A 53,608-nucleotide genomic window follows, 5' to 3' on the forward strand; every position below is an offset into this window, starting at 1 on the left:
AAGGGAAAGGGATCGTCGGATGTTAGTTGAATTATTGTGTTTGATTTCATTCAAACCTCCTTTGTCTCAAATAACTTTAATTGCTGGTCAGGGCGTTGTTTTTGGAACTCTTGAATCCCTACCAAAATAGAAGTTTTGATTTTTTTTAATAACGATTCTCCAGTTGCTACTGTATCAGGATAAAGACTATCTAAATCAAAGCTAACAATTAGCAGTAATTGATCAATTTCGTAACTAGCATAGCCGTGATCAAAAAGCAAAACATCAAGGCTTTTGTTAAGATGATCGATCCATATTTCATAACGATTAACGCCCGACCAATAGCTATGATTCTCATCATCAGAGCTAATGTCATTACAGCTTACAGAATACGTTTCGCCTCCTATCTTAATTAACTGTTCTGCTATTAATCGAACCTTTAAGCTAACGGGTATGTCAAAGTTAGTTGCCACCTTAAAAATCCTCTTCAAAAAAGTTAAATTCTTCTTCAAGCATTTGAATAAAAGTTTTTGACTTTCTTTCGTCTTGAAAGTAAGTCAAAAGCGACTGAAAAAAGATTAATTAGATTAATACTTCTGTATTCAGAACTGTAAATAATTTCGGCTGTAGAACAGCCTGGACAAGCTGGATCGTAAAAGTCAATTTGCTCTAAATAAACAGTCAGTCGAAATGGATTGAATCCATTAATCCTGTAATATTCTTCGTCAATCTGGAAATAAAAATGAATTGTTTCGATCATGTGTGTTACCATGTATTTAGGTTACTTTTTACAGCTTTTTCATTCCCATGAGAAAGCCTTTGTGGGACTCAGGCAACTATTATCGCCTGAGTCCATCGTTTATGAAGTTTGCTGGTAATTCCAATCCAATAAGGTCTCATCAAAATCCCATAAACTGAGTTTCCCACTCATTGGGTAAGGAGTACACTTAACTGGATTTTGGAGAATCCAGTGATATTGGTTAGGAATATCCCAGTCACCAACGACGTACGGTACGCAATTAACTAGAGTTACTTTACCGAGAATGAAGCCAAATTTAGGTTTTTTGATAACCTCGTTAGACAGTCTTTTGATGAATTGCTTCGACGCTTCTAGAGACTGCTTACTGTAACCTGCATGAATCAATAAATCACCCCTATGAGGTGTTTGCCATATTCGATTTTCTACATTTTTTCCGTGATCAAAGATTGCATCTGCCCAATGCTGATGTATTGTTAATGTTTTCATTTTTTTATTACTTGATGAACTTGAAATAAAAAGAGGGTGTATTAACCGCTATTTCAATAAATAGCGGTTAATTGAAATTAAAGATTTTCTACTGATTCAGCTTCAATAATCCCTATACTTCCTCTCTCTAGTTGGCGTTTAAGTTGTTTGTTACCAATGGCGTTGAGTTCCCCTATTAAAAAGTCAGCTTCTTCGTAAGACAATTCCCTTGGATGTTTTGCGAATCGATGACTACATAAATCAATTAACTGTTCTACGGAGTAATCAATTGACTTCCTTAATCTCTTAATTTCTATTCCCTGTTCTTTAGTGATTTTATTTTCTACTACTTCGACTTGACTGGCTTGCCCCATTTCGTCATCACAATAAACCCCTGAAAGGTTTCTAGGGAAAGCTTTCCTCAAAGCCAATGCCTCACTAACTTTCCCGATCATAAGGTCAGGCATTTTAGCCCAAAAGTTACTTAATTGTCCCTTATATTCAACCTTGTAGCTATTGAATCGCGCTACCGCCACGAAAGGCTTTTGTGCATCTGATCGATAAACAATGGTTTTAGCGGCCTTAGGTGGTTCATCTTTGAGCCATACATCATGCCATACTCCGTCCTCTCCGCACCAATAGGTTTCACTACCTCCATATTTGCCAGTGGACTCAGCAATACTGCGAAATCCATCAATAGTCGGCTCAAATCCCCATTTTCCACCGCGTTTAATTGCATTGATTTGACGGGAAAAAGGATCTAATCCTAATCGTTGGCACACCATGCCAAATAGTTGGAGTTCATCATCAGACGCGCCAGGCATAATCGTTTTCTTGATCAACTCCACCTGTTGGGGGTTGAAATGGCTTGCTAAAGCTTTTTCTTGCGTATTTACTAGATTGCTCATTTTTGAATTGTTTTTGGTTGACACTTATCTTTTTAGCACAGACATTTCTGTGTGTCAATAGATATAAAAATAGCTGATAGAGTTGTCAACCAGTCATCAAACAATTCAGACTAGACCCTATCAGCACCTTAATTATGTTATTGAAATAAAAATTTGTCAACACCCTTGACAACATACAGATATGTTTGTATAAATGAAATGTCAACCAAAAACAATTCAATTCACAATTATGCTTGTACAAGAAAATCGCACAAATGAATTAAACCAGACATTTTTCAAGTATTTAGTAGAAGTAGAGTCTAAAGAACTTGACCCCAGCGAACCTTATCCCGTCCCACTTTCAACAGACCAATTTATTTTTTATACCAAAAACCCTAATCCTGATAAGTACCAAGTAGAGGTGGCAGCATATCAAGCAGGGTATTGGCCACAAGAATGGGAAGTCTCTGAGTGGCTTTATCTACCAGAAAATGGTTGTGGTGATCAAGAGTTTTAAGATTTTTAATCAGATTTAGTATTAGTGTCTACAAGGTTATGATAGTAGTAATCATAACTTTTTTTTTATGGACTTATCGCGCTTCGATATATTTAATCTTTTCTCTAGAAAAAAAGAGAAATTAACGGGTTCACAAAGATCAGTTGCTTTAGGAGATTTCGGATCTTCCAGAAGACAATGGGATCTAGAAATTGAAGAGAACCCAATCAGGGAACCCCATTTAGCACAAGAACTAATCAAGATAGAAAACTTCTCTAGGGAAGTTTATGATTGTTTAGAAATAGCAGCACAAGACACTTTTGCTAGTACAGATGGGGATGACATTGGCTTTACTGTTGCCGAAACCATAGACGATAACGAAACAGCTGTACACACAGATATTTATGTAATTGCAATGGAGGTCATCCAGCGCAAACAAAATCATGAGAAGATGGTGATCGGAGGAACCTTGTTGCAAAAAGCCCTTAAATGGTCGCTGATCTATGGTGACGCATTTCTGGAATTAGCCATAGAAAGGGAGGGTATCACTAAAAATGATTATTGCGTTTCAAAATCTCTTTATTTGCCAACCTGGGAGATATTCCGATGCGAGGACGATCATGGGAATTTAGAGGGTTTTGAGCAGCGTAGATATTTACATAGCACCAGCCCTGATAATATTTTCACCCCTCCTCAGATAGTCCACTTTCGACATAACCAAAAATATCTCTACGGGAAGTCTTTATGGCTACCGTCTTTGGGGTACTGGGCAAAATTAAAAGAAGCTACAGAAAATTTGGCTGTAGCGGCCAGGGAAGCAGGAATTAATCCAACACTACACATTTTCCCAGAGGGTTACGCGCCTAACCAACGGACACAATACAAAAACAATTACGAACAAAGAAAGTTGTCTGGGGAGTTATTGACCGATATTTACCTGCTATCCGGAATGGAGCTAAAAAAACTATCTAGTAGCAACCCTAGTTTAACTGGGTTGATCGACACAGTTCTACAGTGGCGTTACCACATGATCCCTTCCGGCTTCCCAATCTGGCTGTTCCCTGGACTGCAACCATCTGGCGGAGCTAAAGAGATTAGCCGCGCACCCGACAGAAATTACGCCAGGAAACGGTATGGGTGGTGTCAGTTGCTCACCAAGGGTATTAGACAGGTAATAGATACAGAGATTATCCTAAAGATGGGTTGGGACTTCTATTACAAAGAAGTTTTGAAGGGTGGTGGCTATCGGATTATATGGCCTGAGTGGCAAATAGATGGGATGGCCGACACGGATGAATCCAACCAGCAAGGAATTAATGATTTAGATTTGGAGGGGAATGAGGATGGTGGACAAATTCAAACCCAAAGATACCGAACTCCCGTTTTTTAGGCAACTTTATAACTTAGCGGAAACGGGGCAAGAAGATATCGAACCAGCACAAAAAGACTGGAAGAAAAAGCAAAGACAGTATGACGGACTAATTGACCCTGAGATCAGGGAAGATGACTAGCACACAGATATATATGTATAATAGTAAAAACCCCTCGCGGTGTTAGCGCACCCAGGGGATGTAACTTAAGCGAGTAAGTCACATGACTATTATAAAAGCTAAACGCGCAACAGTAGAGTTTTGTCCTGGGGTAACGGTTGATGGGTATATGTTACCTAATGGAGAATTTAGAGTAGGAGTTACAGGAGCTAGTAGAGCGGTTGGTTACTCAAAACAATGGCTTTCACAGGTTCACACTAGAAACGGAAAAACGCTAAAGGACTTACACCTCAAGGGTTTTACGGGTTCTCGGTCAGAAGTTTCTGTGGATAGGGATGGTGTATCAGGATCATCAAAAACAAGCACTATTTCATTGTCCGATTTCAGGGAATTGATAAAATACGCTGCTATCGTTGGGCAAAAATCACAAGCACTAGGCATCCTAGACGCTTTATTAGACATCGGAATAGAAGACTACTTCCGTTTAAGCTTTGGGGTTAACCAAATGACCCTAGAGGAGAAAAGGGCTAAATTCTATCAAACCTACGCAGCGACCATTAACTGGTTAGAAGAAGACAGAGAAGACTTTAATTTAATCGAAGCACAACAAAGATTTTTGAAGGCTGTTTAAGATGCACTCTAACCGCCTAACAAACCTCAATCAATAATTAAGCCTATGAAACTAACAGCCCTAAACAAAATATGCGAAATGCTCTTAACAGAATATCCAAACGCTTGTGTGGAAGCAGGAGACAGCACAATGATTGTTTACCATAACACTAAGCATGACACGATTCTTATGACAATTTCTTTTTATGATCCAGAGAAGGAATATAGCGACCAAGAAAATAATTACACAATCAATCAAGGTAAAAATGAGTAAATCACACCTGGAAAATCGCTTTATTCAAACATGGAACCACGTTTCTGACATTGTTCTAGAACGAGAAGTTATCCTAATTCCTGATAGAAAATTTCGCTTTGACTTTGTAGATTATCCTTCCCAAATAGCAATAGAAATTCAAGGGGGAATATGGTCGAAAAGAAAAAAGGGACATAATGGGGGAACTGGATTAGAGCGAGACTACGAAAAACTCAATCTAGCTCAACTAAACGGATGGAAGGTTTTTCTGTTATCCGAGAGTATGATTAGCCCTGCATGGCTAACCATGATTGAGAACTGTATGCTAGAGATAGCTTCCCCTGAAGTAAGGAAGTTACAAGCGATCGCTAAAAAAGTTTGTCCAGAAGTGTTTGAGAAAGAAAATGACTAACGAAATACTCAAAGATTTTACCAAGATTGAGACCGATTCATATTACCCAGACGGAGACGAAATAGTAATATTCGTTGGTCAACACAACGGACACCATGTTTTAACAGACTTTGGTGGACTCTATTGCTTCCCGTGGATGCCTTATGAAGCACCAGAGAAAGAACCGGTATCAGTCCAAAGAATCATGGATAACGTTGGTATTCAGATTAAAAAAGGATGTTTTTTTAAGAAGCATGAACTAGCACCAACAGAAAAAGATATAAAAGATTTTTGTGAAGGACTTTTGGAGATAGCTAATTATTGGGATGAGGATGGACGTGGCTACAGGATTTCGCCTTTCTCTCAAGATAACTCCTGTCCTGAGACTTGTACTCAGTCGCCACCGTCCTAACTGCTTCTCGCTCGTATATGGCCACGCACCAGTATCTAGAATGGTGAAAGCCGCGCCGATTTCTGAATCAGGACAACAGGAAACTTTATTATAACAGACTTTCATCTTAGTATTCCTTCAAAAACCACACACATATATGTTAACTTAATTTCCTTCTTCAAACTGAACCCAACCTGCTATTTTTTGCCCCAAGAAGCTTTTGGTATCCCAGGTTTCACTGGCCGGTGTCTCAAACTTTTTCACAGGGTAAAACTTCCCCGACCGACCATTAACTACAATATCAACCCCATCGGACACAATAGGAAAGTCGTAAGTTTTAGGAGTAATTAACTCTCCCTCAAAATACTCCCTATCCTGGTTTAAACCCACTTGCACATCGTTCTCAGGTGGTTTCTTTTGACACAACCAACAAGTCAAAACAGTTGTTGTGGTGGTATTTGTAGGCTGCATATTTCCATGCTCGTCTTCAAAAATAGTAACGTCGGTAATGTCTTCAAGGGTTAGTGTGGCGTTTGCGGTTGGTTGCCCTAGATCAGCAAGGACTTCGTTGGCTGTTGATAGGTATTTGTCCAGCATGATAATTTTATTTTCATTCTAGCTAAAATGACTACCACAAAATGAGTTCCCGTCGCTATCCTTCCAATTATCTTCTAAAGAATAACCTTTTTTCACTAAATAATCGTAATGGTTGATTCCATTCCTTTTCCTTTTTACCATCCCAAGAAATTCGTCAATCTCAACTTGATTACGATGTTCGTCAACGATAACAACATTTCTATTGTTTAGAATCTCAACCCAATCTTCTAGTGACACTATAGGATTAGCAATGCCGTAATCAGCTAAATCATCAAGGTCTTTGTACCCTCGGAATAGAAACGCCCGTCCCATTGCACTTAAACCTAGATGCAAATCTTCAATTGTTTGAACTTTATTTGATATTACCTTCTCGTTTTCTGTAATCGTTGTTGCTACCTGGATGCTCTTGAATCTAACGTAATGGTTGCAAGTCATTTTACGCTCCTAGTTTAACTTGTTGAACCTCTAGATAATTTAGTCTAATTTTATTAACCATCATTTTACCGCTAAACGTTTTAATGGACTAGAAACAACCATAGACGAGATAGATAATATTCTCAATCAAGATCCTAAAGTTCAATGGCAGTTTAGAACACTTGTCCATGAATCTCGTCAAGGAAAACGAACAGATTTAGTGGATGAAGAGTTAACTTGTTATGGTGACTATAACAAGTTAGATTCAAGTGAAAGGCAGCAAAAAAATATCCGTATCTGTATGTCTTTATGGTATCAACCAAGCCACAAATTCTTTACACCTCCAAAACTCCTCAAGACTCAATCCGGTACCAGCAAACCCCTTGTCAGCATCAAAATAGAACTTTTTGCCCGTCTCATCCACCTCTTGTCTAGCCATGGGGTAAAGCAACTCTGTTAGATTGAAATAAATTCTCTTCTTACCGTGCTGTTCCCAGACTCGAACATACCAGGTTTTATTACCGAATCCGTTTAACCATTCCTTGGCTTCTTCAAACTTTTGGCGGTTGTTCTTACGAATCTTCTTGGTGACGAAACGGGGGGAACCTTTAACAAACTTAACGAAAAAGCAATTACCCCATTCGTGGACTTCTGCAATCGCGTCTTGAGCAATTTTCAAGAATCTGGCAACTAATCTTTTAAGTGATAAATGTAACATGATGACCTCTAATAATTTTTCACGAAAGCCAGCCAAAGGACTGGCCGGTTAAGTTATGGTTTACAGCCTTTGGGTTAAAAACTGTTTTGCGAGTTCGTCAGAAGGCTCATAACCTCGAAACTCTAACCACTTCTTAACTTCGTTGATTACTTGGTTCTTAGCTTTCTCAAGGTAAAAGTCTTCGGCACTACGAGCTAAGTCAGCAATGATCTGTGCGTCATGCTCATTCTCCGGTTTAAATATTCTTCGACTTTCAGCTAACATAATGGTAATATTCCTTTAATTAGGTTTACAAGAAAGGCGATCGCAAACTTTGGCGAGGGAGTGATCGTCTTTCTTTATGTTTTTAGTATAAAGTCTTGGTTGATACTTGTCAAGTCTTATTCGATAGTTTATACTAAGTGGTAACTGACAACCTATACTTGAGGTAAGTTAATGGCAACAGCAGCGATGAAAGTCCGCAAAACAATTGAGACCGAAGTACCTAACTTGGGGGAACGAATCAAAAAAGCTCGAAAAAACAACTCAACTCCATTAACGGCTTTGGCGGCCAAGGCAGGGATGACTACTGCTAACTGGTACGCAATCGAGGCCGAAGACATGAAAGCGTTACCGCTTGAGACACTTCGCCGTATCGAAGGGGTTTTGGGGATTGATCTCGGAGTAACCTTTGACAGTTAACTCTTGCGATCGCCAATCAAACCGAAATACCCACTTGTACACATAGACATAATTGAAGACAAACAGAAATGCCTAACTTACAACGCTACGACAACGACGGAATCGAACTTATCATCAACACCGAGACAGGAGAAAGTTTCGCTTCTGTTTCTGGATATGCTCGAATGAGTGGGAAAGATCAATCAACGATTTCAAAGCGTTTGGGACGTATGAACAGACTGCTACGCCAGGAGGCTCAAATCCTGACCAGCACTGGATCTAAAACCGTTGCATTGATTAACGAAGACACTATTTCCGATTGGATCGTTGACGACAATCCAGAACTGGCCAAGCAGTTAATCAAGATAGGTGTCAGAGCTTTCAATCACAAACTGGCCGGATACAAACTGACCACCATCCCCCAACCCGATTTAACCGCCATTAACGACCGCCTAAATGAATTGCACACCGAGAACCAAGTATTAAGAGAACAATTACGGCGTATAGAGGCTGTTGAACCCGAGCTTGACACCACAGCCCTAGAGACCTTGATTGAAATGCTTAGTGTCCACAATCCCGAGGGACTGATGGAGTTGACAGCACAATTAGCAACAACTTTATTTATGGTAGGAGTTGACATCAGCAAGCAAAAAGCCAAGAAAAGCCAAGTGATCAAAAATTTTGACAAGATGGTAACTCACTACCACGGCAAAAGTTATGTGGATCTAGACAATCCCAATAGTTTGCTGCCACTGATTAACGTCTTGAGAAAAGTGAGTAAAACCAACCCCTTAATTACAAAACGGGATGTTTACACTAATTTCCGTATCAGGATCATTGTCGATGGTCAAAAGGTTCCGATGAACGCAGCCGTAGCCCAAAAAGTCTTTATAAGGCTCCAAGAGTTGGGCTACGGACACATCGAAGGCAAATACTTCAGACTCAAAGAAGAGTTGTCTTTGGCCGAATAAACACACAGATATATATAGAGGTAATTAACAATGACTAAATTAATGAAGACCAAAAATCCAATGGAGAGATTTTCCGGACAAGTCTCCTGGATCAAGAGCTACGCGCTAATAAATGAAGACAAAAGTGATTGGAAAAAAGGAACACTACACTCGCTTTTCGATATATATTGCGCCAAAACAATAGATCATCAACTTATCTATTTCGCAGTAACTACAGCAAACAATATTAAAGATTTGCTGCAACTATTAAACGAAAATAGCTATAATGAGCAATTCTGGGTGATGGTAGAAGATAAGGTTGACAAAAAATTAACAGAGGATATATTTCGTACATCAGTAAAACAGCAAACGATTGTCTGTTACTTAGATACTGAATCAGAGATATACAAAGACAGTCCAGTTTACCAAATACTTGACGGACTAGACTGGCAAAAAAGCTTTACCAGTGGTAAAGCTACTTATTCATGGGAATAAACACACACAACTGTATTTTAACACCCACGTTTGTTGTGGGTGTTTTTATTTTCAATAAGTATTTTCTCGGTGGACGATTTATGTATTTGAGCCTAATCTTGAGGTAAAGAATAATAATGATTATGAAAGCACTTATCTTATCAGTATTACTATCATTAACCGCTACCCCCGTTTATGCTAACACTGTAACCGGTCAATTCATGTTAGTCTCCGAACGCTTTTGGAGGGATGGTGATCGCTGTGAAGGAATCCGTGGTTACAGCGATATCAATTCAGGAACCCCAATCATTGTTAGAGACGAAAATAATAATATTATCGCCAACGGAGAGCTAGGGATAGGGATTTTAGAGGATAGAGTTACGTGCGTTTACCCAATCATCGCTTTTGAACTCCCAAAGGCAAAATACTACCAGTTTGAAATAGGAAAAAGGGATATCACTTATTCAAGGGAACAGTTGTTAAAAAACGGTTTCAAACTAGAATTATTTTTGGGTGGTTAACCAATTCTCACAACTGATGATCAACTGATGAACCCCTTGTAATGACCTGGAACTAGGCTAAACAAGGGGTTTCGATTTTGCACACAAGATGGCAGAAACATACCGTGTTTTAGCCCTACTTCCTTAAGTACATCTTTTCACCAGTCAGGTGATTCTTTATTCCCCGTTTTCTCTTCCTCCTTTGTCTCGGTTTTGGTTTCTCTTTTTTCTTGGGTTTCGGCTCGGGTTTAACTTCAATCCCCAAATCTTCTTTGACAAAATACTTAAAATTAGCAGCCTGCGTCCTCCTCATCCTGTGTTCCTGCTTCTCATAATCATACCTGGGTAGGTGAGCTATATTCTGAAGCATTCTAAGCGCAACCATCACCTCTGGTTCTCTCAAATAATAAACCCAGGGGCGATTGAAACCCGGACTGACATCCTCGTGGTAAATAAGGTTCACGTCCTCGAGTTCTTTTAGATTAGGACGGCAAACGTGACCAAGAATGTTAGTTTCCTTTCCTATCTCCTTAGCTGTCTTACCAGGGTTATCAGCTATCCACAACAGCAACTCAAAGGCGTTTTGACGAGCCATTATACTCAACAAACGTCTCAACACTTGGTCAGTTCCTCTGTCGTCATACCTTAAATTGTAGATTTTTTCTCTATCTTCTTTGGTTTTTGTGGCGAAAATATTTGAATATGTAGCCATTTAAGTATATTCTCTTGTAATCAGCGCTCTAGCGTTGTTTTGCTTGATTTATCTAAGACGTAGTATGGTTAACTACTATCAGTTTAGCATACTTACCAATATGACGCTTGACAAACTTCTTCTGTTGTGATTTAAACACATTGTTCCCAAGAAGATGAACTTTGTACCAAAAAGATGAACCCCTTTTTCTCAGTTTGTAAAACGCACTGGGTAAGGCTTTTCAAAGTTTTGCATCAAGTCGAATAATTCTACCACCCGTTTACCTACCCCAAGAAACCCCCTTCAAGGATGCCAATCAGGGAACTTGCGTACCAATAATAGTATTTTTCCTAAATAAAGGTAAGACTAAAGTTCTAATATCAGCTTTTTTGTACTAATATTATTTTGTCTGAAACAATACTAGAGTTCTAATATTAGGCTATTTGTACTTAAATATAGATAAATGTCCATGCAATACATAGAGTTACTTATATACTACATAAAAACGCCGTAAATAAGTATTTATCTTTATTTCTTCTTGCGTTTATTTATTTATAATCGTTATGACTTTATTTAAACGCGATCTTGTGTAGTATGTCTATAGCTCTATATAATACATAGACGATTGTAGATATATAAATACACAAGTATTTATAATGGTACTTTAGTTTTATGTTTGCTTAAAGGTAATACCTTTGCTAGTACCTGAGTTTTAATATTAGTACATAAGACAAGCCTGTATATAGGCAGAGAAACGGAGGGTAGATTTATTTGAGTTGATGCAAAAACCTGGAAAGTCTTATCTGGTAAGCCTTGTGGGCTGAGAAAAGTAGGATCATCTTTTTTGTCAGATGATCATCTTTTCTATCGCGTCTTATCTATACTCATACTGACTACGGATAAGTGAGGGTATAGGGACACAGGCAAAAACGGGGTATATTTTTGGCGGCGTTGTAATTTTTAGCCAAACCCTTACGTGGTGCGGTTTGTGAAGATTTTGCGCGGTTTGCGCAAAGTGCCATCATTTGTAATTTTCTTGTTAACGCTGTTAATAGACATGCAGGTGTGTCTGCGATAATATGTTAAGACGGCAAACGTTGACTTTATGTCAGGTGTTCAGGTAACGCCTGAACCTAGCCCTTTAGAGTTTTGGAGATTACAAATGAAAAAAAGCTTTGCAGATTACGTCAAGCAAGCACGACGGGAGTTAGAGGATAACGGGTATACCAACACAACCTTAGATGAGATTCGATCTAAGAATGTAGTCGAGGTTGATTTTGTTTTAGATGATTGTAGATCTATTACCGTTACAATTGACCGTAGCACTGATGAAGTGGTGGAAATAGGTAACTATTACCGTCCACCTGTGGGGCATTTGGTAAGGGCTGTTACGGATAAGGATTTAGTCGGGACTGATCTAGCAGAAAACTAAACAATCTTGCCTTCAAGACGGGAGGTTGGGATCAAGTAAATAAATGAATGGGCGCACAACCTATCCTTGGGGGAAGTTGAAGATAATCCCCTTCAATATCCCTCTTTTCTTCATATTGAAAAACAAAGTAAAGGACGCACAACCCAACAATAAAGGCGGCTAAAGTCTTTTTATTAGGTTTTTCCATTCTCACCCCTTCTCGCAAAATGTCTCTTTATTCTAAAAAGCAATTATGTCGAATTTCTTGAATTAGCCAGATTCTTAAGGGTAGCTTTATTGTTCTGTACTATTTCTTTACATATACAGACAGGGGTGGGTGTGTTAGGTTTAATAGTGTCAACGACAAAATGGCAAAATGAAACGATAAGTGGTGACTGCCCCGTAATGGGGCTTTCTTTTTAGAAGGGGATGGGATTGAGTTCAACTTCTAGCCCTTTGCCGTCTGTGGGGTCAATAATGGACTTGCCTTCCAATATCATCTTGTATAGTTTAGTCGTGAGCATCACGTCATTGATTAAGTAGTTAGCCACATCCCATTGCTTGTCCTGTTGCCAAAGAACTGGTGCCAATTCCCCCGACCCTGTTTTACCGGTACCAAAATTTGCGATCGCAATATTGTCTAGTTTTTAGCCGACTCTGGTTTGACCTCGCGTATATTTTCGAGGTTGACCGGATGCGAATCTGATTTCTTCTAATAGGTCAAAGGTGGTGTCAATATTCACTCCATGCGCTTTGCACAATTTATCATCGAATGATTTTGAGTTAAAACCTATTACGTCATTTGCTTGGTTGACCGCTTCTTGAAACTTATGTAAAGCGTGATAAGGGTAGAGTTTGTAGATGTCTTCCCAAGATAGGTAAGCCCCAATTAAACTGATACCCATTCCCTCAAAGTCAGTCCATCCTTTGCAGTATTTAAGTGAAGGATCTTTTTCTCCACTGGGAATACAGTTCTCGATTTCTACGTCATAAACGATGTATTTAGTGGTCATAAGTTTTTCCTAAGTGTTGCTGTCTTTGTGTCTGCTTAATGTGTTCTACTTGTTTGTCGTATAGTGCCTGAATTTCGTCTACAGTCATATAGTTCTCAAGTACGTTATCGGATTCTTCTAACTTTAATACAAGATTTAGTAGTTCTTTCAGGAATTCTTTTTTGCTCATGAGGTTCTTACTCTATAATACAGTTATATATTAATACATTTATTTCTGTATGTCACTACCATTTCAAAAACAACCCGGGGAATCAAAACAAGATTGGTTGGCTTGCCAAGTTTATTGTTTAATGAACCCCAAGGAGAGGCAGGTTTACATGGCCATTTTAGGTGTCTTTGAGACCGATCAAGTAGAATCTAAATTGTCAGAAAAGATTGACGAGAAGTTCGACTGGGAGGCAAGAGCTAAGCTTTATGATCAGGCTAACAAGGCTAGAGTCGAGTCTGAATTATTTGATGACGAAATGCAGATGTTAAGGGAAAATCATCGAACTACCGTTAAGATCGGTAATAAGATTTCTAAAGATTATCAACGCTTTTGTAATAACAATCCTGAAAGGGTTACTGATGAGGATTATGGCATTGCTGCTAGGACAAGATACTTGTTAACCCAAGCCAATAATACCGAGACGGATACAACTTTCAAACAAGCAGGAATGATGGCTTTGTTAGAGAGGTTTAAGGATGAGGTTGGTGAATAGATTTGAAAAATAAACTAACACTAATCGGGCAAAATCTTTATAATAAAAATAAGTTTAACCGCCCAATGAATAATAGTGCTATTCCCAAACCACAGGAGGGGATGCAACAATCTTTATATGACTGTGGTGCTGATATCGTGCTTGCTGGTAGTGGGGTGGGAACTGGTAAAACATTGGGGTTACTTTTGAAGCATACTCGTCACATAGACAATCCTTTTTATACAGGAGTTATCTTTCGTAGAACCTATGCGATGGTGACCAATCCTGGCAGTTTACTGGATGAATCTTACAAAGTGTACCCCTTATTCGGTGGCGTTTTTAATCAGATGAAAATGCGGTGGAAGTTTCCTAGTGGGGCTACTATTGATTTTCGCCACTTGCAGCACGAAAAAACCAAGTTTGAACACATGGGGTCGCAGATTGCTGGTTTGACTTTTGATGAGTTAACCCACTTCACCGCCAGTCAGTTCTGGTTTCTAACTTCTCGTAACCGCTCTACTTCTGGGGTCAAACCATTCATTTCGGCCACTTGTAACCCTGATGCTGAATCCTGGGTTGCCGAGTTTGTTCAATGGTATTTAGACGAGAATGGTTACCCAGATCAAACTAAATCTGGAATAGTTCGGTATTTTATCAGAAAGGAGGAAGAATTTATCTGGTCAGATACCTATGATGAGTTACTAGAAAGATATTTGACTCCAAAGATAAAGGAAGAAGATGGAATATTTCGTTTCAAGCTTCCAGACGAAACCGTTATAGAAGGTCATTCACAACAAAGTATTTTTGATCAAGTTGTTGGGGAGGGTTTTACCAGGGGCTTGCCAATTAAGTCCTTTACCTTTCTCCCCGGTTCGATCTACGAGAACAAGAAACTTTTAGACATCAACCCAGAATACCTGACTAATCTAGAAAACTTACACCCAGTTAGACGGGAGCAATTGTTAAAGGGTAACTGGAAAATAGTCTTTGAAGCCGGCACAGTATTTAACCGCACTTGGTTCGGTTTTGTTGATGAGATTGCCGAAGTATCTTTGGAATATGCCGCTATCGTAAGATTCTGGGATTTTGCGGCCACCGAAAAAGAGCAAGCTAAGTCAGGAACCAGTTATACTGCCTCGGTAAAGATGGCTAAATTCTCAGAAGACTACTATGTAATACTCGATGTTACATGGGATCAAATTAGAGGTGGTGAAATCGAGGGGTTGATAGGACATACTGCTAAATCCGATAGTAATCACACCCTAGTTAGGTGGGAATTAGAAGGCGGTTCATCTGGGAAAACCATTGCCTACCAGTACCAGGAAAACTTACAAAATGAGAACCCGAACCTGAATGTGAAACCAGTTAAACCATTGGGTAACAAGTTAGCTCGTGCTTTACCATTGGCTACGGCTGCACAGTCAGGAAAAGTTGTTCTCTTGGAAGGATCGTGGAACACCCAGTTTCTAAACGCTGTTCAGCAGTTTGATGGAACCCATAAGCCCCTAGTAAACGATATTGTGGATGCTGCTGATGGGGCTTTTAGTCAACTGGAAAATACGCCTGTTTATGGACAACAGGAAAATATGTTTACTACTATTAAGAGTCATTATCGTTAGGTGGTTATTCGCGGTTTTTGATCCATCCATACAGGAAGGCTAAAGGAAGTAACCACACAATTTTTGTCCATGTCTCAAGTGTTCCTTGAGACGACGTTAACTCTGGCTGTGTGATCATTAAATAATTAACAGAATAAATGCAGTACAGAGTGTAAGCGTAATAGACAGTCTCTAACAATACTAATTTTACGTTTACCTTCATTGCCCCTGTCCTAATATGTTTTCAGTAGAAAAACGAAATGATTGAGTTTCTGTTAGGTCTAGGTGTCCGAATATCGCAGCCAAACCGTATATCACTAAAAAACCAACTAAACTAATTACCAATGGGTTCAATGCTTTTACCTTCATTTTCCTTGTCCTAATATTTCTTCTGGTGCATAAAAACTAATACACTGCTTGTTGGGATTACTTAGATAACTGGTGAGAAACTCCCCGTTTTCCAGCACAGTTTTAGCAATGATTTTGTATATTTCATGGTAACTTTCGTTGTCAAAAATATACTTAAGGGGAGAGTGTTCAAATGGGTGACAGATTAATTCAGGGGAACCCATTTCGCGAAAAATAAGCCTAACACCCCCGTATTTTCTTAGTTCTGATATCCAGGGTTTTTCGATTAAGAAAGGTTGTTGTTGGTTGTTATTCATGATTGAAAGGATATTGGTTATTTTGCTAGAATAGCATACAGTTCTGTATGCTATATATCGTTTATTTTCCTATAAGGTCTTCTCTGATGTATTGAGGATTGTTTTGGATTTTGTACGACTCAGACCAATGCAACTCTTCCAGATCAAAGTCTTTAAAGTCTAATTCTTGCCATTCCTCTTGTTCGTCATCCGATCCTTCTAAATGCTCCTCAATACATAATTCTATCCTTTCTGGAGTGTTTTTGGGGTAGTAGGAATCTCCTTTCTCCTGACACTGGATCTCGTGTTCTTCGATAAGCAATCTCCATTGTCCGCTATTTAACTCATGCTTTCTCCTCTCAGCGTGTTCACGGGACTCGAATACCCCTCTGATTACATCCCTTAATTCAGGAGTATAGTTAAGTTGTATCAAAATAAAGACCTTTTTCATTTTTAACCTCTTGAATTTGTTTTTAGATTGGTCGCGAAATAACGCCTATCCGATCAAAGACTTCTACAAAAGTCCCCATATTTTTCTTGCCCACATAAAACAAGACGTTTCCGTGAGCCGGTGATTTTTGCTCAGTACCATTAGCGTCAATAAATCTTATTCTGAATAATGTTTCACATCGAACAAAATTCTGTGCCAAGGTATTAAACCACCTAGAAGAAACCGCAGGACGGACTAAAATAATTGCTTCGGGCATCACCATTGACCCATATTCTTCTAGTAGCTTGTCAATCCATTTTGTTGTAATACCATTACCATAGGGTGGATTAAGCCACACATTTCCAGTCCAAATCTTGGTTAAACCATCATCTTCTATTGTATAGTATTTTTCGGCTTTAATCCATTTCTGTGCAACATTATTAGATGCTGGATCTAAGTCAATTTTACCCATAACTTTTCGGGCTAATTCTATTAGGTGGGGTGGGGTGTACCACTCTGTTGTTTTTGATGAATGTAAGATGTTTTTAGTCATTATCTTGTTCCCAATACCATTGATTTCCGATTTTGTGAGCGACCGCTCCTAGATCCTGATCGCCATAAAGATAGGTGGTTTCTGTTATTGTCCTGAAAGTGAATTCAATTCCTTTTGACCAAAAATAGTTCTTGACCTGGTGAGCGTCTTTTCCTTTTACTAATAGATAGTGGTCCATGTAGTTTGGTTCAGAGTGGTTACCAAAAAAATCGTCACGATCATAGCCAAAACCTCTTACGTCTAAGTCTCTTGGATCAAAAAAACTGTTAAACCAGTTGTATGTACCTAGGTTTTCTTTCCATTCAAACAAAACGGGGGCTTCGTCTATTTTTTCGCAATTGTTAATTACCTTTAATTCTTGTTTGTTCATATTTACTCCGAAAATATTTCTTCTAGGTTTACAAGAGTGGAAAGATCGGCGATTTGTTCTATAACTATTTCGTCCAATGCCTCTATATTCTCTTCACACAAAGAACACTTTATCGGAAGCTCGAAGCTTCCTAGATCGCACGAAAGAATCGGAACCCCTGGGTTACATTTGTGGTAAATTAAGTCAGTTTGTTTCCATGTTTTATTCTCAGCAAATTCAGCAAAAACCATTAGAGAGTGTTCTATACTCAAGCTTGTTTTAATTGCTAACTCATGAGGTTGAATTTTCTTTGGTTCACAGCTAGTTAAAAAGTCTTTGAGCTTACGTTTCTGCTGCACATCCAAGAATGATAGTGTTGGTTTCATTTCAGTTTTTCCAAATTAGTGACAGTACGATTATTACTCCGATTAGCAAGATGGCTATTTTCATTTGTTTTTACTACTACTCTTCAATAAAACGATCAAATCTTTCATCCTTTTGCACTATTCAATAAAACCATTGACAGTGTAATCAAAGTTCATAAGAATAACGCGCCCTTCATTGTCTCTTTCGTAGAAATAAAGTTTACCATCTACAGCACTTTGGAACAGACATTTTCCCTTAAATTCGACACTTTTACCTTTGCTTAATACTCCTAAGACTGTTAGGTAATTAATCATTATCCCTCCTTTTGGTTATTGGAATCGTCTGATGAACCTACAAAACAGAATGCGATCGCTAACATTATTGATACATCGAATTCTGAGGGGTGACAAAAACGAGTTATCATTTTGTCTAACCCATTTTCTGTCTCGATATCTTTCTCAAAAATAGAAATACTAGCACCCCCTCGAAAAAGGTTATCCGTTTCGCTTAGATGCCACAAGAGTGCCTTGTCGTTAAACTGTTGTGCGAATGACTTTCCTTGGGCAATGAAAGGGATGAGTGGATCGTAATTGATCTCGTTACTTGTTAATTGATTCATTGTTGGTTGTCCTCGTACATTTATGTGTGTTATTCGCCTAAAAATAACTGCCGCTCGTTGTTTGACATTGCTTGGTCTAGTTCTTTTAGGAATTCCCGTTTAAATTGGGGATGGGTAACGACCATGCTAGCTTTCTCCCACGCTCCTGATTCTTTTCCAAACCCAACGCTGTTCAAGATTTTGCTTAAACGGGTTGTGTCAGGGTTCCCTCTTTTATTCATTATTCCGTAGCGTTGACATAGTTGCTTGTTTGTCAAAGTCGTACCATCGTTAATCATTGTGCCGTTTAAGATGGTGCGATCACGGTACTCAACTTTTTCGATGGTTGAGTATCCCAGTACCTTTTGCTGGACTGGTTCGGGACAAGTCTGGGTGATGGTGTACCGCAGGCTTTGAGATTCTGCGATCGCCTTTTCTTTTTGTGCTTCATATTTGGCTACTTCTGCATCAAGTCGCCTTAACGTAATTTGTTTTTCCAAAATAGCTTGCTGTTCCTTGGCTCTTAGAGTTTCAATGTCCTCAGCAATAGAAGGATGATGTTGCTGAACTAATTGCCACTTTTGTTGACACTCAATATAGTAATCCCGAATCTGACGACCCTCTTGTGTCTCCGCGAGTAAGCAGAAGTGAGTGAAGGCATTACAAGAAAAGTAAAAAACCTCGGATTGCCTTCCACCACTGCTTTTGCTCATTTGTGAGCAAAAGTCTTTTCCTCTAACGAACTTACTTAAGCGACGTTTAGCATTAGCCTTTTTACTGTATCCTGCTATTTTCCAGGCAGTGTCAAACGGCACAGGGAATTGTACCCCCTCTTTTTCCGCTTTAAACCAAGATTCAACAAGGTTTTTAGTGCTATTATTGTTCTGTATGTTAGTCATAATTATCTGCTCCTATGCAGAAATGTGTGTTTTGTCAGTCAAAATAAAATGACTGGCATTTTACTGTTTTTCAACGTCAGCTTTAATTAATCTCTCGATATAGTTAGACAAAGAGCGATCTTGCTCCTTAGCTTTAGCTTCCGCTTTTTCTTTAAGTTCAATCGTGATATAGGTTGAAACCCTTTGCTTGCTTGTTGCGGATTCAACTTCCGTGGTTTTGCCTGGAACTAAAGCAATATTAAGTGGAGGACAAAACCATTTGATCAAAGCCTTCTCTACGTCTGGCAAAAGCTTTGAATCCTCTACGAACAAATAAGATACCTTGATCTTGCCGATTTCCTGCAACTCATCATACTTGTGATGCCCACTCCACCTTTGTTTAGGATTGATAGACCGCCCAATGTACTGAATGACATCGTTACTATCGATTGCAAAATAAATAGCTGGTTGACGAGGAAACGCCGATTTAGCATCAAGGGGAAGCCAGGGAAGTTTTGATAGGTCTAGTTCTTTGGGGTTAATCATTTATTTGACCATCTCCTTTTCTGCTTCAACTAACTCATCAAAAGTACAGCCATAAACATCCATTAACTGTTGAAGTTTCAATGGGGTCATGCGAGGGGCGTTTTTCAGTTGCTCCCAATTACGAATTGTTGAGACAGCAACATCAAGCTCTACTGCTACCTCCTCAGCCCTTTTTCCTGAACGCAATCTTAGTTCTTTCATGTTCATACCAAAAGCTTACACTAATATAATAGCACATTTATTTAGTACCAACCACTTGACAGGTACTAATTAGTTAGCTATTATTGACATAAGGAAAGACAGTCAGAAGTTTGGTCGCTTAGTGACTGCCTTTCTATCCACAAAATAATTAATGGAGTTACACCCATGTTAACGAAAAAGCATCCTATTTTCGAGTCTAAAAACATTCATGATGCTGAAATGATTGCCAACATCGCCAGAGATACCGAGGAATTCTATTTACAGAAAGCGCGTGAGGCGACTATTACTCAGATTAAAAGCTTGTTAAGAGTTAAAGGTTATCGAGTTACCGATGAACTTGCTGAGGAGTTTTTGACCGGTAGAATTTAATTATGGTGATGCACCAGCTTTTTGAATCTATTTTTTGCTTTGAGGAAAAACAATGAATTTAAAACAACAAATCAGAGAACTAATTGAAGAGTATTCCTTAGAGGAGGTTGTAAAGGAGATATGGGATTATAACTTTTATTTTCAAGGGGGATGGATGAGTTATTCATCCCAGTTATACGGTATTATTAACGACTTGGATCGTAAACAAAAAGAGCTTGAGAGGGAGAAAAAGAAGCGGCAAGCAACCGAACAACAAGAAGCTTTTGAAAAAGAGAGAAAAGACAACATTCGCTATCAAATCGAACGCTATTACTTTCTTAAAGGACAGTACGAAGAAAAAGGGGTAAAAATGCCCGAGTCAATGTACGAAATGTTTAGACCTTATTTGGAGGCTAATAAAAATGACAATTATTAATTGCATTTGGACAACCAAAGAAGGAAGAGAAATACCTTGTACAAAGGTGGTACTCAAAACATTCTCAACCGAATTCATAGAGGTTTTGGTATCGAAAAGTATTTGGAAGTATAGTGTCAACTTTGGATACGAGTATCATGTTCATGGTGGTATTAAAGATTTTGATGATGTTGATACTATAGACTCTAAATACGTCTGTGTGCGAAAAGTTCCTAAAACAGAGTTAACAAAACAATTAGAGGCTGAACTTGTCCAGGAAGTAATTGATTTTGTTAAATATGCTTTACTCTAACCAAATCTGTTTCTTACTCTCGTAGCCTCTTCTTCTCGTTTCAGTTCTAATTGTTCTAGGCTTTCTCCAAGTTGGTTCGGCGAGGAGAGATTTCGATCACTGACAATTCTAAGTTCGTGTGTTAACTAGGAGTAAGAGTTAATTTAAAATTATGATTGAATTATTAGCATCTCTGGTTATTTCTACTGAAGATCAGATTACTTTGAATGAGAAAGACAAGCAAATGGCTTTTGAGATTTGTGAATATGCTTCTTTACCTGAATCAAATGATCGAGGTTTTAATATTATAGTCAACAAACTAAGTAGTGTTTACGTTGAAGAAGGTATTGAGACGGGAATAGAAAACCATTATCAATATGCTATGCTAAAAACAACAAAAGTTTTACGTTTAGTTAATACCAAGGCTAGAGAAGGCGGTTGTGACTCGATACTCGAATAAAAAAAACACCCATAACAGTTATGGGTGTTAAAATACATTTCTGTGTGTTTATTGGTTAAAACAAAAGTAATTGGTACTGCTTGGTTTTGGCTTGATTCAACATCCGATTTAGGTCATCTAAACTACTTGAAGCCTCCATGTACGTTAATAACGCCTTCTGATGTTTTTCTAAGAGCATAACCCCTTCATCAGATAAAAATTGATGAAGCTTGTCCCATGAACCCGTTTTTTCTTTGCAGTTTTTAACGGCATTATAGACTCCTGTGGGAAGATAGTCATATACAAGTTCTTTGGTTAACTTAGCCCATAAGGCAGGGCGTTTGTGTCCTTCTGCTTTTAGGTTGGTTAACCTTTCTAGTTGAGAGTAATATTCTATGGGAAATCTCCTTTGCCACAAAGTAGGCACAGGTAAGACGCACAACTCAATAATTTCCTCTGGGGTTAATTTCTTGGTTCGGGTTTGTTTCCAACCTTTAGCGTCTCTAATAGCTTGACGCATCCCTGTTGCCGAAAAATACATATCCCACTGTTGAGCAATTTCTTTTCCAGCGTAAGCGTAATATTTGATAACAATAGAACACACTATATCGATCACTTTTCCGTTTTCGTTGAAAATTTGATGACCACTCTCAAAGCCATACTCAGAGAGCTTTTCGTCTATTTTAGAGTTAAAAAAGTGACCACCTTTATTTCTCCACGGATTGTTTTTAAAGCCACACATTTTAGCCAATGCGCGACGACTCATGTGTCCTATTCCCTCGGTTGTTACCGACAAATCCTTTTCGTACTGTTCCAAGTTAAACATTTCGTTCTGCCTCCATGCAGAAATGTGTGTGTAAGTAATCAAACCAATTAGATTGGCGATCGCAAAAGCTAATCGTCAAGGGTTATTCCAAAATTTATCCCTAGCGTTTCCTGAATCTTCTGAAATGTTTCTACTGGTATATCTTGCTGCTCAGCCTCGATTCTGTACCAATTAGCAGTAGTCATATCAATAGATGCACATATTTTAGTTAAAGACCGCTTGTCTTTCAGTCGCGCTTCTTTAATTCTTTTTCCTAGATTGGGGACTTCTACTTCAACTCTTTTAAAGACTTTCATCAATGTTTGGGACATAGGGTTCTCCTGACACTTGACATTATATAACCTTACATCAATCATATACCACAAAGTAAAACTTGACAACCACCAAGTAGCACGTTATAGTAGAAACATAAGGAAAGGCAGCCAAAAGTTTGGTCGCTTGGTGACTGCCTTTCCTGTAAACCTAATCAAAGGAATATTACCACTATGTTAACGAAAAAACACGCAATCTTTAACACCGAGAATGAACATGATGCTGAAATCATTGCCGAACTTGCCCGTAATGCTGAGGAACAATGTCTAGAGAAAGCGCGTGAATCAGTATTACAGCAAGTCAAACAGTGGTTAGAGTTCAGGGGCTATCAAGCTACTGATGAACTTGCAGGACAGTTCTTAACCGGTAGAATTTAACCAAATCTGTTTCTTACTCTCGTAGCCTCTTCTTCTCGTTTCAGTTCTAATTGTTCTAGGCTTTCTCCAAGTTGATTGGGGGAAGCCACATTTATATTATTGGAAGTGTTAATTACATAGGTTTTACCAGTACCAGTTCCCCCACTACTACGATAGGAACCGCCGCCAACCATACCACCACGGTTATAGTTTTGGACTTGTGCGTAATCCTTGTTATTTTGGTTCTCAATCTGTTGTCGCTTGTAACTCATATAAGCAGGGACTTCTGAGCGAGGTACGACATACTCCCCTGCAGTTAATGCTGCCAAAACGGGAGTTCCACCGCCCATAAGCTTTTCTTTTTTCATGGCCATCATGGCACTAATTCCCAATTCAGTAGCCGTGCCACCCATTACCAGATTTTGAACCATACCACCCTTAGCTAGATTGGGGGTTTCAACAATACCACCGCCATCAAATCCCATCACACCACCGAACATTCCCCCAAACATTCCCCCAAACATACGAGCTAAGGGACGAGCGATGGTCATTTTAATTACTTCTGCTGCTATGGTTCTAAACAAGGCTAATGCTGCGTCTTCAATGCTTTTAGTCTGCATCAATACGTCAACTAGGCTCTGTTCAAACTGTTGTACAAAAGGATTGGCTTGGATGAAAGCTTGTTCGAGTCGAAGGTTTGTTATCGCTTCTAGCTCTGATCTGTAACCTGCTAGTTGTTCTTGGCTAAAGCCCATTCCTTCTGCCCGTCTTACCTGTTCATCAATATAAATGGGGTTGGCTTGTAGTTCAGCTTCTAATATGCCAGCACGTCCGAATGGGTTGCCACTAATTGAGTCTTCTAATCGGGCGCGTTGAACTGCGAGATCATCGGAGAAGCGTTGGCGGTTGAGATTGTCGGTTAAGTTGGATTCTTGTTCAATTCTTTCGTCTGTTAAGTTCTTAATTTCTTTTAATTCTTCGACCTGCCCCCCTAGAGCCTGAGCCTGTCCTTCTAGCTCCTCAGTTACCTTTTTCCTTTCAGGGTCTGTGATAATAGCTTGCATCTCCTCTAGTTTCTGGTAAGAAGCTTCCAAGGATTTTCTCTCCTCTTCTGTCAGGTCAACTCTAGTTTGATAATCTTCGATAATTTGCTTTTGTTTCTCTATTTCCTGTAGTGCAGCTTCTTCTACTCCCTCCATCGCCGTCAATTGCTCTTCAATACTACGTTTTAAGTCTTGACGTTGTTCTATTTCTCGTTGGAACTGTGCTGCATTTTGGGCTAAGTCTTGGGCAAGTTTCTGCTGTGCAGTTGTAGTTAAAATAGTCCCATTTCTTAGTTTTTCGACACCGTTTTCAAGGTCTCTAAACTGCCTAGTAGTCTGTTCCGCACCTCGGATAAATTGCCTGTTAGTTTGCTCCGTTCTTTGAGCCTGACCTGTAATGTCGTTTTCGGTTTGAAGTATAGCCCTAGACTCGTTTTCACGCGCTTGCTGTTCTCTTAATTGGTTCAAAGAATCTTGTCTATCAACTACCGATTCTCTAGCGTCTGCAATTGTTTCGACATTTGACACACCAGGGAATCCGTCGGACGGGATGGTGACGGGGGTGAATTCAGGGATAGTTACTGGCGATAGTTGACTTACTGGTTTCGGCTGGTTTGTTGTGGTGACTGCCTGTCCATTGTTTAATTGAGGTAAAAATTGATTCGCGTAAGTCAGCCTACGTCCAGCAATTCCAAACCTCTCATAATCCTTCATTGCGCCCATAGCCTCTTCTACAGAGGTTGCATTAAAGAGGCGATCGCGAACACCTTTCGAGATACTTATGGAATCGTCATATTTTCCACCCTTGGTTATTTCGTCAAAAAAGAGGTCTATTTGGTTATTGATATCTGTCTCTAGGCTATTAGTAAAAGCAGGGACTCTGTTTCTTCTACCAAAAGACCATTGAGCCAAGCCTAACCCTGTACCGCCTTTTTCTTTCGCGTAAGGGTTGAACGAAGATTCTTGTTGGAATGTCCCTAGAATAGCAGCCCTGGCGTAAGGGTTAGTCAATCCTCTTTGGATTAACGCATTGTCGATCATCCCCTTGTTACCAGATAGAGGGCTTTGGTTAACGGAGGATTGAGTCTGTGCTTGAGTGGGTACTGTTTGAACCGATGCTGCTGCCCCTTGATTCAATTTAATATTACTTTGATCTAAATCCACGAGCATCGTATTAGCCCCATGAGTAGTGGCCCACGAAGCAAGTTTTCTTATTGCTGCTGGATCTGTAAAGACCAAACATCCAGCAGAACCTAAAACTGGATCTTCCAAATGGGCCCCAATAGCTGACCTTGCAGTATTAAACTGTGGAGTCATTCCGATCCACCCAGTGATTTTATTCCTGGGAACCTTGGTGTGATCAAAGCCTGATAAGTTCATATCTCGAACTTGTGCAGCTTGACCAGTATTCAAAGTCCAGCGTCCATCAGGCAATGGGTTTCTTGTCCCTGCTACATCACGCCTTTGCGCTGCTGAAACACCTTGTTTAGTGGGATCGCCCGATGCACCACCCATGATGGTATCCACAATCTTGCCATTACTGTCCACCAGGTCAAGGCGAATTTCGTCTAAACCTCCATTTAGCTTTCTACCGGTTTCAGTGGCCACAACCTGAAACCCTTTTTTTAACTCAGAACCCAGATCGTAACTTCCAGACGCTCTAGCTTGTAGGTTCGTTGTGCTAGCATCACCAAAAAATTCTCTTGGATCTACGAATTTATCATCAACTTGTACTTTTAAATCTAAGTGAGGGCCGGTACTTCCCCAAGATCCTTGATCTCCCCCTGTTGTTCCTATCTTTTGCCCTAATTGTAAAACTTGTCCTTGCTTGACCAATACCTTATCGAGATGGTTTAGGTGAACCACGATTTTTCTCCCCATCTCATCGAGTCCCTGTATTTTTATCCCATATTCTCCTTTGTCACTATATAAAGACGTAACTGTACCACTGATGGGAGCAACAAGTTCGGTTCCGGTGGGGTATTGGTAGTCAATCCCATTATGCTTTCTCGTTCCCCCGTCTCTCATGGCATCCATCATACCGCGCGGGCTTGGTAATTTTTCTTTCGCCGTTTTTCCCGGTACTGGGAAAACTCTGTCCCCATTTAAAACTTGCTGTGAAGATGCACCCGTAGAACCACTCGCAGAAAAACTCCCAACACTAGCGTTAATCCGCTTGGCCAACTCATGGATTGACTCAACTAGAGCGTTGCCTTGTTCTGTAACATTGACACCGACCTGATCCATTGAAACGCCCAATTGGTAAGCTTGTGATTCGATATCTTTAGCTCTAAATAAAATATCTTGCCAGGTTCTGTGCTGTTGTCTCTCAAAGTCTTGTTGTTGTCTTCTGAATTGCTCTAACTGAACCAACCTTTGACGTTCTAAGTCCTCCTGTTGTTCTTGTAAGTTTCTGACTTGTCTGGCAATATTTATGGTGTCATTTTCGATTTGTAAGCGAGTTTCATTGCGCCTATCCGTTTCCCCTTGAAGGCGCGAAATTGACTGCCTAATTGCGATTACCGCATCACCGAAACCCTGCAACGGGTTATCAAACCCCTCGGGGTTAAGATTAATAAAGCTTGTCCTTAAGCTAATATTTTCTATATCTCTTCGAGTGGCTTTAATTTGGTTTTCTGCTGCTAAAGTTTGTTGTTCAATACTTCTGTATAAGTCATCCCATTGTTCTGCTAAACCTCTAAATGACCTGAACTGATTACGGTTAAAGTCTTCTACGGATCGCTCGAAGTCAACTAACTGTCTTTCTGCGTTTCTTTGAAAGTCTGCGATTTGATTAGCTAAATCTCTTATTTTTTTTCTAACATCTTTTCTTAATTCTCTCCCGTCAAAGGTTAACTGAGATAACTGAGACCTTGTTCCCGATAAATCTTTTTCTGTTGATTTGATACTCTCTTTTAATTTCTTAATTTCTTCTTTTCTTTGATCATTGTTTTCAACCCCATGGATAGCAAGAATTTTGTCTAATGCGGCTTGCCTCTCTTTTAGGATACCCACTAAATCTTGTTCTTGTTCTTGTAAGATCGTTTTTCTGCTTTCTTGGGATCTAATGTCTCGCTCCCCTTTTGTTTGGCTTGTCTGGTTTATTGCTGCCTGCTCATCCATACCTCTTAACGTCAAAGCGTGTTTTGTTTTGTCAAAAGCTTTCTCAGCATCCTTAAGTTTATTTATAGTCTTATCCCAGACCGTTTCAAGTGGTTTCACCGCGTCTGATAAACCAGAATTATTAAAATAATCAACTACTTGATCGATCAGGTTTTTTTGTGGCTCTAGAATTTCCAGTAAGGCGGCTTTTTCAGCTTCGCTTCTATCACTGTTTTTAATAGCTTCCTCTTTCCCTTTAATCCCTGCTTGAATAGAATTTATTTGATCAACAATATTTTTAAGTGGTTCAACGGCTTGCTCCCTAGCTTCTAGTGCTTGCTTAATAGCAGCATCAATATCCTTTATTTCCGCTAAAGACGCGCTATCTGCTTTCTTAGCTAATTCTTTTCTAGTAGCTCCTAGTTCAAGTAGTTTTTGTTCTAGCTGTTCGACTTCTTGTAAGGCTTTCTGGTTATCTCCTGTCAAAAACTGTTCAATATTAAATGGAGCCAATTGTGAACCAACTAAGAATTTCTCTAGCTCAGATTGTGTATTTCGTATGTCTTGGGCGTTGCCGAGTAACTGTCTTCTGCCTAAACCAATGTAGCTATCATTTTCTGAGAAAAAATCACCAACGCCTAGTAATTCGGACTGTTGTTTTGTTGAATTAAAGTCTTTACCCATTAAGCGCCTGGGTATCCTATCCACTGCTCTTAAGAACCCTCCAAAACCACTATCTTGTTGGTTCATCATATTTACTAAGTCGTCTGTCTTGAACGATTCCCCTCCTAAACCCAATATGTTTTTTGGATTTAATTCTAAACCTTTACTTTTTGGTTTAAGTTGGACGCTTATTACTTCTGTTACTTGTTTATATTTTTCTGCTATTTGTTCCAATGACGTAGTTATCGACAAGGCTGAGTTAGCCATGTTTGCATCGACCTTTCCCATTTCACCCATTAAAGCGTTAGAAAAATCACCTCTAGCTAAAGATAAAACGCCATAAGCTGTTGCTAAATTTGCGCCAAATCCTAAGACTTTTCCTCCTATTGTCTTAAAAGCATTCGCGCTTGAAGCGGCCAATGTCGATAAGCTTTGCTTGAAATTATTTGTCGTGAAAATAGCTCTAGTAGTTTGTTGGACATACAGTTTTAAGGATTTTGCCATTCCTCCCAAAGTGTTAAATATATAAAGCTTTCCTAACACAATTAGTTGTTCAAACATTACAGCAAGCGCAACCATTTCGACAACTCCCGATGGTATTATTTTCAAAGAAAAACTAGAGAAACTATCAGCAAGTTTTTCCATCATCGTACGTTGATCATTCCAGTCAACGGCAAATAAACTTTGTCCTTTACTTTCTCTGTTCATGTTATCAAAGGCACTAAATATGTTTTCAAAGAAGCCTCCCACGCCTTGTGCCATGTTTTCAAATATAGTGTTGTTAGCTCCTAAGAAATCGTCAGTAACATCTGCAATGACCCCAACAAGAAATGGAGTCATTGAGCCTATTAGTTTCCCTGTTGTTGTTGCAAAAGTCGTTCCAAATTTATTAACAAAACTAGCGATTTGCGATGTTGAGAAAATAGCTTGTAGTCCAACAGCGACCTGTGCTGACATTCCGATCACGGCTGTACCGCCAAGTTTAACAAGAGTATCAAAGTGTTTTTCTGCTGATTCAATCATTCCGGCAAAAGCTTTATTTGAAAGGACAAAAAAACCTCCAAAAGTTTTAGCTAATTTAACTTGTAACTTAAATGATGCGTTTTCTACTCTCGCTAGACTACTAACATAATCGTCAGCGTTTCTTTTGGCCGCTTCTCCAAAATCTTCTTTTAAGACCTTAGCTACTTTCGGTAATACCTCTTCTGCCAACAGCGCGCCTTGTGAAATAAGTTTGTTAAATTCTCCTCTTGAAACTCCTAGTGCTTTCTGAAAGACTGACATTGCTGGAGGAAATTTCTCCCCTAGTTGTTGTCTTAACTCTTCCATAGAAACCTTACCTTTTGCAAGAATCTGTGTATAGGCATTAAAAACCAGCCCTGTATCAAAAGTGTTTAATTGCAAGGCTTTAGCTGAGACAGAAATGGCTTCAAACAATTCTTTTACGCCTTCTCCTTCGAGTTCCGTTCCCTTCGCCGCTACAGATAGCTGAGCAAAATTATCCGCAGAAACTTGTAGAGATGTTCCCAGTTGATCCGAAATCTTAGTTACAAACTCCAAAGAACTACCTTTAGGTAAAGGCACTTGTTCCCCTACAGCATCAACAGTCTGTAGCCTAGCGGTGGTTGCTGTTGTGTTATTCAAAGCATCTTGAATCGCTGTGGTTAAAGGGGTCAAGAAACTTGTGACTAAAAGCCCTGTTATGACGGTGGGAAGCATGGGGATTAAGTTTGAGGCCACAAAGCTACCTCCCGTTAGCATCGGGTTAGCCATCATTGCCCCCGATCCAATAAAAGGCAAAATCTCCCCTTCGGCTTCTTGTCGTCCAAAACGTTTTCGGAACTGTTTTCTAAAGTTTCGAAATAGTTTATCTACAAATTGTGTTGATCCATACTCAGAAAGTTCTTGGGTCAAAGCTTCTATCCTTCTATCTGAAAAAGAAGTTCTTGCAACTCTTTTCGCGTATCTAGCAGGATACCTTGCCACGTTAGATTTATTTCCCAAAAAAGCCTCTCTTTCTGCGGTTAGTCTATCCAACTCTCTTCTGCGGTTTCTTCTGATCCTTTCTCTTCTTTCGGCAGATGTTTCTGTTCCTTTTTGCCGTTGGTTTTCCGGGGATCTTAAGCTTTCTTCAAGCCTTCTTCTTCTCTCTTTCAATCTAATCGCCTTTGGAGTCTCAAAAGTGGGATCACCGATAGATCCGTCTGTACGGCGAGAAGTACGATCTATTTCTTGTTGGATTATTCTATCTAAGTCTTTTAGTTCTTTTTGAACTGCCTTCTTGTACTCCTTAAAGCCTTTTCTTTTTAATAACCCTTCCAAATATCCTTCATCAACAAACTCTCCTCTCTTTTTCATCTCTCTAGAAGGTGATTTAATACCCATTGAGTCGTCAAACCCTTTCTTGAAAGCATCTCCCATCTTCTTCCCTTCTTTTTTTGCTTTTTTGCCACCACTCAACCCCTGGCTAAGTCCATCTCGTATCTCTTTTTCCCGTTTTGTCGCATCTTTGGCAGTAAACTTTGAATTGCCCGTTATTTTATTCAATCTGGTTCTTTCTCTTGTTAACGAAGATCGTAACTGAGGCAAGATTCCGCCCCGTTCAGCTTTTGGGATCGTCTCATACAACTTAATCAACTCGCTATACTCTTTTTTTAAGGCGCGAACTGTAGCAATATCTTTTTTATCTACAGGAGACTGTATTTTGCTGGATCTTTCTAAGAACTTAGCTCTGTCTCTTATAAACTCTTCTGGTGTTGGATTTTTTCTTTTTGTAAACTCTTCACTCAGCGCACCCAGTGACTTTCCTGTTTTCTTCCCAAAGTTCGCACCAAACTTTTTTAAACCTTGTTCTATGTAACTGGACGGCAAAAATGTACTAGAAAATCTTGCTGCTAATTGATTCCCCACACCCTCAAACAAGCCTTGGGTAATATTATTTAATGGCTTCATTGCTATTTCAAATAATTTCTTAGTTGCATTATTAGCAAGTTTCCCTGTTGCTTCTCCTAGTGCTGAAACTTCAACCCCCTTTCTTTCGGATTTGTCATCTTGGCTGGTTTTTGATGTTGTGGTTGCTTTTACTTCTATGGTTTTTTCTGTACTAGTAATATTATCTAATTTCTCTTGCAAAGTATCTAGATCGCTGAAATCAACTTTAACAACAAAAGGACTTTGTAGAGAATTCCTTAAACCCGATTGCGCTCGATCAACTTCTTCAAACAAGTCCCTCAAATCTTCTAACCCTTGGGTGTTGGCCTTGGTTTTGATTTCTATTACTTGTTGAGCCTGTTTCCTTAGTGCGCTAAAAGCTTTGCTAACAGACTTAATCTCTTGTTCTAACTGTTCTATCTCCCCAGTATCTACTTTTGGGGAAATGACTGTGTTTTCAAAAGTCTTTAATTCTTTTTTAACTGCTTGTAGATCGGCTAAGTATTGAGTTTTGTCTAGCCTTAATCCAATCTCTACCGATCCTACACTTACCATTACTGTTTACCTAATTTACAAATAGTTTCATACAGCCCATCAACTTGGGCAATTTCATAAAGAATATTGGAAGGAATTAATCCCTCATCACGACATTTAACAAAGATTTGTGCCGTCTTTTGACTAATAGTTTTTTCATGTTTTGTTTCGGGTTCAAACGGAAGAAATTGCCTGAAATCACTTGGAAAAGATTTTTTGGGATCTCGAAGGTAGTTGTAGGCTAGGGATGCTACTTGTGCCACGGTAAAAGAGTTTTGATTAATCTCCCTCTGCTTAGCTTTTTTAATCCCTAGCCACTTCTTAAGGACTAAGTGATAAGGCATTTCTCTAAACTCCCACTCACTTACCCCCCAAGCTATCCAATCAAAATAGATTTCTTCCCAATCTATGCTTTGGCTAATTCCTTCTCCGTTTCCATTTCGTTTCCCTCCTCTTCATTCTCTTCTGTACGACTACCGAAAGCCTCGTCTCTAGCGAAATTAATTATTTCTGCAATGAGGTTAGAACTAAGGTTTAACACTTCTTCCTGTTTAAACCGAAAATTCTTAATAGTACCATCAACGATTACACGATTATTTAAAAAGTGAACAACCAAGGCTCTTAAATAAGACTGCTGTTCTGCTAACAGTTTGTTCATTTTAGTTCTAAGACCATTTAACAATTCTAGAGAAACATAATCTTGTGCGTTTTTAGTAATAATAACACCGTTAATATTTTCCTCTAAAACGTCAGAATCTATAAAGCCATTGATTTCTTTTTCTGATAACTGAGAGCATTGAGATTTGATCGATTCCATTACTCTAAAATAGTCCCTAACACTATCTTGATAGCTATCAAAAACCGCTTTTTGACTAATAGACTCTCCGACGCTAACCCCTCCTCTTTTAACAAGCTCTAGGTAGTAGCCATCGTCCTCTTCTTCTTGAAGGATTTTTTCGAGTAATTCTAAACCTTGAGTACCAGCATTGAAAGCGATCCATTCAACTGGTACTTCAATCGTGTGGGATTCTAACTTAAATTGAGATAAATCAAGAAGCATAATTAATTAATTCTAGTGCTGTATTTACTTGGATAATTGGTTCAGACCGGTTTTTGCATTCATCGGGAATTTTGACGTAATAAAATTCCTGATCTGGCGTACTGACTTCTAAAAAATCGCTGGTTATTTTTTTTGCAAAGTACGCCAACCCCACCAGTAATCGGTCGCTCCTAAAAGAACAATTAACCAACATAAGTTTACTACCAGGGTTATGGCGATGCTGCAAAATTTCTATCACTACGCAACTTGACTCTTAAGTGTGATGGGTTTACCGGAAATGTCAAAATTCATTGTCGCTTGTACAAATTCGGAAATCCCTGAGTTTAAACCATTCTGTCCAATCACAGCAGAACCATATGTTCCCCCACGGTTACCGTCAAACGTTACCATCACTGTAACCAGTTTTCCTTCTCCACTAACTGCTCGTATAGCAAGGAATCCGGGATCGTCATGAATCCAAACTCCACTCGCATCCAGTGCTGCAGATTCACTAACAGCTTGTTTCTTTGTAAAAAATTCCCCAAAGACTCTATCTTCTATAATCTCGACTTGATTATCAATATTCGCTGTGTTAGCGGACAAATAAGGGATCTGAGCATAAACCCGAATAATCTCATCCCCTGCTGCTGTTTCAGGAGTTGCTTCGATAGGAATCTGGGTAGCACCAGCAGCCGTAAACTCGGAAACCACAAAATAATTTTGGTAAGCAGTGGACAATCCTTGACCAGCCCAGTCTGCTTTAAATCCCAAAAGAGTCCGTTCATGAAGATCCACGGGACTGCCCTGGGTCAGAGTTAGACTGGTGGCGTTAGCAGCAACCGCACCTGTAACCAGAGTCATCTCCTGATAGGGAATCGCCTCGGACAGGGCGTATGGTGTACCGATAAAAACTCTATTATTTTGACCCGGGGTAAATGAATCACCTCGGTTTATAACATCTTGTAAACTTGTCATTTAATATAAACCCTCAAGTAAAATTGATTTGCCTATATTTTACCAGACACAGACAGATATGTATGTTAAAGGATCAATCTTTCTAAACCCATTCTTTTCCCCACACACGCCTCTATAATTGTTCTCTCAAACGCTATCCCTTGTGGCAATTCTGCATAAGGACTGGTTAATGGACTTTTTAATACGTCCAGATAAGTATTATTGGTTAACCTCAGTTTAGCTAATAGGGTTGTTAGCTCTGGGTTATGCTGTACCAACTCAATCCTAAACCCAAACTTGATCGCATTTCCCCCTAACATGGGATCGGTTTTTATATCAATATTATCGTGGATAATGCACTCAATCCCACCAGGTACTTTCATACGCCACTGATTGTTGATCAAATCCTTGCTGCGTCTGTAAATGGCTGGTATGGTGACATTTGTGTTTTTGGTAAATTCTAGAGTTCCCAATAAGTTCTCGCTTTCTTGGGAACCTTGTAGTATCTGTGTAACTTTTCCTTGCAAGGTACTTAACCATCTATCTATGTCTGCTTGTTGGATCGAGTAAGACATTAATTGGACTGTTTATCTTTAGAGGGAATACTTGGGACTGACAAGGTTAATAATTGTTGAGCAATATCACTTAACCCTATTTGAAGTTTAGCGAAAGTTTCTTCTGGATTGTTTCCTTTTGTCGCAAACATAGATTCTTCCGTTAATTTTAATTCAAAAGCTTTTTTATTTCCAAATACAATAAAACCTTGATACTCCTTAATAGAAACTTGTGATCCGTCGAAAACTATAACGGCGCGATATTTACTAATTAACGGAATGTCATATATAAAAGTAGGCTCAAAGGCTGATACACCATAGCTTTTGAATTGAGCTAAAAATGAAAGATGTTCAACTGGAATTAGCATATTTATTTCTTTTAGTAGTGGCCACCAATCTTGGTGGCCAAGATATTCTAAACAGAAGGGGGGTTAACGTTCTGTACTTGAGGATGTCCCATGCCAGCCAATTTGGCTTCTAAGTAATCACTAGGAAACTCGCGACCATCGTGAGTTAATTCAAAAGTAGCTTGACGATAGAATTCTTGAGCTAACTGTTGACCAGCTAAAGTATTTTGAGTGTTTTGGTTGTAAACTACTGCGATGTTAGGATCTAGACCTTCCATTTTTTAATCCTTAAATAAAGTTTGCGCTTTAGCCCAAAGATCGAGTTTGTTCTTTATGGATGCTTGTACGATTTTTCTCCGAATCTTTATTACAGAATCAAAAATAGACTGTAGTTGCTCTATTGTTGTATCACCTTCTAACTGGGTTCTTAGAGACACAGTTAACTGTTTTAAATCACTAGAAGTAGCAAGAGAGGACTCATTATCTAGAGCTAAAAGTTCGGACAGAATCTGATCGCGCAGTGCATCTTTAGAATTACTCATGAAATTGGGCTTTTGAAAGCAAGTCTATCTTAGCACCATACATATCTGTGTGTACAATGATAAGTTATTCTTGTTTCGAGTAATACTCAATTGCTTTGCCGTCTCTAAAGACGACAGTATCAGGAATCTCTGGAAAATAAGGATCAAAAAGCACTGAGTCACTTTTTTCTTCCAGCTCACAATCTAGCAAAAAAGCATTAAGTTCAAACAACTTATCCTTGGCAATATCAAGCGTACAAACAATTAATCTTAAGGGGACAGATAGAAAAAGAATTAGTACCCCCAAAACCATCGTTAACGGAGTTAAACAAAGTCCAAAAAAAAATTTCATAAGATTACGGGTCTGTACTTCACGAAAGATAAAAACAACTCATCGGGAATTGTTCCTGGTAGAACCTTGTCTGATGACTCAACCTCAAATTCCCGAAAAGGAACTTTTAGACGCTTGTTGCCTTTGTAGGGCATTGAATTATTGCCTTCAATATAAGAAAGAATCTTACCAGCCGCAGCCTTTAATTGATTTATTTCAAATGTGTTTTGAGTGAAATCTAAGCCCGACGAATAGGTCAACTCACACTCACTGGTGTAATGTCGCCCGAAATGTCCTCTTGTCCCTAGAAAACCGTAACTGAACTGGCGATAAAAATTTTTATTAAAGTTTAATCGCCCGTCGATATCTAGGGTATAAGCGTCGTCCTCGACTGTGACCCAATCCCCAATCGATATGACATTCCTAGAAAAGTCCATGATATTACCCAGTCGGACTTTGATTACTGGAGTCGGTTCGGTAAGAACTGGAGTATGGCTAAAATAAACAGTTTGGGCTTTTATATTTACATCTTTTCTCTCTTGAAATTCCGTTACTTCAAGAGGTCGGTTAGCCCCTTTTCCCGACTCGATTATGGACTGGACAAAAAGCAAGGCACTATTAAGGGCATCCCCTGTTAACGTTACATCAGGGGCGTAGGTATTCGCGTCAGCAGGGGTTAGAATAGCCATTTATTATTTAAAGGAACAGGATTTGTCCCCCTCGGGGCAAAAAGGATTGCCATATAGATCGGTTCGGTGCTTAGATCCACACTTGGGGCAAAGAAGTGTGTTCTCGGGAAGTTTCATTTCTTTTGCGGCTCCAGCAACCACCCTTTGGTAGTAGTCTTCTTTAGGCTTTGGTGTAGTTTTAGAGGATGTCTTAGGCGTAATAGTTGTTTCTGTCATAATAATTAAGCTGCAAAATCTAATGTTCTAAGTTCAAGCACACGAAGTTGTTGGGGAACAGTGGACGTATCACTGTATCCACTGGGGTCAACGTCTAAAGCGGTAAAAGCTTCCGTGGAGAGCCAAATAACATCTGATTTACGTTGATAATTGGTTATTTCGTGCTGGCGTAGTTCCATCGGATCGCCGATACCGCGTCCAATGGTTTGATCACCAAAGGCGTAGGAAGTTCTGGTCAGGGTAGAACCAAGTCCAGAGCCAAGGGTAACATTTTGTACACCTTCTGTCCCGGCTGCCCCAATTGCAAAAGCGTTTTGAACAAATATATGAAATCCGTAATACTTTCCTTGATAACCTGACACTTTTCCTGTATCACCAGGGGGAATTACAGTAGGATTCAGAATATTGGTCAAGTCCATTAAGGAGTTATGGTTAGGAGCTTCCCACTGCCCGTCTAAACTTAGCTGGAATTGTGCCAAAGCGGTAGGATGTAAAACTAAACCGTAACAATTGTCTGGGTAAGGTTGGATTTGGAGTATATCCATGTATGCGCGAAGGCTGATCAAGAAGTTTCTTGTTATAGTCCCGTTGCTTCCCGTGTCAATATCGGTTGCAGTAGTAGTAACCACCCCGTTGTTATTATAAACCACCCGAGAAGTTGGGGCCCAAAGTGAGCGAATCTTTAGGTCTTCAAATTGACAATAATTAAATCGTACGTTCCTATTGATAATAGATATTAAATCTATTAACGAATAACTGGTGACAAAACTGGTCGTGCGGATAGGCTTAATATTCGTACCAACTTTACCCATACCCCTTTCTTTGAGTATGGACGATACTACTCCCGTTTGTACGGGATCATAGTCATCTTGGATGGCTACGAATGCCCCACCCCCACTTAAATCCCAGTCAGTGGGGTCTGTTGAAGATGCTTGATAAGCCGCTCTTGGGATCTGAATCGTATCCCCCTCGGATTTCGTGAAATTAATCTGAGTCGTTGGAAACTGCCAGAAAATATGTCCCGGTCGGTGAGTCTCCCTCATAAGGGGACTTAGCTTATCCAAGAACCCTCCAACCACATCACTGATTGTGGTTGCCGCTTTAACTATTCCTAAACCTCCAGATTTTTGACCACAAAGAAGCCCATTCTTCTTCATGCTTTTTTCAAGCTCTTCTAAGTAAACCACTCTATTTTTTGCGATAAAGGCATCAAGCTGAGTTGTGTCATGGGAATCGCTGATAGAACCCTTTAAATTGTTTTTACTAATCCGAGAAGAGGAAATCATATCCTCGACATCCCTTAAGATACCAGTAGCCTTCTCGGCATCATGAGCAATCTGTGTGTTGAAATTGATACCTTTTTCCACAGAGTTTGGATTACCAGTTAATTTAAACAAATCCTCTAGTCTGCTATTAGCTTCAGTAGTGGTCTCAAGCTCTTCTTTAAGCTTGGTGGTACGCTCTTCCCATGCTTGATTAGTTTTTTCTAAAGCATCTTTGTGCGCTTTTTCTAAACTTTCTAGTTTGGATTCATAGGACTTAATCTCTTGTTGGTGGTCACCTTTGAGCTTATCAATGGCACTGTCAACCATTGTTTTGACCAAACCCAAGATGTCACTTTGATTTAAAGACGGGGTGGGTGATTCCGATCTGGGTTCTGTTTGCTCTAATGACTTTTTTGACTCGTTCACCTTGAGTGCTTCTTCTTCTTCCGGGGAGTCAGGGGTAGGAGTTTGCTTTTTTTCTTTTGTGATAGTTAATTTCTTAACTTCTGCTATAACATTTTTAGCCATAAAAAATAACCATTTTGATCTCTCCCTACATAATACAACAGATTTATCTGTACAAATACAATTCTGTGTGTATAATATGAAAAAGCCCTGCACCATTTGCACTGGTCAGGGAATGGTAAACGACTAACACAGAGAGTCATCTACATGAATAATTCTATCTCAAGAGCAATAAGAGTTCAAATCAAGATAGGTGAGATAACCGTAAATGCCTATCGATTACCTGACGGTCGAGACGTACTGGCAGGTAGGAATGTAACCGATTGTGTAAGCATATCCAACCATAAAGACCTGGGGCGTAAGCTAGGGGTGAAATCCTTGAAAGCTTTACCTAATGCCGATTTGAGCCTGGGGCAAGTCAAGGCAGATTCAGGTGAGACATTTATCCCTGTTGCCTTGGAAGATGCGGTAACTTATTGGACTATTTTGTCTGGACAAGGCAACAAAAAGGCAGCAGCGTTACTAGGTGCGTTAGCAATAGAAGCTTTAAAAAGACGGGTTGACCACAGGCTTGGAACGATTAAGGAAGAGGAAGAGTACGAAGCTTATACGGATATGGTTTGTACTCGCTTAATGGCAAGAAAGGCATGGACTGATACACTTCGAGATCACCACATGAAACTTTATGGAACCAGTCCAACGCCAGAACAGTACAAAGATTGGACGGTAACAGTCAACCTTGCTTTGTTCAACCAGAAGCACTTTAATTGCGATCGCACAGAAAATATGACCCCCGATCAACAACGATTGATCATTGACTTTGAGCGAACCGCTACAAGGATGACCAGTAAATACCCCACAGCTACCCCTGGTAAGATCATCGAAAAAGCTTTACTAACTTTCTAAACACACACACATACCTGCAAGTATTATGACACTAACCCAAGAATACCAACGCAACTCTACATCCGTTTGTCCATTAGAAGAATTAAAAGAGGGAGACGCTTTCTATGTAGGCAAAGGAACCCCTGCCGTTAGGTGGACCGTTCTAAAGTCAATCAGCGAAACAGGAAATGTGGTAGCTATATCTTTGTCAGGAAACATTTGGAAATTCAACAAAAAGATTCTCAGAAATAAACCAGTTCACAAGGTGATTACCAATGACTGAATTAACACTAGCACAACAGTTTGAGATGCAACGGATACGTAACGCAACTAAGACAATGACTAAAAAACAAGCAGTAGATTTATTGGTACAGGCAACCCGTCTATTAACAATCAAAAATAATGTAATTAGGAGTTTAGGTAAATGATTTATTCTATTCAACTGAATTTATTTGAACAAAAAACAGATACAAAAGAAAAGCCTTGGATTGTATCCATAGGGACAAAACCTTGGGACGATTCCGCTAACCAACTAACATCATTTTCTTTGTTGGGGGACAAATTATTCTCAACACAACAGGAAATAGCATTACTTAATGGATAACAATGTGTTTTCGGACTTAGCTTATGGAATGTTGCTGTTTGTTATCTGTAGAACAAGACTTGAAGATGGCACTCATTTAAGTAATTATTTGGAGTCACTTAATAGACAAGGAGCAACTTTCATTGCTTCCAAGAAATCTTAGACATCACCTATGAGGACTAACATGAAAGAACAACTTTATCGGCACTACGAAAGCAATTATCTTTACAAAATTACCGATGAGTCTATTGATACAGACTCAGGTGAACCTCGCATCACCTATAAAAATGTAAATCACCAAAACGCAAGAAACTTAAACTGCACAAAATCATATTTTTTCGAGGTATTTGAAAATGGGGTTTCGAGATTTGCTCCGATTTTCCCAGAAAAAGAAATAGCGAATCAAAAGCTATTTAATTCTGTTCATGATGCGGTCGTTAAAGACATTGAGGATTTGATGGCAAAAGTTGATGTGTTAGCTGCACCACTTGAAGACGAAAGCCTTTACACAGAAGAAATGGCAACAGCTATTCACCTTAAAAGGCTTGTCGGAACTACCACGAGCATTAAAGAAGACTTGCTAGAAAGAAGAAAAAAAGGAATAGAAACCTATGGGAAACACCTAACGCCCTTCAATGATCGCAATGCCTTGCAGGATGCTTATGAAGAAAAGTTAGACGAATTGTGTTATCAGAAGCAGGATCTAATGGAAAAAGAACAACGCAGGAAGATTCAGGAATCGCTGTAAATACTTCACTGAATAAAGGACAAACAAATGCTACTAAAAAATGACAGATGGATTAGGCAAAACGCTTCAGAAGGCATGATCAAACCCTTTAAGGGTAAAATTATAGACCTAGAAAAATGGAGAAAAATTATTTCTTATGGAACAAGTAGTTATGGATATGATATTAGGCTATCCCCAAAAGAGTTCAGAGTATTCAGACATATTCCGGGAAAAGTTTTAGATCCAAAAAGCTTTGATACAAATCATCTAGAAAAAGTTGAATTAAACAAAGAAGAAGACGACAAGTATTTTATCCTCCCAGGCAACTCCTATGGCTTAGGCGTTTCCTTAGAACACATAAATATTCCTGACAATATTACTGTTATTTGTATTGGAAAAAGCACTTATGCGCGTTCAGGAATAATTGCCAATGTCACGCCTGGGGAGGCTGGCTGGTCAGGACATTTAACTTTAGAGTTTTCCAATAGTTCCCCGTCTGATTGTAGAATTTACGCCAACGAGGGTATTGTCCAGCTATTATTTTTCGAGGGTGAACCCTGCGAAACAACCTATGGTGATCGTAAGGGTAAGTATCAAGGGCAAACGGAAGAAGTTACCTTACCCAGGGTCTAACATAAGACCTCAACCATTTGCTGATTAATGACCCTCGCTTGTTTACAGTCACCAGCCGTTACCAGGGATAGCTCTACGGAGCTATCCCATCCGTGTTCTATAAAGTAGGGGGCAATCCGCCACTTTTCTTCTGGAGGTACATCATCAGCATACCAAGCTAAAAACATCTGTGTGGGCATATAGTGGGGGCATCTTTCGTCACGAAACTTAACCATTTCCGTTTTTGTGCTACATAACGGACAATAATAATCAAGATTGGCTTTACCACCTATACTTACGTCACTGTTTCGCTGATACCTTAGCTGTGAATGGATAGGATGGGAGTCTTCCACAGCAGCGTAAAGAGTAACTTGATAATATCCCTCGCGCATCAGTATTTTACGGTCGTACTCATTGTTTGATTTTTGTAAGAGATAGTCCATCATAGCATTGTCCACTGTGGGATAATGCCATAATTCAGCATCAAAAATCATGCCCATGCTATTGTGAGAGTTACCCCATGTGTGATCAAGTAGCAAATCCTGCCCACCTTGACCATAAGAGGCTGTAATAAGCTCTAGCGTCTCTAGAGACCATTTACCATTTGAGCCGTGAATTAGATTATTGGAAGCAGCAATAGGGACTACTATTAACTCTTCCAAGGCATAGTCAGGTTGATTGATGGGCTTTAATTTATTGATTTTTTCTAGTTGCTCTGACGATGGGTTGTACCGTTTTAGAGACTCAAGTAGATCCATGGGATTTTATTTTAATTATACAGTTCTGCCTGTTATGTTAGATGAATTTGCTGTACGTTCCTGTTCAAAAACTTCTATTTGAGCTTTAAGGATTTTATTCTCAAGTTTTAGCTCCTCAACTTTCTTTTCTAGTGACGCGACTTTATCCTTGTAGTAACTACCAGAGTTACGAGCAAACTTCTGATCAAATAAAATCTTTACGCCTTTTTCTATTTGTGCTGGACTCGGGGTTTCTGTTAAACAATAAGAAGTGATAGTTTCCCATTTTTCTCTAACTTTTTCAACTTGTTCTAAGTCGCAAGTAACCCCTTGTCTAATCTGTTCCGATAAATTATTATTAAGTTTGTTTATACGACGACGTGCGTTAGGAGTGGGACTGGCTATAACCTTCATCCTTAAACCTTTTAATTCATTGAAGGCGTAAGTTCCTGGCTCTATTCCTAGTAAAAGTTCGAGATTAACACAGTTAATCATTGCCTGGAAATAGGTTTGAGTATAAAACTTTTCTGACTTTAGATTTTCGTTAAAAAACTTATTAAAATGCTTGTAACCACATACTAAATGCCCACCACTTTCAATAAATTCTATTATTAAATTAGCTTTTTGTTTTCTACCTTTCCTATCAATAGTAGAAACTTTACTCAAAGTATTTAATTGTCGCTCGACTGCCTCTTGGTTGATTTTAATCTGGTTACGCATGATTATTTAGTTTTTAATCTTTGTTTTTTTAGCAATACCAAGTCCACCTACTCCAGAGAAGAAACATACAGACCACCAGTTGTTATTTCTTTCTCTATTCAGGGAAGCGGATGGGGTTTCCCCTATGTGACTTGAGGGAGGAAAATAGGTGGTAGTTACGAATCCAGCAATAGAAGCAATCACCAAAAAAGCCGAAATAAATAAGACGACATTGAATTTTACAGTTTCACATCTATCATCGATTCCGTTTTGATTTAAGTCGTGTTTTTCCATTAAGCAATCCACCCGAAACTATTTTGTAGCATATTAGTTACCGGCCTAGTAAGACTTTTTGAATACTCAAAAAAGCATTTATCGTTGGGCCCACATTGACATTGAGTGGTGATGGCTGGTAATGAACCAATGGACTGCCAACTCAAAGCAGCATAACGGGGACAGTCGGGGCAGTGTTCTGCAATAGCTAGTACCCTTCTTTCCCATAAATAGCCATTGGACTTGTGCGCTTCTCGCTTCCCTTCCTCAAAATAAAAGCGCGACGCTGAAATATACATATCCATTCTGGCGTTTATCTGTGCCTGGCTTTGGGTTTCATCGGCTATGTCGCGAGAGAAACCCCTGAGATAACCGTACTGTGTTCTGAGGCGGTTTCCTATCATTCCATAATAACGATTATCTAGGAAATGATCACCAAGCTCTGGGTGTCCAATTTTGAATAGTTGTACTGCTAAATTCTTGAGGAACTTAGCCTGGCTTTCTTCCCATTGAGCTAAGGTGATTTTGTCCTCAAATAATCGTTGGTTGGTTTTTCTTGCGATTGCCTTTTGTGACTCTAGGTAGTCCCCGACTATCTCTTTAATCTTGTTTTTCGACAAGAATCTACCGGTCGATTGACGATGATATCTTTGGGTCGAAGGGTTAAAGTAGAAGTCAACCATAAAGCATATACAAAAGCACGAGATAAGGGATACAGCAAACCAGAAAACCGATTGATTTGAGGTACAAACCCTTGTGATAACTTTCAAGAAAAAAGTGGACTAGGAAGACAAGAGTAGACCAAAGGGCGATAAAATAAATAAATCCATAACTTTGATCTATTCCTATGGGTTAGTTTTGAATTACTAAGGTAGTGGTTTCAGGTAATCTCATCTTGGGGTAAGCTAACCGCCATGCGTCGTGTAAGTACAAATTTTTGGTGACAAAGCGAGGGCATGGCACTTTCTTCACTTCTAACCCCAACTGTTTTGATGCTGCTTTTAAAGCGCGCCAGTTAAAGTTAGTCTCGCAAACTTTGTTGTATTTAGCCACCCTAATAATTGACGAGTAATCAAACAACTCATCGACCGTTTCAGAAAGTTGTTCGTTTTCTTCTTCGAGAAGTTCGTTTTGGACTTCCAAGAGTTGCTTTTCTTTTTCTAGCCTCTCCATCTCTTCCAGAAGTTTAACCTGTTCCTTGGCTAACTCAAGGGCGGTTTTAGGTTGGACGGAATATTGTCCTGTTTTTCGGATTGATGGAAGGACATTCTCAAACACCCATTGCTGAAATTCCTGCGCTGTCTCTAATTTACTAGAAAAGATCAGTTGGTATATACCAGCCTCCTCTAACACAGTCACAGACTGCATTCCACCAGGGGTTTCCATTTTGGTAAGACCTTTATTTTTACTAGAAACCTTAGTCGAAACTGTTTTTGCTGGATGTGCGTAGCCCAATACCTTGGCTACGTCATTGGCAATTGGTTTTCCATCGATAAAGCGAATCTCATTGTTATTGAATCGAAAAACTGTCAAACTATTACTAAGCATAGTACCTCGTAGTTATTGTGTTTTTAGCAGTGGGTTCAGTCCACTGCTTTGTTTTTATTATACAGACATATCTGTATGTTCACGAGATTCTCGCTGCTTTTTCCTGAAGCCCTCCAAATGTTCTTTTTGTCTTTGTTCTAGTGCCTCCATCTGTTCTTGAGACCGTCTTCTTTGCTCTCTAAAAGCCTTGAGGTCATTGATGCGTACCTGACGAGCAGCCTCCTGTTGTCGTAGGTTGTGAGCGTCTTTAAACTTACTTGGAATATGAATACCTTGGCTTTTCATGATCGACTCCATTGGTTTTACTGAAGATCATACAGACAGTTATGCGTGTTCACAAGGTCTTTGCTTTAATCCCGGTGTGGATATGGGTGTCATGCCCACGAACAAACTGGCATAGCCCTAGTTTAATACATTCTGGATCATTAAAATAAACTTGGTTAACCATGGGGTGAGCATTAATGGCTTTTAATTGAGCAATGCAGGTCGCTCGATCATAAGCAGAACTACGCCAAGTCCCTACAATAGTTCTACCTCCACCCGACTTGGAAGGTAATCTTAAGTCGGCATTCAAACCGGTTTCGTGAGTAGCATGATCGGGTGTGTCTCCCCCGTGAGTAACAGAAACGTCATTAACCTGGATTAAGCTAATGTTGTCCAATCCCTTACGATAATTATCTTCGTAGTTAGAGGCAATCTGTGTTAAGGCTTCGTCTAACCAATCGGTTCCAAAGTCGTGGTTGTCCCATTGCTCTAACGCCTCGACATTAATAAACCCCTTGCCTTTTTGGGACATGGTAATCCAACGAGGCGCGTCAGGAGAGTTTAGCCAACGATGAGTGAAGCCATTAACATCTATCCTAGCGTCTCCTCTGATCTGAGTGTGTCCAGCGATAATGGACTGGAATAACCGAATAGCGTTTATTAATTTTTGATCGACGGTGGATATGTTCTTGTCAACGTTATACCCCAGATCACCGAAAACCTGTCTAACCTGAACCACATCAAATATATTGTTTTTACCCCCAACGCCAACGCTGCTAGCAAGGCTTAAATGAGAGTTATATTCCTTGAAAGAAGGGGTAGGAGGCAGCGCACTTGTCCTGGGAATAGATTTTATAACTTCAGAAACAATATTGAACCACTTAATTCTATCAGCTAAGCCATTAATTCCCCCGTTTACCCGTCTGGTGACCCTTTCAACAGTAGGGTTGCGATCGCACAAGAAATTCATATTATTTTCTTCCCACCAAACACCAGCACTGGTAAAGGGATATTTTTCGGCAACATAATCAACCCCTTCCATTACCCGCGAATCACCAGTGTGTGCCTCTAGTAAACTGTAGTTATAACGCCCCGTTAGTTGAATTACACCTGCACCCTTGAACCTACGTCCGTCTCCTGGTTCGGTGTTTCCTAAGTCTTTGCGCCCCTCGTAAGCACTACCAGAGGCTAGTTCTTTAAGCCATTTAAGTCCACCTGATTCGTGTGCGCATTGACTTAAAAAGTGCCTAATCCTAGAAACGGTATTGATTTGAAAATCATTCAGGCATCTATTTAAGTCAATATGAATTTCGCTTGTGTAGCGTTCATAGCCAAAAATAACTATCCCTTCTTGCAACGAAACAAGTTCTCTGTCAATTGATTCCCCATATATTTTCCAGTGAAGTTCAAACAAATACCACTTACCCTGACCATAAGCCAAATCGACGTAAAGATGTCCCCCAACATTCTCTATAATTCTCTCGACCTTTATAATCGCCTTTGGAGGATAATATTTCTTTTGGTTTTCAGGCAACTCAGAAGATTGCTTTATACCCTTCTTGATATAAGTTTCAGTCTTAGCTACAAATTCAATCATTGCACTTACACGCATATCTGTTTGTAATATTGTAGTCCTTAAAGGTTAAAGTAAAGATAACTGATTGTGCAATAATCAGACGGAATACACCTTTGTAATTGATTTTCCAAAAAATTTTATGTCACTTGAGGGGTCACGCCCTCTTTTTTGTTGGAATGATGAGTTTGTACAAAAAATGATGATCCCACCTTTCTCAGTGCATAGTTGGCTCTAGGTAAGGGTTTACGGAGTTTTGCACCAACTTAAATAAATCTACCCCTTAATACCTCTCTAGACACCCAGTTATAAATAAACGTAGGTAACATAAAAGTAACTTATATACTACAAAAAGCGCGAGTAAGTAAGTATTTATATTTATTTTCCTTTCTTTTGGCGTTTTTAACTCATAATCGTTATGACTTTATGCAAAGGGTTATTCTTATATATAGGTAAATGGGTAGTAGATTTTTTATTTTTGTACAAAAGTTTGTGCAGTATTGATTGTGACTGCGTTTCAAGCTGAGAAAGGGGTGATCATCTTTTTATCAAAAACATCTTTCTAGAAAATCTTGACATACGTTTATGTGTGTGAGATATTGAGAGTAAGAAGGTTCGCTTGGGTTTTCAATCCGCTTTCTCTTCTTCTATCCTCATAAATAAGATTATAAATACAAAATTTAGTTTACTTTTTAATGGGGGTTCCGGTTGACCCCCATTATTTATGATTAATTTTAATCCATTGAATAGTATTATTGACGACGGTTTTGCTATCTTGGTTGATGAGTTTAGCCAGCAACAGCAAGAAGAAATCAAATCCGAGAAATGGGATTGGCCTCGCGTCACTCATCGTATCCAAGGTGTTGGTAGAACTGGTCAAGTTGCTAGTTCCCCTCGGGACATAGTGGATACTGGTGAGTTATTGGACTCACTGGAAATAAACTTTATTAACCCTCATCACGCGATTTATTACTGGCAGTCCCAACACGCCATATTTGTTCTGATGGGGCAACGCTACAGCAACGGGACGGAGACCCCGGGGCGCAATTGGATAGAAAGCGCAATGGAAGAATACAGCCTACTAGAAAATTTTGCAGACATACTAAGGAGTTCGCTATGAGTTACAGACCATACCCCACTAGAAGACAAAAGTTTACACCTAAGCCGTCCAATCTTAAGCCACCTGAGATGACGAGCCAGGAATCTGAGGAATGCGCTCGACAAGTAATTAACTATTACGCTTCTACCAGTGAAGATGAGGTTACTCAACCTATTATTGTTGATTATGCTGCCCAATCAAAAGCTGATAGGAAGGCTGTAGAGGATTGGTGGAATACCTACGCGCCTGATGAAGAGAGATAACACACAGATATGTCTGTTGCGATCATGAATTGTGGGAGGCTAGGGTCTAAAGGTTTACTACCTTAGCCTCATTAAGCGCAACTGGATAACTGCTAAGCTGCCAGATTCGCACATCAACGCTACTTTGAGCCGAACCAAAATCATTTACTTGTTGCGCTTCTGTGTAGGTGTAGGCCTCACTGTCGGTGACGGTGACTGTCCTAACCGTGTTAAGCCCATTCAGTATTTCAAGCTGATATTGCCTTAATTCACCACCGGCGAAACCAATTTCGGCATAGTCAACTAAACCCCCGGAAACCCTTGTGCGTCTATACCAAGTGATAATCAGGTCATTGCCACTGCGATCCCCAACAACGGGAAACGGTGGGTAAGGTTTAATGGAATTTCCTTGAACCATAATTGAACTAGAATTAGTCACATTGGGTTCTACCTGTCCACTACCAACGGCTTTAAAGTTGAGAGTCCTATTGACTAGGTTTTGAGAACTGGCCACTCTAGCTGTGAACTCAGAAAGAATTATCAAGGTTTCGTTGGTGGTGTGCTGATCAGTGTAGTATTCAGTCCCTCTATGTCCCCGTTTTAGGTAAGAAATATCATAGGTCAGGGGATCGCTAGATACCACTTCCACATCTCGGAAAGCTATTATCTCTGACCCCAATATTAGATATGATTGCCCTTTCAAAAATTGCTCATTAGTGGCCGTCGGGATAGTTGAGGTATTATCGGTCATGGCCACTCGAATAGTATTTGTCCGGTCAAAAACTGCTGTGGCATGGTCAGGTAATGCGATCGCAACAGTCCCCACTAATGATCTAAAGAATAAATTTCTGGCAAAGTCGTATGTGGATTCGTTATCATCTGACGAGTATAGAATTCCCGTATTCCAGTTTTCAATGGATTGCACAGCCACGTATAACAAAGGGGCTACGTCGCTATCATTGATTAAGGGAATATCCAAAGGGATTGTAAGCGCACTGCCATAATTACTGGTTTCTTCTGGGGGGGTGGTAGGCTGGATAGTTTCACTAGGTTCAAATGCTGCCACGTCGGGAACCTTGATCGAAGTGTAGGTCGCGACCGGGATAGGAGGACTACTTGATGGTAACGGGTTGTTATCAAAAGGAATATCATTAATCTGTTCAACAACGATGGCTCCTTTATACCTAACCGCTTGAATATTTACTAAAAAATTAACACCCCTTGTTCTTTGAGTGATCTGATAAATTTGGCTAATAGTGTCTTCGTTTTCTTTAACCAAAACAAATAAGTCACCCACGTTTAAAGTTGACCAGGTTGGCAATAAGGTGATGTTCTCTAAAACTATGTTTTGGGTTTCGCTTTCGGATAAAATCCTGTCTGCAACATCACTAGCTTGTCCAGAAGTTAGACTTGCTGGCGTTTGTAGATCAAGAGAATTGTTGTGTGTGTAACTGGGGTTATAAAAAGTAACAGAATTTTCACGAAAAGCCCGTCCAACGTCCAAAAAATCAATATTGGCAGAAGAGTACACACTTTCTGGGTTTAACATTTTTTGAATATACCCTACCCGATTATCTTCTACACCGCCCCCTAAAAACCTTTCTAAAATAATATTATCTTCTTGTAAAACCATCTCCCTTTGATGGTAGAAGCGTACTTTATCCTCTGATTCAATAACAATTAAAAAGAATAACTGTTGTAGTTCCTCTAATACACTTCTCCATGTTTTGCCTGATGATAGAATATAGCCGGGCAAATTGAGATTAACATTTTCTATTCCTAACAAAGATGTGTCAATTCTTGATTCAGGTAAGCCTGCTTTTGACAACAGATCAGGTAAAACATCGTATATATAACACCATTGTTGATCGCCTTGGGGGTTGTTAGCCTCTTCTCCTATTAACTCAATATCTACCAATGGGAACCCATTACCGTCAAACTCGGACAAGGGATAGTCATCAAAAACAATATAAGACTTCCCTCTTAGTGCTGGTACTTCTCCCTCAAAAGATTGAATAGTTGAATCTACACCTTGAGTCATGGTTCCAGTATAAATCGCGATCTTATCTAAAAAAGTTTGACTCGTATCCGTTGCTTCTGAGTTAAACGAATAAACTAAAATCCCGTTCAACCAAACCCGGCGTATTTCCTGTATTTCTCCACCTATCAAAAACGCAGCCGTGAGGTAATAATTAAAAGTAACCTCTGTGGTAATAGTGGTAGTTTTTTGGCTACCTTGTCCTTTTCCTGCACTAGCAGAAGACGAGGTTTCAACCCTTTCTGTTTCAATTTTTTCCTGTCTCAACGGTTGCGCCCACATTGTTGGACAAGCATTCTTCTTCACTGTGCCGTAAAAAATATCAACACTACTGCCAAATTCAGCCGTAGGGGTCGCTGTGTCTATTTTGGAACCCTCCACAGTATTCCTAACAGTATTAGACCTACCTTTAGAGGTAATTAATGAATTCAAGCCAACAAAAGCTAGTCCTATCGCAACAGGGGCAATTTGTCCCATAGTTCAAATACCTTTTTAATTTTACGTTTTAAAGCTTGGTCAACATTAACCTTAACCACTCCCATCTTTCTGTGAGAGTGAATTATTAGATTTTCGGAATAAATTATCCCTACATGAGTTAGTTGGTTTCCATACTCAATGACAACAATATCCCCAACAATAAAGCTATCTTTGGTGCGATCTGTTAACTTTAAATGCTTTTCTAAAATTTTTACCAAACTATCTCCTCTCGCGGTTTGATAGTAGTTTGGTTCCTTGTAATCTCCTGGTAAATATCCGATTTCTTTTGCTACTCCTATTAGTAGCCCAACGCAATCACACCCAACTTGTTTTTTACATTGACCGTCCATCCTTGGTGTTCCCACCCATTCATCCGCTTCTTTTAGAAACTTGTTTACTAACATTTCTTTTCCTCAAAATCTTTGATATTCTTCAGTCTTTCGTGTTGTCGCTGCCCTATCTCCTGTTTCCGCATCAAGTCTCTTACCCCCTCCTTGTTATCTTCCACTACTTTCTTGAGATATTCATAAGCTTCTGCTGATGCCCGATTTTTTAATGCTAACTGTTCAGATACTTTTTCTATGGTTTTTATTTTAACAGTTAGCTCATCTTCTAGTTTTTGGAGTTTAAAATCAAGCTCCTTTCTATTTTTTTCTAATTCTTTGAAAAAGGTATATATGGCTGCCCCAAGTGCTGCTACTAAGGCTACTACAACGCCTACAAACGCTATAACAAGGGAGAGTGTGTCTATCGAGTTTTTACCAGGACTCGCTATTGCTATAGCTGGAACACTAAGGCTATACAGAACTATCAAAAAAACTATTATATTTAGGGGTTTTTTCATTTCTCTATAAAACTATCTCTAATAATATAACCTAAACACACAGGTCTGTCTAAACCTGTCTTGGAGCATTGATTAAAACATTGTCCCCTGGCATCCAGCCCCCGTCGGTAGGTATACCACCAAAATTAATAAAGTTGTTGTACGCTTTGCACGCCTGAACAGTCTTTAGGCAACCCGGTTCAATCTTGACTGTATCGCCTACAGCCGGCGACTTTAACACGAAATTGTTTAAAACAAATTTGTCACTTTCCTCTATCTTGTTTATAGCGAAAGAAGTTCCCTTAAGCTCTCCAGAAGTAAAAGTAATTCGACCATTACGCAGTTGACCGGCATTGTATCCCCCTGATATACGTATCCAGTTGGCTGATACAGTATCCTCAACCGTCCCCGTCCATTCCGTGGCAGGGTAGCCACACTCTTCACTCATGAACCGATAAGGACAGTTTGATTGAGTCTTCCTGACAAAGGTTTGATTTAGCTTAGAAGCCGCAAACGAGAGGAATTCTATTGAGTAGTATTCCCCACTGTGAGAGGTAATTTCTCCCACTATTCCTTTCTGGTAATCGACAATCTTGGGATCGCTTCCATTGAGGTTATCCGGTGGATCTATCCAATCAACCACAGCTATCTCTAGGGTTGCGTTTTTTAATACTCCTGAAAAAATCAAAGTTTCCTCAAAGTCAACAAAAAGACATTCATTTCTAACCGAATCAAAAGCCAAACTAGATTTGGCTGAGTAAGCAGTGGGGGATAAAGCCCCAGAAGCCTTATAGGTTACTCCGTTAATTACTATATTTTTGTCATGAGAAGTGTAGGCATAAACGTCGTTTAGTTGGGTGGTTATTTTCAACACATAGCATAAATATAATTCAGGGCTACAAGTCTTGTCATTGCCCTTTCTGTTCCTTTCTCCTATTAACCTACTCCTGATCTTAGAAAGAAGTAAAGCTTCTACATCTGCCTGTGCTGTTGGACTGGTAAAATCAATAATTGATATATCCATTCCAAGCCCACTTAAAGGAGTATTGTAACCATTCCCTCCATTAACCGCGTCTGTAATATGATCTAAATAACCGTAAGGATTCGCTGCATCTGCTAAAAATGTACAGTTAAAAATTGCGTAATCGTTATTGTATTTTGTTTCAAAGCTAGATAAATCGGTGTTGTAGATTTCTTCGGGTTCCTCCCCAGGGTTTCTAGGTCTACTGTGATATCCAAACTCAGATTCATTTAAGTAATACAAGTATAGATACTTTTCGGGAACATTAGTGTTAGGTCTTCTATCCGCTTGCATAATATCTAAATACCGAATTGAAGCGTTTGTCCCTATAAGCCTTAAAAAATAATCGTCAGCCAAAGCCTGATCGTTGTTGTATATCTCTGAAAGCATAATATTTTTGACATTTTCTGAAGCGTTCCAGATAATATTGAATATCTCACTACTCCTACTATTATCAACTATTACAACAATGATTGTTTTATCAAATTCGAGGTGAAACCGATCAACTATTTGTCCATTGTTAAATAACTTTATAGTAGTTTGTTGTAATTCCCATATATAGTTAGCTGATTGATTTGTAAAAGATAAACTACCTGTATCAAAACGCGCATCAAAAAGTGTATCGGACACCGCATCTCTATATTTAAAAGCTCTTCCATTCCCCTTTATATTTAGCCATAAATACAACAAATACTGTGCTTGTTGTTGTGATAATATTTGTTTAGACTGTAAATCTAAAAATAGTTCGGCGTTTACCTGCTTTTGTGTTCGGTTTTCAATGTTAGAAATACTGGTTTTTATATTTGTTTTGCGCTGTGTTTGGAATGTTTGTCCCCATCTTAAGTTTACAGCTATTTCATTACTTAAAGTAGAAAAAGAAGACTCTGGATAGATATCAAATTCTTGTTTGACTTCGACTATCTCTAGGTTATTGAGTCCATAAATTTTATTATCATTATCAGTTCTAGTAACTATCTTATCCTCTAGAACATCTGTCTTGAAACGGCAAGGGTAATAGAAATCAAAACTAGCTGTTATTGATAAAATATCAAAGGGATTACCGGGAATAAAAGCGATTGGAGGTGTATCAAAAACAATCTTTCCTTTGTCTTGTGTAAACCCTGAAAAAATTTCTGTTCCGTCTTGATAAAGCCTTAAGTTATAGGGGTAATAAATAGGTTGCCGATAAACACTGGATTCCATCCGGTATTCCTTAATGACTTGAAACTCAGTCCTAACACCGTCTGGATCTGGATATAACCGCCCTTGTTCAGAGCAATCTGAATTTAGAATATTTACAATGTTTTCCGTTACGGAATTATCAAGAGGATCTTTGAACAAAAAACCCTTGAAACTTCCTTTTGTTGTTTCAAAAAAAGTTCTTAATAAAGTTAAGTCTTGTGGGGTTACAATGTTTTTGAATAACGAATACTCCCTAGTGGGATACTCATTTTGAATGATGCGCTGTTCAGATAGATTATTATTTTTGGTAATTATATTATCGAAAGTAATATTGACTCCAATCCTAACATTGTATTCAATGGGAAAAGTTTGATCTAAAATCATAATTCTAAAGACTACTTAGATTAATTCCGTCGTTATTATTCCAAATTACTGCCATATCGGCTGGAGTTTTTCTCTCCTTGAAAATGATTAATTGATCAACTACTTCGGTATTAAAATCAGTTAAATGCAGAGTCGGGTTGGTGGGATTAGAGGGAACCGAAAGAACAGAAGAAGTCGTGTAACTTGTTCCAGCGTCATCGTTTGTTCCAAAAATAAGATTATAGGGTGGATCACCTAGTGGACTGTCTAATGAACTATCATGAATTACCCAAATAAAATCAGGTGAGCTTGAAATAGTGTGATCAATACTCGCATTCCCTATATAGAATCTTATTTTTGTTTTGTTAAGAGTCCGCCAAAATCCCCAGAGTCTATTACTTTCGTTGTTTTCGTTGCAATTAAGACGAAGTTGAGCCGAACTACCAGCAAGCGTCCAGCAACAGATAGCCCAATCTTCTTCCCAATTTAGAAAAAGATTATTTACAACAAAAGAACTTTGAATTTTTAACCCTGGATTTTGAACTGCATTTCCTATTTTTCCAAAAGAATTGATATTCCCTGAACCCGAAAAATTAGCTCCTGAAGTTGAGTTATACTCCTCCCAGTTAGTATCTTCAAATTCCCAGGCGTAAAAATCGCTATTGGAAGAGGGAGGGGGGTTTTGAGCTATTTTTCTATTTCCCGTAGAAAAAGGTTTCCTAAAAGACTGAGGGTTGTTAGTTTTATAAAACACTACTCTGGTACAGTTGGGGGCTGAAAGGTTCTAGCAAAAATACCTAATCCTCTTATGTTTTGTATGTCTTCTAC

74 protein-coding genes (1 of these 74 cut by a window edge) are annotated in these 53,608 nt (G+C 39.3%); 27 read left to right on the forward strand and 47 right to left on the reverse strand.

Features of this window, described 5'->3' with window-relative positions:
• Window positions 1–50: 50 nt before the first annotated feature.
• The 3 genes from QNJ66_RS03345 to bet form a co-directional block, all read right to left on the reverse strand.
• Window positions 51–452, reverse strand: a complete 402-nt coding sequence (locus QNJ66_RS03345; protein ID WP_300503030.1) for a hypothetical protein — start codon at window positions 450–452, stop codon at window positions 51–53.
• Between the two features lie 386 nt (window positions 453–838).
• On the reverse strand, window positions 839–1,225 hold the full coding sequence (locus QNJ66_RS03350) for an ASCH domain-containing protein (protein WP_300503031.1): 387 nt from the start codon (window positions 1,223–1,225) through the stop codon (window positions 839–841).
• A gap of 77 nt (window positions 1,226–1,302) precedes the next feature.
• Window positions 1,303–2,112, reverse strand: a complete 810-nt coding sequence (gene bet, locus QNJ66_RS03355; protein ID WP_300503033.1) for a phage recombination protein Bet — start codon at window positions 2,110–2,112, stop codon at window positions 1,303–1,305.
• A gap of 229 nt (window positions 2,113–2,341) precedes the next feature.
• On the opposite strand from bet, the gene QNJ66_RS03360 reads away from it, so the two are divergent.
• The 7 genes from QNJ66_RS03360 (at window position 2,342) to QNJ66_RS03390 (ending at window position 5,742) form a co-directional block, all read left to right on the forward strand.
• Entirely contained in the window at window positions 2,342–2,608 is a 267-nt protein-coding gene (locus QNJ66_RS03360) for a hypothetical protein (RefSeq protein WP_300503035.1), read from the forward strand.
• 67 nt (window positions 2,609–2,675) lie between these two features.
• The gene (locus QNJ66_RS03365) at window positions 2,676–3,977 is read left to right on the forward strand and encodes a hypothetical protein (protein ID WP_300503037.1); all 1,302 of its coding nucleotides are present in this window, start codon (window positions 2,676–2,678) and stop codon (window positions 3,975–3,977) included.
• Window positions 3,931–4,098, forward strand: coding sequence for a hypothetical protein (locus QNJ66_RS03370; RefSeq protein WP_300503039.1), 168 nt, complete (start codon window positions 3,931–3,933; stop codon window positions 4,096–4,098). Before QNJ66_RS03365 ends, QNJ66_RS03370 begins: the two co-directional genes overlap by 47 nt.
• A gap of 82 nt (window positions 4,099–4,180) precedes the next feature.
• Window positions 4,181–4,708 carry a hypothetical protein gene (locus tag QNJ66_RS03375; protein ID WP_300503040.1) on the forward strand — a complete coding sequence of 176 codons (528 nt, stop codon included), beginning with the start codon at window positions 4,181–4,183 and terminating at the stop codon, window positions 4,706–4,708.
• 45 nt (window positions 4,709–4,753) lie between these two features.
• On the forward strand, window positions 4,754–4,960 hold the full coding sequence (locus QNJ66_RS03380; RefSeq protein ID WP_300503042.1) for a hypothetical protein: 207 nt from the start codon (window positions 4,754–4,756) through the stop codon (window positions 4,958–4,960).
• Window positions 4,953–5,351: a hypothetical protein gene (locus QNJ66_RS03385; RefSeq protein WP_300503043.1), complete on the forward strand. Its 399-nt coding sequence runs from the start codon at window positions 4,953–4,955 to the stop codon at window positions 5,349–5,351. The genes QNJ66_RS03380 and QNJ66_RS03385 overlap by 8 nt, the downstream gene beginning before the upstream one ends.
• Window positions 5,344–5,742, forward strand: a complete 399-nt coding sequence (locus QNJ66_RS03390) for a hypothetical protein (protein WP_300503044.1) — start codon at window positions 5,344–5,346, stop codon at window positions 5,740–5,742. The genes QNJ66_RS03385 and QNJ66_RS03390 overlap by 8 nt, the downstream gene beginning before the upstream one ends.
• 144 nt (window positions 5,743–5,886) lie before the next feature.
• On the opposite strand, the gene QNJ66_RS03395 is transcribed toward QNJ66_RS03390, so the two are convergent.
• From QNJ66_RS03395 to QNJ66_RS03410, 4 genes are all read right to left on the reverse strand, one after another.
• The gene (locus tag QNJ66_RS03395; protein ID WP_300503046.1) at window positions 5,887–6,318 is read right to left on the reverse strand and encodes a hypothetical protein; all 432 of its coding nucleotides are present in this window, start codon (window positions 6,316–6,318) and stop codon (window positions 5,887–5,889) included.
• Between the two features lie 18 nt (window positions 6,319–6,336).
• A complete protein-coding gene (locus QNJ66_RS03400; protein ID WP_300503048.1) occupies window positions 6,337–6,753 on the reverse strand; it encodes a hypothetical protein in 417 nt (138 codons plus the stop codon).
• A 286-nt stretch (window positions 6,754–7,039) separates the two neighbouring features.
• Window positions 7,040–7,450: a hypothetical protein gene (locus QNJ66_RS03405; RefSeq protein WP_300503050.1), complete on the reverse strand. Its 411-nt coding sequence runs from the start codon at window positions 7,448–7,450 to the stop codon at window positions 7,040–7,042.
• A 60-nt stretch (window positions 7,451–7,510) separates the two neighbouring features.
• The gene (locus QNJ66_RS03410; protein ID WP_300503052.1) at window positions 7,511–7,714 is read right to left on the reverse strand and encodes a hypothetical protein; all 204 of its coding nucleotides are present in this window, start codon (window positions 7,712–7,714) and stop codon (window positions 7,511–7,513) included.
• Window positions 7,715–7,885: 171 nt separating this feature from the next.
• Here QNJ66_RS03410 and QNJ66_RS03415 point away from each other — a divergent pair, with 171 nt between their 5' ends.
• The 4 genes from QNJ66_RS03415 (at window position 7,886) to QNJ66_RS03430 (ending at window position 10,055) form a co-directional block, all read left to right on the forward strand.
• Entirely contained in the window at window positions 7,886–8,131 is a 246-nt protein-coding gene (locus tag QNJ66_RS03415) for a helix-turn-helix transcriptional regulator (protein WP_300503054.1), read from the forward strand.
• 68 nt (window positions 8,132–8,199) lie between these two features.
• Window positions 8,200–9,081 carry a hypothetical protein gene (locus QNJ66_RS03420; protein WP_300503056.1) on the forward strand — a complete coding sequence of 294 codons (882 nt, stop codon included), beginning with the start codon at window positions 8,200–8,202 and terminating at the stop codon, window positions 9,079–9,081.
• A gap of 30 nt (window positions 9,082–9,111) precedes the next feature.
• Complete coding sequence (locus QNJ66_RS03425) at window positions 9,112–9,555, forward strand: hypothetical protein (protein ID WP_300503058.1); 444 nt, start codon at window positions 9,112–9,114, stop codon at window positions 9,553–9,555.
• A 122-nt stretch (window positions 9,556–9,677) separates the two neighbouring features.
• Window positions 9,678–10,055, forward strand: coding sequence for a hypothetical protein (locus QNJ66_RS03430; protein ID WP_300503060.1), 378 nt, complete (start codon window positions 9,678–9,680; stop codon window positions 10,053–10,055).
• A gap of 115 nt (window positions 10,056–10,170) precedes the next feature.
• Here the strand turns inward: QNJ66_RS03430 and QNJ66_RS03435 are convergent, their stop codons facing one another.
• Window positions 10,171–10,746 (reverse strand): hypothetical protein, encoded by a 576-nt coding sequence (locus QNJ66_RS03435; protein WP_300503061.1) that lies wholly within the window; start codon window positions 10,744–10,746, stop codon window positions 10,171–10,173.
• 1,084 nt (window positions 10,747–11,830) lie between these two features.
• Here QNJ66_RS03435 and QNJ66_RS03440 point away from each other — a divergent pair.
• A complete protein-coding gene (locus tag QNJ66_RS03440; protein WP_300503063.1) occupies window positions 11,831–12,157 on the forward strand; it encodes a hypothetical protein in 327 nt (108 codons plus the stop codon).
• A gap of 31 nt (window positions 12,158–12,188) precedes the next feature.
• Here QNJ66_RS03440 and QNJ66_RS03445 read toward each other — a convergent pair whose 3' ends face one another.
• From QNJ66_RS03445 to QNJ66_RS03455, 3 genes are all read right to left on the reverse strand, one after another.
• On the reverse strand, window positions 12,189–12,344 hold the full coding sequence (locus QNJ66_RS03445) for a hypothetical protein (protein WP_300503065.1): 156 nt from the start codon (window positions 12,342–12,344) through the stop codon (window positions 12,189–12,191).
• Between the two features lie 211 nt (window positions 12,345–12,555).
• Window positions 12,556–12,726 (reverse strand): hypothetical protein, encoded by a 171-nt coding sequence (locus QNJ66_RS03450; RefSeq protein ID WP_300503067.1) that lies wholly within the window; start codon window positions 12,724–12,726, stop codon window positions 12,556–12,558.
• A 57-nt stretch (window positions 12,727–12,783) separates the two neighbouring features.
• Entirely contained in the window at window positions 12,784–13,149 is a 366-nt protein-coding gene (locus QNJ66_RS03455; RefSeq protein ID WP_300503069.1) for a hypothetical protein, read from the reverse strand.
• Between the two features lie 218 nt (window positions 13,150–13,367).
• Here QNJ66_RS03455 and QNJ66_RS03460 point away from each other — a divergent pair, with 218 nt between their 5' ends.
• Both QNJ66_RS03460 and QNJ66_RS03465 read left to right on the forward strand, forming a co-directional pair.
• A complete protein-coding gene (locus QNJ66_RS03460; protein ID WP_300503070.1) occupies window positions 13,368–13,850 on the forward strand; it encodes a hypothetical protein in 483 nt (160 codons plus the stop codon).
• A gap of 65 nt (window positions 13,851–13,915) precedes the next feature.
• Window positions 13,916–15,448, forward strand: a complete 1,533-nt coding sequence (locus QNJ66_RS03465; protein ID WP_300503071.1) for a terminase family protein — start codon at window positions 13,916–13,918, stop codon at window positions 15,446–15,448.
• 344 nt (window positions 15,449–15,792) lie between these two features.
• On the opposite strand, the gene QNJ66_RS03470 is transcribed toward QNJ66_RS03465, so the two are convergent.
• From QNJ66_RS03470 to QNJ66_RS03515, 10 genes are all read right to left on the reverse strand, one after another.
• The gene (locus tag QNJ66_RS03470; protein ID WP_300503072.1) at window positions 15,793–16,092 is read right to left on the reverse strand and encodes a hypothetical protein; all 300 of its coding nucleotides are present in this window, start codon (window positions 16,090–16,092) and stop codon (window positions 15,793–15,795) included.
• 61 nt (window positions 16,093–16,153) lie between these two features.
• Entirely contained in the window at window positions 16,154–16,522 is a 369-nt protein-coding gene (locus QNJ66_RS03475; RefSeq protein ID WP_300503074.1) for a hypothetical protein, read from the reverse strand.
• Window positions 16,523–16,544: 22 nt separating this feature from the next.
• Complete coding sequence (locus QNJ66_RS03480) at window positions 16,545–17,054, reverse strand: DNA N-6-adenine-methyltransferase (RefSeq protein ID WP_300503076.1); 510 nt, start codon at window positions 17,052–17,054, stop codon at window positions 16,545–16,547.
• Window positions 17,047–17,424: a hypothetical protein gene (locus tag QNJ66_RS03485; protein WP_300503078.1), complete on the reverse strand. Its 378-nt coding sequence runs from the start codon at window positions 17,422–17,424 to the stop codon at window positions 17,047–17,049. The genes QNJ66_RS03480 and QNJ66_RS03485 overlap by 8 nt, the downstream gene beginning before the upstream one ends.
• Window positions 17,425–17,426: 2 nt before the next feature.
• Window positions 17,427–17,789: a hypothetical protein gene (locus tag QNJ66_RS03490; RefSeq protein ID WP_300503080.1), complete on the reverse strand. Its 363-nt coding sequence runs from the start codon at window positions 17,787–17,789 to the stop codon at window positions 17,427–17,429.
• A gap of 117 nt (window positions 17,790–17,906) precedes the next feature.
• Window positions 17,907–18,083, reverse strand: coding sequence for a hypothetical protein (locus QNJ66_RS03495; RefSeq protein WP_300503082.1), 177 nt, complete (start codon window positions 18,081–18,083; stop codon window positions 17,907–17,909).
• The gene (locus tag QNJ66_RS03500) at window positions 18,083–18,388 is read right to left on the reverse strand and encodes a hypothetical protein (RefSeq protein WP_300503084.1); all 306 of its coding nucleotides are present in this window, start codon (window positions 18,386–18,388) and stop codon (window positions 18,083–18,085) included. Before QNJ66_RS03500 ends, QNJ66_RS03495 begins: the two co-directional genes overlap by 1 nt.
• A gap of 29 nt (window positions 18,389–18,417) precedes the next feature.
• Window positions 18,418–19,266 (reverse strand): hypothetical protein, encoded by an 849-nt coding sequence (locus tag QNJ66_RS03505; RefSeq protein WP_300503086.1) that lies wholly within the window; start codon window positions 19,264–19,266, stop codon window positions 18,418–18,420.
• Window positions 19,267–19,326: 60 nt separating this feature from the next.
• Window positions 19,327–19,791: a GIY-YIG nuclease family protein gene (locus QNJ66_RS03510; protein ID WP_300503088.1), complete on the reverse strand. Its 465-nt coding sequence runs from the start codon at window positions 19,789–19,791 to the stop codon at window positions 19,327–19,329.
• Window positions 19,792–19,998 (reverse strand): helix-turn-helix transcriptional regulator, encoded by a 207-nt coding sequence (locus QNJ66_RS03515; protein ID WP_300503089.1) that lies wholly within the window; start codon window positions 19,996–19,998, stop codon window positions 19,792–19,794.
• A gap of 159 nt (window positions 19,999–20,157) precedes the next feature.
• Here QNJ66_RS03515 and QNJ66_RS03520 point away from each other — a divergent pair, with 159 nt between their 5' ends.
• The 4 genes from QNJ66_RS03520 to QNJ66_RS03535 all read left to right on the forward strand — a co-directional run bounded on the left by QNJ66_RS03520 (window position 20,158) and on the right by QNJ66_RS03535 (window position 21,507).
• Window positions 20,158–20,361, forward strand: a complete 204-nt coding sequence (locus QNJ66_RS03520; RefSeq protein WP_300503091.1) for a hypothetical protein — start codon at window positions 20,158–20,160, stop codon at window positions 20,359–20,361.
• 52 nt (window positions 20,362–20,413) lie between these two features.
• The gene (locus QNJ66_RS03525) at window positions 20,414–20,776 is read left to right on the forward strand and encodes a hypothetical protein (RefSeq protein ID WP_300503093.1); all 363 of its coding nucleotides are present in this window, start codon (window positions 20,414–20,416) and stop codon (window positions 20,774–20,776) included.
• Window positions 20,777–20,822: 46 nt separating this feature from the next.
• A complete protein-coding gene (locus tag QNJ66_RS03530; protein ID WP_300503095.1) occupies window positions 20,823–21,068 on the forward strand; it encodes a hypothetical protein in 246 nt (81 codons plus the stop codon).
• 151 nt (window positions 21,069–21,219) lie between these two features.
• Window positions 21,220–21,507: a hypothetical protein gene (locus QNJ66_RS03535; protein ID WP_300503097.1), complete on the forward strand. Its 288-nt coding sequence runs from the start codon at window positions 21,220–21,222 to the stop codon at window positions 21,505–21,507.
• Between the two features lie 55 nt (window positions 21,508–21,562).
• Here the strand turns inward: QNJ66_RS03535 and QNJ66_RS03540 are convergent, their stop codons facing one another.
• A complete protein-coding gene (locus QNJ66_RS03540) occupies window positions 21,563–22,312 on the reverse strand; it encodes a P63C domain-containing protein (RefSeq protein ID WP_300503099.1) in 750 nt (249 codons plus the stop codon).
• Between the two features lie 68 nt (window positions 22,313–22,380).
• Window positions 22,381–22,623 carry a helix-turn-helix transcriptional regulator gene (locus tag QNJ66_RS03545; RefSeq protein WP_300503100.1) on the reverse strand — a complete coding sequence of 81 codons (243 nt, stop codon included), beginning with the start codon at window positions 22,621–22,623 and terminating at the stop codon, window positions 22,381–22,383.
• 174 nt (window positions 22,624–22,797) lie between these two features.
• Here QNJ66_RS03545 and QNJ66_RS03550 point away from each other — a divergent pair, with 174 nt between their 5' ends.
• Window positions 22,798–23,001 carry a hypothetical protein gene (locus QNJ66_RS03550; protein WP_300503102.1) on the forward strand — a complete coding sequence of 68 codons (204 nt, stop codon included), beginning with the start codon at window positions 22,798–22,800 and terminating at the stop codon, window positions 22,999–23,001.
• Here the strand turns inward: QNJ66_RS03550 and QNJ66_RS03555 are convergent.
• From QNJ66_RS03555 to QNJ66_RS03605, 11 genes are all read right to left on the reverse strand, one after another.
• On the reverse strand, window positions 22,998–31,274 hold the full coding sequence (locus QNJ66_RS03555) for a phage tail tip lysozyme (protein WP_300503104.1): 8,277 nt from the start codon (window positions 31,272–31,274) through the stop codon (window positions 22,998–23,000). The genes QNJ66_RS03550 and QNJ66_RS03555 overlap by 4 nt on opposite strands.
• Complete coding sequence (locus QNJ66_RS03560) at window positions 31,274–31,597, reverse strand: hypothetical protein (protein WP_300503105.1); 324 nt, start codon at window positions 31,595–31,597, stop codon at window positions 31,274–31,276. The genes QNJ66_RS03555 and QNJ66_RS03560 overlap by 1 nt, the downstream gene beginning before the upstream one ends.
• A 62-nt stretch (window positions 31,598–31,659) precedes the next feature.
• Window positions 31,660–32,313: a hypothetical protein gene (locus tag QNJ66_RS03565; RefSeq protein WP_300503107.1), complete on the reverse strand. Its 654-nt coding sequence runs from the start codon at window positions 32,311–32,313 to the stop codon at window positions 31,660–31,662.
• Window positions 32,314–32,550: 237 nt separating this feature from the next.
• On the reverse strand, window positions 32,551–33,267 hold the full coding sequence (locus QNJ66_RS03570; protein ID WP_300503108.1) for a hypothetical protein: 717 nt from the start codon (window positions 33,265–33,267) through the stop codon (window positions 32,551–32,553).
• A gap of 65 nt (window positions 33,268–33,332) precedes the next feature.
• A complete protein-coding gene (locus QNJ66_RS03575) occupies window positions 33,333–33,821 on the reverse strand; it encodes a hypothetical protein (RefSeq protein ID WP_300503110.1) in 489 nt (162 codons plus the stop codon).
• Window positions 33,821–34,168 carry a hypothetical protein gene (locus QNJ66_RS03580; RefSeq protein ID WP_300503112.1) on the reverse strand — a complete coding sequence of 116 codons (348 nt, stop codon included), beginning with the start codon at window positions 34,166–34,168 and terminating at the stop codon, window positions 33,821–33,823. Before QNJ66_RS03580 ends, QNJ66_RS03575 begins: the two co-directional genes overlap by 1 nt.
• Window positions 34,169–34,215: 47 nt before the next feature.
• Window positions 34,216–34,425, reverse strand: coding sequence for a hypothetical protein (locus QNJ66_RS03585; RefSeq protein ID WP_300503114.1), 210 nt, complete (start codon window positions 34,423–34,425; stop codon window positions 34,216–34,218).
• A gap of 3 nt (window positions 34,426–34,428) precedes the next feature.
• Complete coding sequence (locus tag QNJ66_RS03590) at window positions 34,429–34,689, reverse strand: hypothetical protein (protein WP_300503116.1); 261 nt, start codon at window positions 34,687–34,689, stop codon at window positions 34,429–34,431.
• Between the two features lie 64 nt (window positions 34,690–34,753).
• The gene (locus QNJ66_RS03595; protein WP_300503118.1) at window positions 34,754–35,020 is read right to left on the reverse strand and encodes a hypothetical protein; all 267 of its coding nucleotides are present in this window, start codon (window positions 35,018–35,020) and stop codon (window positions 34,754–34,756) included.
• Entirely contained in the window at window positions 35,017–35,688 is a 672-nt protein-coding gene (locus QNJ66_RS03600) for a hypothetical protein (protein WP_300503120.1), read from the reverse strand. The genes QNJ66_RS03595 and QNJ66_RS03600 overlap by 4 nt, the downstream gene beginning before the upstream one ends.
• 221 nt (window positions 35,689–35,909) lie before the next feature.
• A complete protein-coding gene (locus QNJ66_RS03605; RefSeq protein ID WP_300503122.1) occupies window positions 35,910–37,697 on the reverse strand; it encodes a hypothetical protein in 1,788 nt (595 codons plus the stop codon).
• Between the two features lie 306 nt (window positions 37,698–38,003).
• Between QNJ66_RS03605 and QNJ66_RS03610 the strand changes: the two genes are divergently transcribed.
• From QNJ66_RS03610 to dcd, 6 genes are all read left to right on the forward strand, one after another.
• Entirely contained in the window at window positions 38,004–38,540 is a 537-nt protein-coding gene (locus QNJ66_RS03610; protein ID WP_300503124.1) for a hypothetical protein, read from the forward strand.
• Between the two features lie 25 nt (window positions 38,541–38,565).
• Window positions 38,566–38,802, forward strand: a complete 237-nt coding sequence (locus tag QNJ66_RS03615) for a hypothetical protein (protein ID WP_300503125.1) — start codon at window positions 38,566–38,568, stop codon at window positions 38,800–38,802.
• Window positions 38,795–38,947 (forward strand): photosystem I reaction center subunit XII, encoded by a 153-nt coding sequence (locus tag QNJ66_RS03620; RefSeq protein ID WP_300503127.1) that lies wholly within the window; start codon window positions 38,795–38,797, stop codon window positions 38,945–38,947. The genes QNJ66_RS03615 and QNJ66_RS03620 overlap by 8 nt, the downstream gene beginning before the upstream one ends.
• Complete coding sequence (locus QNJ66_RS03625) at window positions 38,944–39,123, forward strand: hypothetical protein (protein WP_300503129.1); 180 nt, start codon at window positions 38,944–38,946, stop codon at window positions 39,121–39,123. The genes QNJ66_RS03620 and QNJ66_RS03625 overlap by 4 nt, the downstream gene beginning before the upstream one ends.
• A 163-nt stretch (window positions 39,124–39,286) precedes the next feature.
• Window positions 39,287–39,850 (forward strand): hypothetical protein, encoded by a 564-nt coding sequence (locus QNJ66_RS03630; protein ID WP_300503131.1) that lies wholly within the window; start codon window positions 39,287–39,289, stop codon window positions 39,848–39,850.
• A 27-nt stretch (window positions 39,851–39,877) separates the two neighbouring features.
• Window positions 39,878–40,462 (forward strand): dCTP deaminase, encoded by a 585-nt coding sequence (dcd, locus tag QNJ66_RS03635; protein ID WP_300503133.1) that lies wholly within the window; start codon window positions 39,878–39,880, stop codon window positions 40,460–40,462.
• Here the strand turns inward: dcd and QNJ66_RS03640 are convergent.
• The 7 genes from QNJ66_RS03640 to QNJ66_RS03670 form a co-directional block, all read right to left on the reverse strand.
• The gene (locus QNJ66_RS03640) at window positions 40,459–41,199 is read right to left on the reverse strand and encodes a hypothetical protein (RefSeq protein ID WP_300503135.1); all 741 of its coding nucleotides are present in this window, start codon (window positions 41,197–41,199) and stop codon (window positions 40,459–40,461) included. The two genes, dcd and QNJ66_RS03640, sit on opposite strands and share 4 nt — an antisense overlap.
• A 15-nt stretch (window positions 41,200–41,214) precedes the next feature.
• Complete coding sequence (locus QNJ66_RS03645; RefSeq protein WP_300503137.1) at window positions 41,215–41,898, reverse strand: hypothetical protein; 684 nt, start codon at window positions 41,896–41,898, stop codon at window positions 41,215–41,217.
• Between the two features lie 6 nt (window positions 41,899–41,904).
• On the reverse strand, window positions 41,905–42,171 hold the full coding sequence (locus QNJ66_RS03650; RefSeq protein ID WP_300503138.1) for a hypothetical protein: 267 nt from the start codon (window positions 42,169–42,171) through the stop codon (window positions 41,905–41,907).
• Complete coding sequence (locus QNJ66_RS03655; protein WP_300503140.1) at window positions 42,171–42,833, reverse strand: hypothetical protein; 663 nt, start codon at window positions 42,831–42,833, stop codon at window positions 42,171–42,173. Before QNJ66_RS03655 ends, QNJ66_RS03650 begins: the two co-directional genes overlap by 1 nt.
• Window positions 42,834–43,002: 169 nt before the next feature.
• Entirely contained in the window at window positions 43,003–43,698 is a 696-nt protein-coding gene (locus tag QNJ66_RS03660) for a BRO family protein (protein ID WP_300503142.1), read from the reverse strand.
• Between the two features lie 57 nt (window positions 43,699–43,755).
• Window positions 43,756–43,995 carry a hypothetical protein gene (locus QNJ66_RS03665; RefSeq protein WP_300503144.1) on the reverse strand — a complete coding sequence of 80 codons (240 nt, stop codon included), beginning with the start codon at window positions 43,993–43,995 and terminating at the stop codon, window positions 43,756–43,758.
• A 37-nt stretch (window positions 43,996–44,032) separates the two neighbouring features.
• A complete protein-coding gene (locus QNJ66_RS03670; RefSeq protein WP_300503145.1) occupies window positions 44,033–45,559 on the reverse strand; it encodes a hypothetical protein in 1,527 nt (508 codons plus the stop codon).
• Between the two features lie 700 nt (window positions 45,560–46,259).
• On the opposite strand from QNJ66_RS03670, the gene QNJ66_RS03675 reads away from it, so the two are divergent.
• Window positions 46,260–46,655, forward strand: coding sequence for a hypothetical protein (locus QNJ66_RS03675; protein WP_300503147.1), 396 nt, complete (start codon window positions 46,260–46,262; stop codon window positions 46,653–46,655).
• Window positions 46,652–46,897, forward strand: coding sequence for a hypothetical protein (locus QNJ66_RS03680; protein WP_300503149.1), 246 nt, complete (start codon window positions 46,652–46,654; stop codon window positions 46,895–46,897). Before QNJ66_RS03675 ends, QNJ66_RS03680 begins: the two co-directional genes overlap by 4 nt.
• Before the next feature lie 46 nt (window positions 46,898–46,943).
• Here QNJ66_RS03680 and QNJ66_RS03685 read toward each other — a convergent pair whose 3' ends face one another.
• The 6 genes in view from QNJ66_RS03685 to QNJ66_RS03710 are tightly spaced (at most 49 nt apart) and all read right to left on the reverse strand, a layout consistent with a single transcriptional unit that may run on beyond the window.
• A complete protein-coding gene (locus QNJ66_RS03685) occupies window positions 46,944–49,391 on the reverse strand; it encodes a phage tail protein (RefSeq protein WP_300503150.1) in 2,448 nt (815 codons plus the stop codon).
• Window positions 49,364–49,795, reverse strand: coding sequence for an NlpC/P60 family protein (locus tag QNJ66_RS03690; protein WP_300503152.1), 432 nt, complete (start codon window positions 49,793–49,795; stop codon window positions 49,364–49,366). Before QNJ66_RS03690 ends, QNJ66_RS03685 begins: the two co-directional genes overlap by 28 nt.
• Complete coding sequence (locus tag QNJ66_RS03695; protein WP_300503153.1) at window positions 49,789–50,235, reverse strand: hypothetical protein; 447 nt, start codon at window positions 50,233–50,235, stop codon at window positions 49,789–49,791. Before QNJ66_RS03695 ends, QNJ66_RS03690 begins: the two co-directional genes overlap by 7 nt.
• 49 nt (window positions 50,236–50,284) lie before the next feature.
• The gene (locus QNJ66_RS03700) at window positions 50,285–52,801 is read right to left on the reverse strand and encodes a DUF2460 domain-containing protein (RefSeq protein WP_300503155.1); all 2,517 of its coding nucleotides are present in this window, start codon (window positions 52,799–52,801) and stop codon (window positions 50,285–50,287) included.
• A gap of 4 nt (window positions 52,802–52,805) precedes the next feature.
• Entirely contained in the window at window positions 52,806–53,534 is a 729-nt protein-coding gene (locus tag QNJ66_RS03705) for a hypothetical protein (protein ID WP_300503157.1), read from the reverse strand.
• Window positions 53,534–53,608 carry the end of a hypothetical protein gene (locus QNJ66_RS03710; RefSeq protein ID WP_300503158.1) on the reverse strand. It continues 216 nt past the right edge of the window, so only the last 75 of its 291 coding nucleotides appear in the window; its start codon lies beyond the right edge, outside the window; its stop codon occupies window positions 53,534–53,536. The genes QNJ66_RS03705 and QNJ66_RS03710 overlap by 1 nt, the downstream gene beginning before the upstream one ends.

The organism is Crocosphaera sp., from assembly GCF_030064895.1.
Lineage (GTDB): Bacteria > Cyanobacteriota > Cyanobacteriia > Cyanobacteriales > Microcystaceae > Crocosphaera.

Coding starts and splice junctions, on each gene's coding strand:
- QNJ66_RS03350 (WP_300503031.1), bottom strand. CDS start 1,225: ATGAAAACATTAACAATACATCAGCATTGGGCAGATGCAATCTTTGAT.
- bet (WP_300503033.1), bottom strand. CDS start 2,112: ATGAGCAATCTAGTAAATACGCAAGAAAAAGCTTTAGCAAGCCATTTC.
- QNJ66_RS03360 (WP_300503035.1), top strand. CDS start 2,342: ATGCTTGTACAAGAAAATCGCACAAATGAATTAAACCAGACATTTTTC.
- QNJ66_RS03365 (WP_300503037.1), top strand. CDS start 2,676: ATGGACTTATCGCGCTTCGATATATTTAATCTTTTCTCTAGAAAAAAA.
- QNJ66_RS03370 (WP_300503039.1), top strand. CDS start 3,931: ATGGTGGACAAATTCAAACCCAAAGATACCGAACTCCCGTTTTTTAGG.
- QNJ66_RS03375 (WP_300503040.1), top strand. CDS start 4,181: ATGACTATTATAAAAGCTAAACGCGCAACAGTAGAGTTTTGTCCTGGG.
- QNJ66_RS03380 (WP_300503042.1), top strand. CDS start 4,754: ATGAAACTAACAGCCCTAAACAAAATATGCGAAATGCTCTTAACAGAA.
- QNJ66_RS03385 (WP_300503043.1), top strand. CDS start 4,953: ATGAGTAAATCACACCTGGAAAATCGCTTTATTCAAACATGGAACCAC.
- QNJ66_RS03390 (WP_300503044.1), top strand. CDS start 5,344: ATGACTAACGAAATACTCAAAGATTTTACCAAGATTGAGACCGATTCA.
- QNJ66_RS03395 (WP_300503046.1), bottom strand. CDS start 6,318: ATGCTGGACAAATACCTATCAACAGCCAACGAAGTCCTTGCTGATCTA.
- QNJ66_RS03400 (WP_300503048.1), bottom strand. CDS start 6,753: ATGACTTGCAACCATTACGTTAGATTCAAGAGCATCCAGGTAGCAACA.
- QNJ66_RS03405 (WP_300503050.1), bottom strand. CDS start 7,450: ATGTTACATTTATCACTTAAAAGATTAGTTGCCAGATTCTTGAAAATT.
- QNJ66_RS03410 (WP_300503052.1), bottom strand. CDS start 7,714: ATGTTAGCTGAAAGTCGAAGAATATTTAAACCGGAGAATGAGCATGAC.
- QNJ66_RS03415 (WP_300503054.1), top strand. CDS start 7,886: ATGGCAACAGCAGCGATGAAAGTCCGCAAAACAATTGAGACCGAAGTA.
- QNJ66_RS03420 (WP_300503056.1), top strand. CDS start 8,200: ATGCCTAACTTACAACGCTACGACAACGACGGAATCGAACTTATCATC.
- QNJ66_RS03425 (WP_300503058.1), top strand. CDS start 9,112: ATGACTAAATTAATGAAGACCAAAAATCCAATGGAGAGATTTTCCGGA.
- QNJ66_RS03430 (WP_300503060.1), top strand. CDS start 9,678: ATGAAAGCACTTATCTTATCAGTATTACTATCATTAACCGCTACCCCC.
- QNJ66_RS03435 (WP_300503061.1), bottom strand. CDS start 10,746: ATGGCTACATATTCAAATATTTTCGCCACAAAAACCAAAGAAGATAGA.
- QNJ66_RS03440 (WP_300503063.1), top strand. CDS start 11,831: ATGTCAGGTGTTCAGGTAACGCCTGAACCTAGCCCTTTAGAGTTTTGG.
- QNJ66_RS03445 (WP_300503065.1), bottom strand. CDS start 12,344: ATGGAAAAACCTAATAAAAAGACTTTAGCCGCCTTTATTGTTGGGTTG.
- QNJ66_RS03455 (WP_300503069.1), bottom strand. CDS start 13,149: ATGACCACTAAATACATCGTTTATGACGTAGAAATCGAGAACTGTATT.
- QNJ66_RS03460 (WP_300503070.1), top strand. CDS start 13,368: ATGTCACTACCATTTCAAAAACAACCCGGGGAATCAAAACAAGATTGG.
- QNJ66_RS03465 (WP_300503071.1), top strand. CDS start 13,916: ATGAATAATAGTGCTATTCCCAAACCACAGGAGGGGATGCAACAATCT.
- QNJ66_RS03470 (WP_300503072.1), bottom strand. CDS start 16,092: ATGAATAACAACCAACAACAACCTTTCTTAATCGAAAAACCCTGGATA.
- QNJ66_RS03475 (WP_300503074.1), bottom strand. CDS start 16,522: ATGAAAAAGGTCTTTATTTTGATACAACTTAACTATACTCCTGAATTA.
- QNJ66_RS03480 (WP_300503076.1), bottom strand. CDS start 17,054: ATGACTAAAAACATCTTACATTCATCAAAAACAACAGAGTGGTACACC.
- QNJ66_RS03485 (WP_300503078.1), bottom strand. CDS start 17,424: ATGAACAAACAAGAATTAAAGGTAATTAACAATTGCGAAAAAATAGAC.
- QNJ66_RS03490 (WP_300503080.1), bottom strand. CDS start 17,789: ATGAAACCAACACTATCATTCTTGGATGTGCAGCAGAAACGTAAGCTC.
- QNJ66_RS03495 (WP_300503082.1), bottom strand. CDS start 18,083: ATGATTAATTACCTAACAGTCTTAGGAGTATTAAGCAAAGGTAAAAGT.
- QNJ66_RS03500 (WP_300503084.1), bottom strand. CDS start 18,388: ATGAATCAATTAACAAGTAACGAGATCAATTACGATCCACTCATCCCT.
- QNJ66_RS03505 (WP_300503086.1), bottom strand. CDS start 19,266: ATGACTAACATACAGAACAATAATAGCACTAAAAACCTTGTTGAATCT.
- QNJ66_RS03510 (WP_300503088.1), bottom strand. CDS start 19,791: ATGATTAACCCCAAAGAACTAGACCTATCAAAACTTCCCTGGCTTCCC.
- QNJ66_RS03515 (WP_300503089.1), bottom strand. CDS start 19,998: ATGAACATGAAAGAACTAAGATTGCGTTCAGGAAAAAGGGCTGAGGAG.
- QNJ66_RS03520 (WP_300503091.1), top strand. CDS start 20,158: ATGTTAACGAAAAAGCATCCTATTTTCGAGTCTAAAAACATTCATGAT.
- QNJ66_RS03525 (WP_300503093.1), top strand. CDS start 20,414: ATGAATTTAAAACAACAAATCAGAGAACTAATTGAAGAGTATTCCTTA.
- QNJ66_RS03535 (WP_300503097.1), top strand. CDS start 21,220: ATGATTGAATTATTAGCATCTCTGGTTATTTCTACTGAAGATCAGATT.
- QNJ66_RS03540 (WP_300503099.1), bottom strand. CDS start 22,312: ATGTTTAACTTGGAACAGTACGAAAAGGATTTGTCGGTAACAACCGAG.
- QNJ66_RS03545 (WP_300503100.1), bottom strand. CDS start 22,623: ATGTCCCAAACATTGATGAAAGTCTTTAAAAGAGTTGAAGTAGAAGTC.
- QNJ66_RS03550 (WP_300503102.1), top strand. CDS start 22,798: ATGTTAACGAAAAAACACGCAATCTTTAACACCGAGAATGAACATGAT.
- QNJ66_RS03555 (WP_300503104.1), bottom strand. CDS start 31,274: ATGGTAAGTGTAGGATCGGTAGAGATTGGATTAAGGCTAGACAAAACT.
- QNJ66_RS03560 (WP_300503105.1), bottom strand. CDS start 31,597: ATGCCTTATCACTTAGTCCTTAAGAAGTGGCTAGGGATTAAAAAAGCT.
- QNJ66_RS03565 (WP_300503107.1), bottom strand. CDS start 32,313: ATGCTTCTTGATTTATCTCAATTTAAGTTAGAATCCCACACGATTGAA.
- QNJ66_RS03570 (WP_300503108.1), bottom strand. CDS start 33,267: ATGACAAGTTTACAAGATGTTATAAACCGAGGTGATTCATTTACCCCG.
- QNJ66_RS03575 (WP_300503110.1), bottom strand. CDS start 33,821: ATGTCTTACTCGATCCAACAAGCAGACATAGATAGATGGTTAAGTACC.
- QNJ66_RS03580 (WP_300503112.1), bottom strand. CDS start 34,168: ATGCTAATTCCAGTTGAACATCTTTCATTTTTAGCTCAATTCAAAAGC.
- QNJ66_RS03585 (WP_300503114.1), bottom strand. CDS start 34,425: ATGGAAGGTCTAGATCCTAACATCGCAGTAGTTTACAACCAAAACACT.
- QNJ66_RS03590 (WP_300503116.1), bottom strand. CDS start 34,689: ATGAGTAATTCTAAAGATGCACTGCGCGATCAGATTCTGTCCGAACTT.
- QNJ66_RS03595 (WP_300503118.1), bottom strand. CDS start 35,020: ATGAAATTTTTTTTTGGACTTTGTTTAACTCCGTTAACGATGGTTTTG.
- QNJ66_RS03600 (WP_300503120.1), bottom strand. CDS start 35,688: ATGGCTATTCTAACCCCTGCTGACGCGAATACCTACGCCCCTGATGTA.
- QNJ66_RS03605 (WP_300503122.1), bottom strand. CDS start 37,697: ATGGCTAAAAATGTTATAGCAGAAGTTAAGAAATTAACTATCACAAAA.
- QNJ66_RS03615 (WP_300503125.1), top strand. CDS start 38,566: ATGACACTAACCCAAGAATACCAACGCAACTCTACATCCGTTTGTCCA.
- QNJ66_RS03620 (WP_300503127.1), top strand. CDS start 38,795: ATGACTGAATTAACACTAGCACAACAGTTTGAGATGCAACGGATACGT.
- QNJ66_RS03625 (WP_300503129.1), top strand. CDS start 38,944: ATGATTTATTCTATTCAACTGAATTTATTTGAACAAAAAACAGATACA.
- QNJ66_RS03630 (WP_300503131.1), top strand. CDS start 39,287: ATGAAAGAACAACTTTATCGGCACTACGAAAGCAATTATCTTTACAAA.
- dcd (WP_300503133.1), top strand. CDS start 39,878: ATGCTACTAAAAAATGACAGATGGATTAGGCAAAACGCTTCAGAAGGC.
- QNJ66_RS03640 (WP_300503135.1), bottom strand. CDS start 41,199: ATGGATCTACTTGAGTCTCTAAAACGGTACAACCCATCGTCAGAGCAA.
- QNJ66_RS03645 (WP_300503137.1), bottom strand. CDS start 41,898: ATGCGTAACCAGATTAAAATCAACCAAGAGGCAGTCGAGCGACAATTA.
- QNJ66_RS03650 (WP_300503138.1), bottom strand. CDS start 42,171: ATGGAAAAACACGACTTAAATCAAAACGGAATCGATGATAGATGTGAA.
- QNJ66_RS03655 (WP_300503140.1), bottom strand. CDS start 42,833: ATGGTTGACTTCTACTTTAACCCTTCGACCCAAAGATATCATCGTCAA.
- QNJ66_RS03660 (WP_300503142.1), bottom strand. CDS start 43,698: ATGCTTAGTAATAGTTTGACAGTTTTTCGATTCAATAACAATGAGATT.
- QNJ66_RS03665 (WP_300503144.1), bottom strand. CDS start 43,995: ATGGAGTCGATCATGAAAAGCCAAGGTATTCATATTCCAAGTAAGTTT.
- QNJ66_RS03670 (WP_300503145.1), bottom strand. CDS start 45,559: ATGATTGAATTTGTAGCTAAGACTGAAACTTATATCAAGAAGGGTATA.
- QNJ66_RS03675 (WP_300503147.1), top strand. CDS start 46,260: ATGATTAATTTTAATCCATTGAATAGTATTATTGACGACGGTTTTGCT.
- QNJ66_RS03680 (WP_300503149.1), top strand. CDS start 46,652: ATGAGTTACAGACCATACCCCACTAGAAGACAAAAGTTTACACCTAAG.
- QNJ66_RS03685 (WP_300503150.1), bottom strand. CDS start 49,391: ATGGGACAAATTGCCCCTGTTGCGATAGGACTAGCTTTTGTTGGCTTG.
- QNJ66_RS03690 (WP_300503152.1), bottom strand. CDS start 49,795: ATGTTAGTAAACAAGTTTCTAAAAGAAGCGGATGAATGGGTGGGAACA.
- QNJ66_RS03695 (WP_300503153.1), bottom strand. CDS start 50,235: ATGAAAAAACCCCTAAATATAATAGTTTTTTTGATAGTTCTGTATAGC.
- QNJ66_RS03700 (WP_300503155.1), bottom strand. CDS start 52,801: ATGATTTTAGATCAAACTTTTCCCATTGAATACAATGTTAGGATTGGA.